This is a genomic window from Sphingomonas parva (ex Maeng et al. 2020) (genome assembly GCF_004564275.1).
GTDB lineage: Bacteria > Pseudomonadota > Alphaproteobacteria > Sphingomonadales > Sphingomonadaceae > Allosphingosinicella > Allosphingosinicella parva.
The window spans coordinates 107,279-162,432 of record NZ_SPDV01000009.1 but is presented as its reverse complement, the minus strand read 5'-3'; the positions used below and the strand labels follow the sequence as shown (position 1 = coordinate 162,432).

Annotated in this window: 53 protein-coding genes and 1 tRNA gene (1 of these 54 cut by a window edge); 32 read left to right on the top strand and 22 right to left on the bottom strand. The window is 66.0% G+C overall.

Annotated features, from left to right (window positions below):
- The 5 genes from E2493_RS06715 to E2493_RS06690 form a co-directional block, all read right to left on the bottom strand.
- Positions 1-221 (bottom strand): phage integrase N-terminal SAM-like domain-containing protein (locus E2493_RS06715; RefSeq protein ID WP_167737344.1); only part of this gene is annotated, 221 nt, incomplete at its 3' end.
- 305 nt (positions 222-526) lie between these two features.
- Positions 527-1,030: a MucR family transcriptional regulator gene (locus E2493_RS06710; protein WP_135085001.1), complete on the bottom strand. Its 504-nt coding sequence runs from the start codon at positions 1,028-1,030 to the stop codon at positions 527-529.
- 819 nt (positions 1,031-1,849) lie between these two features.
- Complete coding sequence (locus E2493_RS06700; RefSeq protein ID WP_135084997.1) at positions 1,850-2,368, bottom strand: hypothetical protein; 519 nt, start codon at positions 2,366-2,368, stop codon at positions 1,850-1,852.
- 174 nt (positions 2,369-2,542) lie between these two features.
- Positions 2,543-3,064, bottom strand: a complete 522-nt coding sequence (locus E2493_RS06695) for a dual specificity protein phosphatase family protein (RefSeq protein WP_135084995.1) — start codon at positions 3,062-3,064, stop codon at positions 2,543-2,545.
- Positions 3,061-3,891: a hypothetical protein gene (locus E2493_RS06690; protein WP_135084993.1), complete on the bottom strand. Its 831-nt coding sequence runs from the start codon at positions 3,889-3,891 to the stop codon at positions 3,061-3,063. Before E2493_RS06690 ends, E2493_RS06695 begins: the two co-directional genes overlap by 4 nt.
- A gap of 628 nt (positions 3,892-4,519) precedes the next feature.
- Between E2493_RS06690 and E2493_RS06685 the strand changes: the two genes are divergently transcribed.
- The 5 genes from E2493_RS06685 to E2493_RS22220 all read left to right on the top strand — a co-directional run bounded on the left by E2493_RS06685 (position 4,520) and on the right by E2493_RS22220 (position 11,657).
- Positions 4,520-4,792, top strand: a complete 273-nt coding sequence (locus E2493_RS06685; RefSeq protein ID WP_135084991.1) for a hypothetical protein — start codon at positions 4,520-4,522, stop codon at positions 4,790-4,792.
- Positions 4,793-5,191: 399 nt separating this feature from the next.
- Positions 5,192-6,040 carry a TnsA endonuclease N-terminal domain-containing protein gene (locus tag E2493_RS06680; protein WP_135084989.1) on the top strand — a complete coding sequence of 283 codons (849 nt, stop codon included), beginning with the start codon at positions 5,192-5,194 and terminating at the stop codon, positions 6,038-6,040.
- Positions 6,041-6,633: 593 nt separating this feature from the next.
- The gene (locus tag E2493_RS06675) at positions 6,634-8,214 is read left to right on the top strand and encodes a Mu transposase C-terminal domain-containing protein (protein ID WP_225421182.1); all 1,581 of its coding nucleotides are present in this window, start codon (positions 6,634-6,636) and stop codon (positions 8,212-8,214) included.
- Positions 8,207-9,847 (top strand): ATP-binding protein, encoded by a 1,641-nt coding sequence (locus E2493_RS06670; protein WP_135084986.1) that lies wholly within the window; start codon positions 8,207-8,209, stop codon positions 9,845-9,847. The genes E2493_RS06675 and E2493_RS06670 overlap by 8 nt, the downstream gene beginning before the upstream one ends.
- A gap of 4 nt (positions 9,848-9,851) precedes the next feature.
- Entirely contained in the window at positions 9,852-11,657 is a 1,806-nt protein-coding gene (locus E2493_RS22220) for a TnsD family Tn7-like transposition protein (RefSeq protein ID WP_135084984.1), read from the top strand.
- A 47-nt stretch (positions 11,658-11,704) separates the two neighbouring features.
- Here E2493_RS22220 and glmS read toward each other — a convergent pair whose 3' ends face one another.
- Entirely contained in the window at positions 11,705-13,531 is a 1,827-nt protein-coding gene (gene glmS / locus E2493_RS06660) for a glutamine--fructose-6-phosphate transaminase (isomerizing) (RefSeq protein WP_135084982.1), read from the bottom strand.
- A gap of 6 nt (positions 13,532-13,537) precedes the next feature.
- Positions 13,538-14,896 carry a bifunctional UDP-N-acetylglucosamine diphosphorylase/glucosamine-1-phosphate N-acetyltransferase GlmU gene (glmU, locus tag E2493_RS06655; RefSeq protein WP_135084980.1) on the bottom strand — a complete coding sequence of 453 codons (1,359 nt, stop codon included), beginning with the start codon at positions 14,894-14,896 and terminating at the stop codon, positions 13,538-13,540.
- A 65-nt stretch (positions 14,897-14,961) separates the two neighbouring features.
- Here glmU and gph point away from each other — a divergent pair, with 65 nt between their 5' ends.
- Complete coding sequence (gene gph, locus E2493_RS06650) at positions 14,962-15,636, top strand: phosphoglycolate phosphatase (protein WP_225421181.1); 675 nt, start codon at positions 14,962-14,964, stop codon at positions 15,634-15,636.
- Positions 15,637-15,657: 21 nt separating this feature from the next.
- Here gph and E2493_RS06645 read toward each other — a convergent pair whose 3' ends face one another.
- From E2493_RS06645 to E2493_RS06630, 4 genes are read right to left on the bottom strand one after another with little or no spacing between them, the layout of a single operon-like run.
- Positions 15,658-16,659, bottom strand: coding sequence for a nucleotidyltransferase domain-containing protein (locus E2493_RS06645; protein WP_135084978.1), 1,002 nt, complete (start codon positions 16,657-16,659; stop codon positions 15,658-15,660).
- Positions 16,656-17,519, bottom strand: a complete 864-nt coding sequence (locus E2493_RS06640; protein WP_135084977.1) for an HprK-related kinase A — start codon at positions 17,517-17,519, stop codon at positions 16,656-16,658. Before E2493_RS06640 ends, E2493_RS06645 begins: the two co-directional genes overlap by 4 nt.
- The gene (locus E2493_RS06635) at positions 17,516-17,794 is read right to left on the bottom strand and encodes an HPr-rel-A system PqqD family peptide chaperone (RefSeq protein ID WP_225421180.1); all 279 of its coding nucleotides are present in this window, start codon (positions 17,792-17,794) and stop codon (positions 17,516-17,518) included. Before E2493_RS06635 ends, E2493_RS06640 begins: the two co-directional genes overlap by 4 nt.
- Positions 17,795-17,806: 12 nt before the next feature.
- Positions 17,807-18,214 (bottom strand): hypothetical protein, encoded by a 408-nt coding sequence (locus tag E2493_RS06630; RefSeq protein ID WP_135084975.1) that lies wholly within the window; start codon positions 18,212-18,214, stop codon positions 17,807-17,809.
- Between the two features lie 110 nt (positions 18,215-18,324).
- Here E2493_RS06630 and E2493_RS06625 point away from each other — a divergent pair, with 110 nt between their 5' ends.
- Positions 18,325-19,224 carry an SDR family NAD(P)-dependent oxidoreductase gene (locus tag E2493_RS06625; protein WP_135084973.1) on the top strand — a complete coding sequence of 300 codons (900 nt, stop codon included), beginning with the start codon at positions 18,325-18,327 and terminating at the stop codon, positions 19,222-19,224.
- 73 nt (positions 19,225-19,297) lie between these two features.
- On the top strand, positions 19,298-20,380 hold the full coding sequence (locus E2493_RS06620) for a hypothetical protein (RefSeq protein ID WP_135084971.1): 1,083 nt from the start codon (positions 19,298-19,300) through the stop codon (positions 20,378-20,380).
- An 87-nt stretch (positions 20,381-20,467) separates the two neighbouring features.
- Here the strand turns inward: E2493_RS06620 and E2493_RS06615 are convergent, their stop codons facing one another.
- From E2493_RS06615 to epsC, 3 genes are read right to left on the bottom strand one after another with little or no spacing between them, the layout of a single operon-like run.
- Positions 20,468-21,712: an MFS transporter gene (locus E2493_RS06615; protein WP_225421185.1), complete on the bottom strand. Its 1,245-nt coding sequence runs from the start codon at positions 21,710-21,712 to the stop codon at positions 20,468-20,470.
- Between the two features lie 15 nt (positions 21,713-21,727).
- On the bottom strand, positions 21,728-22,063 hold the full coding sequence (locus E2493_RS06610; RefSeq protein ID WP_135084969.1) for a DUF2794 domain-containing protein: 336 nt from the start codon (positions 22,061-22,063) through the stop codon (positions 21,728-21,730).
- Positions 22,063-22,746: a serine O-acetyltransferase EpsC gene (epsC, locus tag E2493_RS06605; RefSeq protein ID WP_135084967.1), complete on the bottom strand. Its 684-nt coding sequence runs from the start codon at positions 22,744-22,746 to the stop codon at positions 22,063-22,065. Before epsC ends, E2493_RS06610 begins: the two co-directional genes overlap by 1 nt.
- Positions 22,747-22,920: 174 nt before the next feature.
- Here epsC and E2493_RS06600 point away from each other — a divergent pair, with 174 nt between their 5' ends.
- From E2493_RS06600 to E2493_RS06585, 4 genes are all read left to right on the top strand, one after another.
- Entirely contained in the window at positions 22,921-23,127 is a 207-nt protein-coding gene (locus E2493_RS06600) for a helix-turn-helix domain-containing protein (RefSeq protein WP_225421179.1), read from the top strand.
- Between the two features lie 192 nt (positions 23,128-23,319).
- A complete protein-coding gene (locus tag E2493_RS06595; RefSeq protein ID WP_135084965.1) occupies positions 23,320-24,066 on the top strand; it encodes a TorF family putative porin in 747 nt (248 codons plus the stop codon).
- Between the two features lie 11 nt (positions 24,067-24,077).
- Positions 24,078-24,416 carry a P-II family nitrogen regulator gene (locus E2493_RS06590; protein WP_135084963.1) on the top strand — a complete coding sequence of 113 codons (339 nt, stop codon included), beginning with the start codon at positions 24,078-24,080 and terminating at the stop codon, positions 24,414-24,416.
- A 16-nt stretch (positions 24,417-24,432) separates the two neighbouring features.
- Positions 24,433-25,857: an ammonium transporter gene (locus E2493_RS06585; protein ID WP_135084961.1), complete on the top strand. Its 1,425-nt coding sequence runs from the start codon at positions 24,433-24,435 to the stop codon at positions 25,855-25,857.
- A gap of 57 nt (positions 25,858-25,914) precedes the next feature.
- Here the strand turns inward: E2493_RS06585 and E2493_RS06580 are convergent, their stop codons facing one another.
- The gene (locus tag E2493_RS06580; RefSeq protein ID WP_135084959.1) at positions 25,915-26,886 is read right to left on the bottom strand and encodes a hypothetical protein; all 972 of its coding nucleotides are present in this window, start codon (positions 26,884-26,886) and stop codon (positions 25,915-25,917) included.
- 200 nt (positions 26,887-27,086) lie between these two features.
- On the opposite strand from E2493_RS06580, the gene E2493_RS06575 reads away from it, so the two are divergent.
- From E2493_RS06575 to E2493_RS06565, 3 genes are all read left to right on the top strand, one after another.
- Positions 27,087-28,001 (top strand): DUF481 domain-containing protein, encoded by a 915-nt coding sequence (locus tag E2493_RS06575; protein WP_135084957.1) that lies wholly within the window; start codon positions 27,087-27,089, stop codon positions 27,999-28,001.
- Between the two features lie 165 nt (positions 28,002-28,166).
- Positions 28,167-30,137: an ATP-dependent zinc metalloprotease FtsH gene (ftsH, locus tag E2493_RS06570; RefSeq protein WP_135084955.1), complete on the top strand. Its 1,971-nt coding sequence runs from the start codon at positions 28,167-28,169 to the stop codon at positions 30,135-30,137.
- A 140-nt stretch (positions 30,138-30,277) separates the two neighbouring features.
- Positions 30,278-30,634, top strand: coding sequence for a hypothetical protein (locus tag E2493_RS06565; RefSeq protein ID WP_135084953.1), 357 nt, complete (start codon positions 30,278-30,280; stop codon positions 30,632-30,634).
- 92 nt (positions 30,635-30,726) lie between these two features.
- On the opposite strand, the gene E2493_RS06560 is transcribed toward E2493_RS06565, so the two are convergent.
- Entirely contained in the window at positions 30,727-31,656 is a 930-nt protein-coding gene (locus E2493_RS06560) for a DUF3667 domain-containing protein (RefSeq protein ID WP_404828298.1), read from the bottom strand.
- A gap of 30 nt (positions 31,657-31,686) precedes the next feature.
- Here E2493_RS06560 and E2493_RS22170 point away from each other — a divergent pair, with 30 nt between their 5' ends.
- The 10 genes from E2493_RS22170 (at position 31,687) to E2493_RS06515 (ending at position 38,273) form a co-directional block, all read left to right on the top strand.
- Positions 31,687-31,917, top strand: coding sequence for a hypothetical protein (locus tag E2493_RS22170; protein WP_318531683.1), 231 nt, complete (start codon positions 31,687-31,689; stop codon positions 31,915-31,917).
- A gap of 83 nt (positions 31,918-32,000) precedes the next feature.
- Positions 32,001-32,642 (top strand): nicotinate-nucleotide adenylyltransferase, encoded by a 642-nt coding sequence (locus E2493_RS06555; protein WP_135084949.1) that lies wholly within the window; start codon positions 32,001-32,003, stop codon positions 32,640-32,642.
- 9 nt (positions 32,643-32,651) lie between these two features.
- On the top strand, positions 32,652-33,050 hold the full coding sequence (gene rsfS, locus E2493_RS06550) for a ribosome silencing factor (RefSeq protein ID WP_135084947.1): 399 nt from the start codon (positions 32,652-32,654) through the stop codon (positions 33,048-33,050).
- An 88-nt stretch (positions 33,051-33,138) separates the two neighbouring features.
- The gene (locus E2493_RS06545; RefSeq protein WP_135084945.1) at positions 33,139-33,561 is read left to right on the top strand and encodes a 23S rRNA (pseudouridine(1915)-N(3))-methyltransferase RlmH; all 423 of its coding nucleotides are present in this window, start codon (positions 33,139-33,141) and stop codon (positions 33,559-33,561) included.
- Positions 33,562-33,565: 4 nt separating this feature from the next.
- Positions 33,566-34,735 (top strand): murein hydrolase activator EnvC family protein, encoded by a 1,170-nt coding sequence (locus E2493_RS06540; RefSeq protein WP_135084943.1) that lies wholly within the window; start codon positions 33,566-33,568, stop codon positions 34,733-34,735.
- 107 nt (positions 34,736-34,842) lie between these two features.
- Positions 34,843-36,192, top strand: coding sequence for a S41 family peptidase (locus E2493_RS06535; RefSeq protein WP_135084941.1), 1,350 nt, complete (start codon positions 34,843-34,845; stop codon positions 36,190-36,192).
- A 31-nt stretch (positions 36,193-36,223) separates the two neighbouring features.
- Entirely contained in the window at positions 36,224-36,709 is a 486-nt protein-coding gene (locus E2493_RS06530) for a disulfide bond formation protein B (RefSeq protein WP_135084939.1), read from the top strand.
- Entirely contained in the window at positions 36,706-37,281 is a 576-nt protein-coding gene (locus tag E2493_RS06525) for a demethoxyubiquinone hydroxylase family protein (RefSeq protein WP_225421178.1), read from the top strand. The genes E2493_RS06530 and E2493_RS06525 overlap by 4 nt, the downstream gene beginning before the upstream one ends.
- Position 37,282: 1 nt before the next feature.
- Positions 37,283-37,762, top strand: a complete 480-nt coding sequence (locus E2493_RS06520) for a hypothetical protein (protein ID WP_135084937.1) — start codon at positions 37,283-37,285, stop codon at positions 37,760-37,762.
- A gap of 112 nt (positions 37,763-37,874) precedes the next feature.
- Positions 37,875-38,273, top strand: coding sequence for a hypothetical protein (locus E2493_RS06515; protein ID WP_135084935.1), 399 nt, complete (start codon positions 37,875-37,877; stop codon positions 38,271-38,273).
- Positions 38,274-38,286: 13 nt separating this feature from the next.
- On the opposite strand, the gene E2493_RS06510 is transcribed toward E2493_RS06515, so the two are convergent.
- Positions 38,287-40,035, bottom strand: coding sequence for a DUF885 domain-containing protein (locus tag E2493_RS06510; RefSeq protein WP_135084933.1), 1,749 nt, complete (start codon positions 40,033-40,035; stop codon positions 38,287-38,289).
- 105 nt (positions 40,036-40,140) lie between these two features.
- Here E2493_RS06510 and E2493_RS06505 point away from each other — a divergent pair, with 105 nt between their 5' ends.
- Complete coding sequence (locus E2493_RS06505; protein ID WP_135084931.1) at positions 40,141-40,350, top strand: dodecin; 210 nt, start codon at positions 40,141-40,143, stop codon at positions 40,348-40,350.
- Between the two features lie 63 nt (positions 40,351-40,413).
- Entirely contained in the window at positions 40,414-41,259 is an 846-nt protein-coding gene (locus tag E2493_RS06500) for a hypothetical protein (RefSeq protein ID WP_135084928.1), read from the top strand.
- Between the two features lie 4 nt (positions 41,260-41,263).
- Here the strand turns inward: E2493_RS06500 and E2493_RS06495 are convergent, their stop codons facing one another.
- Positions 41,264-41,845, bottom strand: a complete 582-nt coding sequence (locus tag E2493_RS06495; protein ID WP_135084926.1) for a L,D-transpeptidase family protein — start codon at positions 41,843-41,845, stop codon at positions 41,264-41,266.
- A gap of 160 nt (positions 41,846-42,005) precedes the next feature.
- Complete coding sequence (locus tag E2493_RS06490; RefSeq protein WP_135084924.1) at positions 42,006-43,358, bottom strand: efflux transporter outer membrane subunit; 1,353 nt, start codon at positions 43,356-43,358, stop codon at positions 42,006-42,008.
- A 124-nt stretch (positions 43,359-43,482) separates the two neighbouring features.
- Here E2493_RS06490 and E2493_RS06485 point away from each other — a divergent pair, with 124 nt between their 5' ends.
- A complete protein-coding gene (locus E2493_RS06485) occupies positions 43,483-44,730 on the top strand; it encodes an HlyD family secretion protein (protein ID WP_135084922.1) in 1,248 nt (415 codons plus the stop codon).
- Entirely contained in the window at positions 44,727-46,865 is a 2,139-nt protein-coding gene (locus E2493_RS06480) for a peptidase domain-containing ABC transporter (protein WP_135084920.1), read from the top strand. The genes E2493_RS06485 and E2493_RS06480 overlap by 4 nt, the downstream gene beginning before the upstream one ends.
- Positions 46,866-46,874: 9 nt before the next feature.
- On the opposite strand, the gene E2493_RS06475 is transcribed toward E2493_RS06480, so the two are convergent.
- Positions 46,875-47,840 carry a hypothetical protein gene (locus E2493_RS06475; protein ID WP_135084918.1) on the bottom strand — a complete coding sequence of 322 codons (966 nt, stop codon included), beginning with the start codon at positions 47,838-47,840 and terminating at the stop codon, positions 46,875-46,877.
- A gap of 118 nt (positions 47,841-47,958) precedes the next feature.
- Positions 47,959-48,135, bottom strand: coding sequence for a hypothetical protein (locus E2493_RS21130; protein WP_167737422.1), 177 nt, complete (start codon positions 48,133-48,135; stop codon positions 47,959-47,961).
- 564 nt (positions 48,136-48,699) lie between these two features.
- On the opposite strand from E2493_RS21130, the gene E2493_RS06470 reads away from it, so the two are divergent.
- The gene (locus E2493_RS06470) at positions 48,700-51,582 is read left to right on the top strand and encodes a S8 family serine peptidase (RefSeq protein WP_167737421.1); all 2,883 of its coding nucleotides are present in this window, start codon (positions 48,700-48,702) and stop codon (positions 51,580-51,582) included.
- A gap of 80 nt (positions 51,583-51,662) precedes the next feature.
- Positions 51,663-54,251, top strand: a complete 2,589-nt coding sequence (locus tag E2493_RS06465) for an EAL domain-containing protein (RefSeq protein WP_135084915.1) — start codon at positions 51,663-51,665, stop codon at positions 54,249-54,251.
- A gap of 217 nt (positions 54,252-54,468) precedes the next feature.
- On the opposite strand, the gene E2493_RS06460 is transcribed toward E2493_RS06465, so the two are convergent.
- Positions 54,469-54,555 (bottom strand) — tRNA-Leu (locus tag E2493_RS06460).
- Between the two features lie 107 nt (positions 54,556-54,662).
- Between E2493_RS06460 and E2493_RS06455 the strand changes: the two genes are divergently transcribed.
- Positions 54,663-55,154, top strand: partial view of a complex I NDUFA9 subunit family protein gene (locus tag E2493_RS06455; RefSeq protein WP_135084913.1) — the 5' portion only. 441 nt of this gene lie beyond the right edge of the window; the window shows 492 of its 933 coding nt (coding positions 1-492); the start codon lies at positions 54,663-54,665; its stop codon lies off the right edge, out of view.

Sequence of the window (55,154 nt, the reverse complement as noted above, 5' to 3'; positions counted from 1 at the left end):
TTGACGGTGGGTGCCTGCGCCCCGCTCTCGGCCTGGTGGACCTGAAAGCGGCGGATATCCTCGGCCGTGGCGGTGTCGGGAGGCCGCCCCAGGAAAGCGGCGAAGCTGCGCACGAAGCGGATGTAGTCGCGCTGCGTGCCCTCGCGCAGGCCGCGCATCGCCATGTCCTCGAGCATACGCTGGCGGAGCGGGGTGATCGGACGGGGGATCTGTGTCGTCATCGCGTCTTCCTCTCGAGCTGAAGGGTGACCCCTCAGGCTCGGAGGACGACTCCGACGCGCTCAAGCGCTATCGATGACCCGCGGCCTCACCGCCCTCACCAATCCCGCGCGAGCGGGTTCGTGCATTGGCGCGCTCCCGCCGGGCCGCTTTTCGGCGCAACCTAGCCGTGAGCGGACTGGCAGCTTTGGAGATCTGCGACGAGCGTTCGGGAATGACCGGATTTGGCGCGAAACAGACGTCGAAGCGTGCCTACGAGAGGCTTCGCTCGCTCCGCCGTCGGGCACGAGACGGAGCTTTGACGGGCTTACGCCTGCTTAGCACGGCCGCGTCGCTTTGGCTGTTGGGCCGCGGGAGCGATGGGACCTGCCGCGGCCTTGCTGGCGCGGCCCTTTGAGCCGAGGCCAATCTTCTTGGCCATCGCGCGGCGGGCCTCCGAATAGTTCGGAGAAACCATCGCGGAGTCGGCTTTCAGATTGTAGCGCTGACGGTATTCATCAGGGGTAAGACCGTGGGTCGACAGGTGCCGTCGGAGGGTCTTGTAGGGCTTTCCGTCGATCATCGAGATAATGTGATCGGGGGATGCGAGGGACTTTCGCACCGAAACGGCGGGCGTGAAGCGCTGATCCTGGCCTTCGCTGCTTTCGCCAGGGGTTGGAGCACCTTCGGCGAGCTCCGTCACCGTTGCATGCATCTTCCGGAGAAACTCAGGCACCTCGTCGGCCGTGAAGCGGTTGTTCTGATTGCCGAGCCAGGCGATCGTGAGCTCGGTGGCAAGTTCTACGGCGTTCAAGTTCGGTTCGTCGGCCATGGGTACGCTCCATCACTCCAGGGACGTGTGCCGTAGACAGCTTCTGAATTCGTTTCCAGTGCTGGTGGGGCGATGCAACACCGCCCTTACACTGACCCTCAGGAGAAAACTCCTGCGTCAACCGCCTTGATGTAGTCCAACAGTTCGTCTCCGCGAGCTCGGTCAACAAGCTGCTTCGCGGTCGCCCCTGCGAACCCCGGTAGAGGTTCGCTCTCATACCATTTTTGCGCCGCGCGCGGCGAAACAAACCGACGCACGAGCTCGTCAGGGATCCGACTTTCTTCCGGCACCTCATCGCTCCTCTTTGGCCGCTCACAACGAGCGCGTTGTCAAAATCGACGCTGCCCCTAGGGGCCACTCGGTCACCGTCTTGGTCCCACATGGATTGGACAGAAGCGAGAGACCACGTGATCAATGTTGTACATTTTGGCAGGCGCGCCGCAAACTTGGCACGCTGATTCCGCTTCTCGCTTGGCCTCCTCGATCAGCGGAGCCGCGGCAGGGATCCACGGCTCTAGGTAGACGCTCAAGCTGGCAAACTTCTCCTTCGCCTGCCGCACTTCGGGCTCAGGATCCAAGCTTGCGAGGCGCTCCACCAGACGATCGTAGATCGGCCTCCATCCGGCCGGGATGTCCTCACGGTGCCGTTGGTTGCGAGCCGTGATCAAGCGGGAGACCATTTGACCGATCCTCCTTTCGAACAATCAATGTTGGGGGAGCTTGATCTCCGGGCTTGAACTAGGCCGGAGCGCGCCACTGAGTGGCGTTCGTCTACGCCCGGCAGTTGATCGAACAGTGGCCTCACGCCTGAAGGCGCCGTCATCCTATCGCTGCTCCGTCAGCATGCCCCGGGCATAGCGTCGCCAAGTAGCCGCCTGCATTGTGCGGCTGACCGGGCTCGCCGCAGAATTGGCATGATCGCTCCGCTTGGCGCATGGCGGTGTTGATCAGCACCTGCGCTTCGCGATGGGGTCGGTCGAGGTATACGCGGAGGCCCCCGAGTTTCTCCTTCGCCTGCACCACGATCGGCCGCGGATGCATGGTGGTAAACTCGTCCACTAGACGATCGTAGATCGCGTGCCATCCTTCCGGGAGGCTCTCGCGCCAGAGGCGATTACGTTCGTCGATCAGTGTGTCTGGAGGTGGCTGCCCCTCCATCCCCCACCGGCTCTCCTCCGCAGCGTCGACACCCGGTAGGGCCCGATAGATCTCGAAGCTCATCAGGACGAAGGATCGTCGCCCAAGCTCGCCGATGAAGACGATTCCTTCTTCGGTTTGCCACGCCGCGCCTGCTGGGTCCGAAAGAAATTCGTCGTTGCCGATAAAGATCTCTTTCATCTCAACCTCCAGCGGTCGTGTAGCCAAGCAACTCCGAGCGCTTCTCGACCCTAGGGCTCGAGACTGTCGCCAAGCGGCGTAAGAAAGAGGCACATTGCAGGCCCGCGCGACGGCATAGCTCCTGGGTTGGCTTCACCCGACATGACTGGCGCCGCGAGACTGGAGTAGCAGGGGTCATCGGTTCATTCCTCCTCTGTTGGGAAGGGCAGCCTCTGATCCCAGACCTTGGTAGTGACGCCTCACGATGCTTATGAGTTCGCCCTTCAAGCCAAGGATCTCGTCGAGTTGGCGGATAATGAGGCGGTTCGGAATTAGCTGAGGCCGGATACCCTTAACGCACGTGAAGGCGTCGAGCGGGGTCATGCCCAGTTGGATGAGAATGCCGATCGCGACGGCGGGCGAACGGCTCTTGCCGGCGTGACAATGGATCAACAGTCTATCGCTCGGGGCTAGATCGGCAGCGTGCGCGAGTGCGAGGCGTAGCTGCTCCTGCGTTGGTGGGACGAACCCGGGCTCGTCTTCAGCTTCGACATCGTGAAAGCGCAGTATCAGGTGAGACGACCCAAATTGGGGCAGCGGGAAGCGCAGGTCTTCTCCGACCAGACTGACTGCTTTCGTCGGCCATCCCTGCTTGAGTAGAGCGAGAGCTCGCTCGGCACTCTCGATCCGGAGCTCGACGCGTTCGTCGCCCCTCATTGGAGACCGCTCGCGAGGAACTGACTGATCTTGGTGATGGCCTCACGGCCATCCTCCTTAAAGGCCTGCCACGGCGTCCGCTTCCCTATGGGACTCCCCTCGGCCCAAGCGTGGTGCCAGAACTTCGAATAGCGATCGGGTGTCGCTATTAGGCGCATCCGCTCCTGCAATGTTCCGAATTCCACGAGTGCCTTACGCACCCGGGAATCGAGTCGCACTTCGTGGTTTCGCCAGGCGCGGAGCCACCCGGGCGGGACATCGAGTAGCTGCTCCAGCTGATGCTCAGTGAGGTTCCAAGCCGCCGGGAGGACGTCGAGGAACAGACCTATGGCATGTTCCTCGGCCGCGGCACCACCGCCCGCACGGGGCAAATACCGGGCGTCCCCGGCGCCAGCTTCACCAATCTCCATCTCGCGATCGAAGTCGTCAGGAACATGGCCGTTTCCCTTCATGAACCCGAGGCGCTGAGGCGGGTTGCCTCCGGTAAGAGATTGCTCGTTGCGAACGCAGGCCCGGGTGCGTTCCTGCCCAGCCCTGCCCTTTGCGAGCACCTGCAGAAGCAGATTCCACACGCTCTGACGGCGATCATAACCTGAGATCTCGACGATCTGCTCCCGCCGCTCAATGCCGAGTTCGGGATCTCCCGTCTCGCTCAGCACAGCTCGATAGGTATAGCCGGACCCGTGGCGTCCGCGGTTCACTATCGTTCCTTCAGCCAGCACCGTCTTTGCGTCATCGAGACCGTACGGCCAAAGCTCAACCCTTATGACGAGCATGCCCCCCCCTCTTCGTCCGTCTCTTGCGCCGCCGTTTTGCATCGGCAGCATCAGCCTTCCTCACTAGAGCTGCAATTGCCAAAGCCCGGATGAAGTCTCTGTCCCTTGAGATAGACAGCAGAAGATCGAGAACTTGCTCGGGGAGCGATGCGATGAAGGGTTCGACCAACTCTGTCGCCCGCTGCACCAGCAATGCGTGACCCTTATCGTGCCCACCCAGAGCCATGCGCCCTCCTGGTGCCTACCTGCTCGCACTGAGCCACTCCGCTCCACGAAGGCCCCTTCAGATGAGCCTGTTCAGCCCCACCAACACGAGAACCTTGTAGTGACTACAGGGTTTGAGTATATCCCACCGACCAGAAGATCAAGGGAGATCGCCAAAGGCCGTCACGAAAGGTGCCACCCGCAGAAATGCACCGAAGCCCTCCATCTCCACCGAGCTCATAATGGGGAGGAATGCGATGTTCGGCCTTCACGCCCGGAGGATTGTTTGATCGACGACCCTTACTCGCCGAAGCACGGAGATCGGCCTAGCTCCGATGCGGCAGTGTATCCCGCGGGAGGCGCGCTGGAAGTGAGGCGTCCGCAGAGAACAGACGGCGAGACTGCCTCCGGCCGTTCAGCACGGGTTATTCCATTGCCGAGGAGAAGCACACGACGAGCTCTCTACAGCGCGACCTTGGTCCACGAACAGAATGGCGTCATTGCGCATATCTTCTTTGCGATCGTTGCATCGGACGAGCATCAATTGATCGCGAGCTTGCAGAGCAGGGTCCTAATCGGTCCGACCGCCTTCGTGGCCATCAGACGTGGCTTCGATCCATCGGAGCCGGTGACCCTCTCGCTGCTGTCGGAGGCCTCAGCCAACGTTCTATCGCAGATACAGGACGCGCCCACGTCGCCACTGGCGCGCGGGTTCAGCTTGTTCATCTCGCACGGGTTCGAAGAATGACCGCCAGCCCGCCGACGACCTGCTACAGCAGCGAGAGCCTGTCTGCCCACTACCCGCGACGCACTTTTGCGGGCGCGACGACAATCCGTTTCGACCTCACTGACACATCTTGCCATGCTCACGGGTTGAAACACGTCTCACCGGCGAGGCGGCGAGGCTATGCCGAATGGCCCCCAAGTGTAGGTCAAGGTGGACAGATAGGTGCTCGTTCTGTTCCGCGGGCACGCAATCCTGTCTATCATTCCATAGCTACGGGGAGACGGCGGAGCCTCAGGGTGCCACCGACGAAATGGCGTTTGATTGAGGTGTTCGCGTTGTCCTTTGTATCGTCCTACCTAACCGCCCGCGAAGGCCGTTCCTTTAAGCGCATCAGTAGACGAGTGCTCACGAGCGTGCGCCGTGGCTAAGCGTCGCTACCGATTCGATGAGGCGAAGTACGCGCGGATGCTGAAAGAGGGGCGTGGCACTGGAGCCGGCGCCGCCTACCTTCCATGGATTGAGATACACGACATCTCGTCAAAAGGGCTAAGCGTCCGGCCCAAGGGCAAGAAGACGGGCCGCACCCACCATCTCTTATCGGCCCTCGAGTATTCGGTTTTTCTCGAGGTGGACTGGATAGATGATGTGACGGACGTGCGCGAGCAATACCCGCTGGATCGAGAGTGCACCCGTGAGATCGCGTTAGAAATGGGAGTGCGCCATCCGAACGATCACGGGACAGACATCGTGATGACTACCGATTTGCTCGTAGACGTCATGGGGCCGGCTGGTGTTCGGCTTGTCCCCATCTCCGTCAAGCCGTCCAGCGACCTAGAGAATGACCGCGTACTTGAGAAGATGCAGATGGAGATGGAATATTGGAAAAGGCGCGGGGCATCTCTCCAGATTGTTACAGAACGCGAAATATCTGAAGGTCGTACTCTCCAATTGAAATGGCTCCACGAATGGTTCTGGCTCGATCACCTTGAGGTTCCTTTTGAAGGATACTGGGAGGATCGTTGCGCCACCTTATTAGCTCGTTTGTCAAACTTCGGGGGTTCTCGCGTTGCCGATTTCATCCGCCACCTCGAAGAAGTTGAAGGATTCTGCCCCGGGGAGGCCCTCTCCGCGATCCGTCACCTGGGGGCGCGGAAACGCCTATCGATGAGCTTGGAAGGCCCGCTAAACATGAAGGGTGACTTGACTCAATTGTCACTACCCGACGCGGGCTTGGCCACCACCGGCGATATCTTGCGAGACGTGGCGTGATGCTCCTGCGGGGAGATACAATCGAGTACTGCGAAGGCACTCCGCGAATGGAGCGCGTGCTCTGGGTTGATTCGGGAGGCGCCTACTACGCGCACCTAAACCTGACCGACCCAAGCTCTCACCCTCAGGTCTCCAGGACGGCAGACGCACTGCAAGATATCGCCAGCGGACGCGCCCTCATCGCTGACAAGGCACCATTAGTGGTGCGCCCCCCAGAGGGCGTTCCGCAGAAGCATCAGCAAAAGCGGGATGCGCATTGGGCTCTGATAGAAGATATCGTCCAGAGAGAGCCCGAGGTTTACGATCGACTTAGCCGCGCTCGAATGATCAGCGCCGCAATGAGCACACACGGAGTCACCAGGCCCACAGTGGTGAAGGCGATCAACCGATACTGGCGCCGAGGCGCAGTTCCGGATGCACTCCTCCCCGACTACGCAAATTCTGGAGGGAAGGGTAAGGAGCGACACCCGGGGGATACGAAGCGAGGCCGCCCCCGAAAGGCCAGCGCAACGCCAGGGCTGAACATCAACAGAGCGTTGAGACGGACCTTTCAGGTCGCCATTCAAAGATTTGCTAAAAACAGAAAACTCGACATGAGAGCCGCCTACACAAAGATGCTGGGCGATTACTTTGGCGCGTTCACTGTAGATGCTTCTACCGGTCGAAAACGATTCCTCCCGCTGCCGGAGTTCCAAAAAACAGGATACCCATCCTTCGACCAATTCGAGTATTGGGCGACCCGCGACAACGACATGCTCGACGTTCGCAAGCGCCGACTATCGAATCGCGTCTGGGAGCTTACTGAGCGCGGCCTCACCGGCACATCCGCAGCCCAGACATGGGGACCCGGAGCGCGGTATCAAATCGATGCTACGATCGCAGACGTCTACTTGGTTTCCCGCCTAGACCCGAACAAGATCATTGGTCGGCCAGTCCTCTACGTAGTAATCGATGTTTTCAGCCGCATGGTGGTGGGGGTGTACATCGGCCTGGAGGGCCCATCGTGGGTGGGGGCGATGATGGCGCTCGCCAATACGGTAGCGTCCAAGGTGGACTTCTGCCGGAAATTTGGGATTGAGATCGATGAGTGCGAGTGGCCCGCGCAGCACCTTCCGGCCACCCTGCTAGGTGATAGGGGAGAGATCGAAAGCCGCCTCATCAACATTCTTCAGAACACTTTCAACGTCGTAATTGAGAACGCCGCTGCCTATCGCGCCGACTGGAAGGGAGTAGTGGAAACTCGGTTCAAGCTCATACCAGCGAAGTTTAAAGCTTATGTGGCCGGATACATCGAGGTGGACTACCAAGAGCGGGGTGGAACGGATTATAGACTTGATGCCACTTTGAATATTGACGATTTCACGGAGATCGTTCTCGCTCTGCTCGTCTACTACAACAACCACCATGAACTTTCCGGGTATGATCGACATCCGGGGATGACAGCGGATGGGGTTCCAGCCGTTCCAGTCGACTTGTGGAACTGGGGAATTGTGAACCAAAGCGGGCTGCTGCGGCGGTTCCCTGAAGAGCATGTGCGCTTCTCATTGATGCCGATCGACGAGGCGACCGTTACGCACCAAGGGATTCGCTACCGCGGCTTGTTCTATTCTGGTCCGCTTCCCCTTCGGGAAAATTGGTTCGACCGCGCCAGACGCAAAGGCGTCTGGAAGGTACGAATCTCCTACGATCCTCGCAACTCGGACTTCATTTACGTGCACACCCCAAACGCGGAAGTAGGATACGAGACATGTACACTGACGGCTCGCAGTCGGGAGAGCCGCAACGGGTCGTTTTGGGAGATCGGAGCTCAGCAGGGAAAACAGGCTTCTGTGTCAGCCGCTCGTGAAATGGATCAGCAGAACCGCCTGATCGAGGCGCTTGATATTGTTGAAAACGTCGTCGCCCGTGCCGCAGCTCGCAAGGAACCGTCGACAATGAGCAATGCGGAGCGGGTTAGGGGAATTCGCCCGAACCGGGCTGAAGAGAAGACAGCGAATCGCGCTCGAGAAGCCGAGGAGTTTCGGATCGGGAAGGCGGGGGACAGATCCTCGGATCCGATGGGCGAATTGATACCGTTCGAGGCGCCCTCGGCCCGCACCGTTCCGGACGAAGATGATTACGCCGCTCCGAGCATGGCTGACCTAAAGCGACTGAGAAACAACGACGATGTCTGAGCAGAGTGATACGCCCAACAAGCTCCCCGAATACGCAGGGAATCCCTTCATATCCGCCTTGCCCCCAATCTTGTCGGCGGTCGAGACCCTGGAGTTTCTCTCCTGCCCTCCACTCTTCGATGCGGCAGAGCGGGCCCTGCCGGGGCACCTGCGAAAGCACTGCCTAATGCGGCTCACGCGCTACATGGAGCCTCTCACCATGCAACTGGAGCTGGCGGAGAGGTTCGATCTCGTTCTCAGACAAGGTTACGTCGGGAGAAATCCCGCGACGGGTGCCCATCACCGCCACGTGCTCGCGGGGGCCGAACGAGTTGACGCGATGGACCTAAGCGCAATATGTGGCGTGCCACTTGAGAATACCGCGTGCGGCTTCGCGCTACTCGGGTGCCCAGGGATGGGAAAGTCAAAGTCATTTGAGCGCATCCTGAATCGCTACCCTCCTGTCATTGTACACGAGGCGCCAGTGAGCCTCACCCAACTGACGTGGATGAAGATCGATTGCCCCTACAAGGGATCGGAGAAGCAGCTATGCATCGCATTCTTCGCCGAACTCGATAGGCAGCTTGGCACAAGTTACTCTAAAGCATTCGCCAGCCCCCGCCTTGCGACAGACCACATGATGGTCCACATGGCACAAAAGGCAAGTCTTCATGGCCTAGGAGCCCTCGTCATCGACGAGATCCAGCACGTTAACGAAGCGAAGTGCGGCCCTAAGGCGATGCTTAACTTCCTTGTGACCCTCGTTAACGTTATCGGAATACCGGTAATCCTGGTAGGAACAATGGGAGCCAGAGGTGTAATTCAGGACGACTTCCGAGAAGCTAGGCGAGCCGCCGGCCTTGGCTCGTTAATTTGGGATCGGCTGCCTAACGACGATGTTTGGAACCACTTTGTCGAGCAGATGTGGCGGTACCAGTGGACAAGGGAATACACACCCCTCACACCAGAAATTCAAAGCGTTCTTTACGACGAGAGCCAAGGAATCATAGACGTCGTCGTGAAGCTCTTCATGCTAGCGCAGTTTCGAGCGATTGCTCGTGGAGAGCTAAGGCAAGCGCGTGAATTGCTGAGTCCGTCGTTGCTTCGACGCGTAGCCGCCGACGAATTCAAGATTATTCGCCCTATGATTGTAGCAATGCGCGCTAACGATCCGAAGGCATTATCAGAATACCCCGACCTCCGGCCGCTACAAGATCACGTGCAAAATACGCTTTCTGGAGCTTTGAGGACGGAGATCACGACGGGAGATCTGAAGCATGCTGCTCAGGCGGCTGCGGACAAGGCAGCCGCTCTAGCGGCCACAACAGCTCAAAGCGGCGTCGATCCCATGGAAACCGCCATACGCAGCGTCTTGACGGCTGCAGGTATGGCAGGAGACGTCGCAGAAGCGGCGATCAATGAGGCACGTAGAAACTCGAACGATCCCTTCCAAATTCTGGCCGCCATCAAGGAGATGATTGAAACCGCGCCTCAAAAGCCCGACAAGAGGAAAAAGTTGGACAAGGCTCCGTTCCTAGAGGGCGACTTGCGGGCCATAGTCGCCGCCGGCCGAGAAAAGGGTGAATCGGCGTACGACGCCCTGCTTGCGGCCGGTATCATCCCTCGGACGATATCGCAGGCCTTGGCAGCGTGAAGAGATGCTTGGGTATTTTCCGAAGCCGTACCCAGGCGAGTTGCTCTACAGCGTCTTGGCACGTTTCTGCAGGCATGTAGCTTCGGGAAGCTCGAAGGGGGCCATGCGAGACCTGTTCGGTCACGCAACCGTCTCCTCCACCGTTGACCTCCCCAGTCACCTACAAGCACTTTCGGATCGGGTGGGTGAGGCACGAGGCTTTGCACCCGATCGGATCATCCAATTGATGACCCTCTTTCCTTACTACACCGCGTTTGAACCCGAGAGCGTGCGGAATTGGGTCCGCCGCTCGATGTTGGGGGCAGGTGAGCGTCTGCATGTACGGACTGGGTTGGCCGCCTTCAGAATTAGCCGACCGAGAGCACTGCTCTTTTGCCCTGAGTGCCTACTCGACATGAAGGGCCTATATGGTGAGCCATACTGGCGCCGTGATCACCAACTTCCCAGTGTGTTGCTGTGTCCGGAGCATGGCGTCCCCCTTCGACAAAGCGACCTGGCATTTCACAGCACCGGCCGTCACGCATTCATGCCAGCATCAGACTACGTCTGCCGCAACGACTCGGAGCCGGTCATGAACGTCGACTCGGACGCCTTAGTCCATCTGCAGCGCCTGGCGATCTCGAGCGCTGACCTCCTGGAGGCTCCACCGGATACACGCGACTTCCCGGAGCTCACAGAGGTTTATCGTAGCCGAATGGCTCGTGTGGGCTTGATGCGGTCTCCTGAGAAGGTTGACCAGCAAAAGTTCGCCGCCGAATTTCGCTCATACTTCGGTTCGGCGCTGGATCACCTACCCCACGTACTGAACGATCAAGGGTTTGCTGGTGGATGGCTGGCCGCAATAGTCCGCAACCACCGCAAGGCTACACATCCGTTGTATCACCTTCTCCTGAGGATCTTCTTGGATGATCGGGCCGAGGTACCTTCGCCCTTCGGAACGGGCCCGTGGCCGTGCAGGAACCCTCTTGCAGACCACTGCGGCTTTGCGGTGATTGAAAGGCTGAAGCAACACCGTAACCGAGGGCGTGTCGTCGGGGTATATTCGTGCACCTGTGGCTATACGTACATCAGAGCCGTTGGACCTGACGGAGTTCTTGGTCCGCCTCGTTATCAGAAATTCGGGCCGCTGTTGGCCCCGGAATTGCGACGCGTCGTTGGGGCCGGATGTAGTTTGCGACAAGCCTCCCGCGATCTCGGACTCGATCCCAAGACCCTTATGAGAGAGGCTGCTTCGCTCCGCCTACCTGTTCCTTGGACGCTCCGCCCGTCAGGCCAGCCTCGGTGTCCGGATCCGCCTGAGCGTCCCAACGGGTCCAGCGCTCCAAGACGAGAAACAAAGCATCTGCCCCGCACCGATTGGCCTGCCTTAGACAAAGACTTGTCGCAGCGCATAAAGGCGCAAGCGGAAGTCATTAGAGCCGAGACACCACCGCTACGAGTGTCGGTCGCCGAATTGGAAAGACGACTCGGCTTGCGCAATTGGATTGTGAAGCGCGGTCGGCTGCTTCCACTCACGATGCACCAGCTGGAGCAGACCTTAGAAGATCGCTCCAGCTACCGAGAGCGGCGAACACGCTGGATCATCCGCTCTCTCGCGGAGAGCGGCACCATGCCCGCACGATGGCAGGTAATGAGACAGGCTGGCCTTACCTCAGCCGAATTTGTGCTCATCGACCGGCTCCTGAGCGAGGCCCTAACTGAGAACAGCATAGGGGAGCGGCCCCCTGCCCGGGGAAAGGACGCAACGACGGCGGCGTGCTCGAATAAGTGCAACAAGTATATTAAAACGAAACAACTCTATTCCAACTGAAACAACTATTTTTCGTCTATCCACGCGGTGCCGGCCGCCGCCATGTCTTATTCGACGGTCACGCTCTTCGCGAGGTTGCGCGGCTGATCGACGTCCGTGCCCTTGGCCACGGCGACGTGATAGGCGAGCAGCTGGACCGGGATTGCGTAGGTCAGCGGCACGATCAGTGGGTGCACCTTCGGCATCTCGATCGTCGCCAGCAGCCGGTCGTCGGCCGCCGCCGCCAGCCCTTCCGCGTCGGAGATAAGGACCACCTTGCCGCCGCGCGCCTGGACCTCCTGCATGTTGGAGATCGTCTTCTCGAACAGGGGGCCGGAGGGCGCGAGCACGATCACCGGCACATGCTCGTCGATCAGCGCGATCGGGCCGTGCTTCATCTCGCCGGCGGCATAGCCCTCGGCATGGATGTAGCTGATCTCCTTGAGCTTCAGCGCACCTTCCATGGCCATCGGGTAATCGGGGCCGCGACCGAGGTAGAGGACGTCGCGGGCGCGGGCGATCAGCGGGGCCATCTTCTCGATGTCGCCATCATGGGCCAGCGCGGCGTTCATCGCCGCCGGTGCCTCGGAGAGATGCGCGACGATCTCGCGCTCCTCCTCGTCCGACAGCCGCCCCTTGTCGCGCGCCACCTTGGCGGCGAGCGCGGCGAGGACGGCGAGCTGGCAGGTGAAGGCCTTGGTCGAGGCGACCCCGATCTCCGGGCCGGCGCGGGTCGGGAGCAGCAGATCGGCCTCGCGCGCCATCGAGCTGGTCGGCACGTTCACCACCACGGCGATGCGCTGCCCCTCGGCGCGGGCATGGCGCAGCGCCGCCAGGGTGTCGGCGGTCTCGCCCGACTGCGAGATGAACAGCGCGAGGCCGCCCTTCTCGAGCACCGGCGCCCGGTAGCGGAACTCCGAGGCGATATCGAGCTCGACCGGCACGCGGGCGAACTGCTCGAGCCAGTATTTGGCGACCATGCCGGCGTAGAAGCTGGTCCCGCAGGCGACGATCGTGATCCGCGGCACGTCGGCGAAGCTGAAGTCCATGTCGGGCAGCGCGACCTGCTGCTCGTAGGAGCGAAGGTAGGATTGCAGCGTCTGGGCGACGACGAGCGGCTGCTCGAAGATCTCCTTCTGCATGTAGTGCCGGTGGTTGCCCTTCTCGATCCGGGCCGAGGAGGCGCCGGAGACGACGACCGGCCGCTCCACCTTGTTGTTCGCCCGATCGTAGATCTCGGCGCCGTCGCGGCTGATCACGGTCCAGTCGCCTTCGTCGAGATAGGCGATGCGCTGGGTGAGCGCCGCGAGCGCCAGGGCGTCCGAGCCGAGATAGGTCTCGCCCTCGCCATAGCCGAGAGTCAGCGGCGCGCCCATCCGCGCCCCGATCAGGATGCCGGGGAAGTCGCGGAACAGGATGGTCAGCGCGAAGGCGCCGTGCAGGCGGGGCAGGACCGCGGCCACCGCCTCGCGCGGCTCCTTGCCCTGCTTGAGCTGGTGATCGACGAGATGGGCGACGACCTCGCTGTCGGTCTCGGAGTGGAAGACGCGGCCCTCGGCCTGCATCTCCTCGCGCAGGGGCCTGAAGTTCTCGATGATGCCGTTGTGGACCAGGGCCACGCCGTCGACGATGTGCGGGTGCGCATTGCCGACGGTCGGCGCGCCATGCGTCGCCCAGCGCGTGTGCGCAATGCCGACCTCGCCGGGAAGGGGCTCGTCGACGAGGACGGCGGCGAGATTGTCGAGCTTGCCCTCGGCGCGGCGGCGCTCGAGGCGCCCGTCGACCAGGGTGCACAGGCCGGCAGAATCGTAGCCGCGATATTCGAGCCGCCGCAGCCCGTCCATCAGGCGGGGCGTGACCTCGCTCTTGCCGACGATACCGATGATTCCGCACATGAGACGCTAACTCGCTTTCTTCTTGGAGCTCATGGCCGCGCGAAACCGCGCTGCCCAGCCGGGCTTTACCTGTTGCGTACCGCGCGCCAGGGCAAGGGCGCCCGCCTCGACGTCGCCGGTGACGACCGATCCGGCGCCGACGATCGCACCGGCGCCGATCGCGACCGGCGCCACCAGTGCGCTGTTCGAGCCGATGAACGCCTCTTCCCCGATCACCGTACGGTATTTGAAGAAGCCGTCGTAATTGCAGGTGATCGTCCCGGCGCCGATATTGGCGCGGGCGCCGACCTCGGCATCGCCGATATAGGAGAGGTGATTGGCCTTGGCGCCGCGGCCGAGCCGGGCCTTCTTCACCTCGACGAAATTGCCGACCTTTGCCTTCTCGCCGATCTCCGCGCCCGGGCGGAGCCGCGCATAGGGTCCGATCTCCGCCCCCGCCGCGATGCTCGCCCCCTCGATGTGGCTGAAGGCGCGGATCGTCACGCCGTCCGCGACGGTGACGCCGGGGCCGAAGACCACGTTCGGCTCGATCACCACGTCGCGCCCGACCTTCGTGTCGAAGGCGAACCACACCGTCTCGGGCGCGACCAGGCTCGCTCCATCGGCCATCGCCTGGCGGCGGCGGCGCGACTGCCAGAGCAATTCGGCGGCCGCGAACTCCGCGCGGCTGTTGGGACCGATGGTTTCGGCGGCCTCGCCCTCGATGACGACGCTCGGCCGGCCGTCTGAAGCGGCGACCATGACGATGTCGGGCAGATAATATTCGCGCTGGGCGTTGTCGTTGCCGACGCGCTCGAGCAGCGGCCAGAGATCCCCGGCGCGGACGGCGAAGAGGTTGGAATTGCACAGGCCGACCTGGCGCTCCTCCTCGCTCGCATCCTTGTGCTCGACCATCTTCTCGATCCGGCCGTCGGCGGCGGCGACGATGCGGCCGTAGGCGGCGCTGTCGTCCGGCCGGAAGCCGAGCACGACCGAAGCGGGCGCCGAGGGTGCGTTCAGCGCGTCGAGCATCTGCCGCATCGTCTCGGGCCGGACGAACGGCACATCGCCCGAGAGGAGCAGCACGTCGCCGTCGAAGCCGGCCAGCGCCTCGCGCGCCTGCAGCACCGCATGCGCGGTCCCGAGCTGCGGCTCCTGAACGGCGAACTCGATTCCCCGGCCGGCGAGCGCGGCCTCGAGCTGCTCGCGCTGGTTGCCGACCACCACGACGGTGCGGGCCGCGCCGAGCTGGTCGATGCTGGCGAGAAGATGCTCGAGCATCGGCCTGCCCGCGATCGGGTGCAGCACCTTGTGGAGATCGGATTTCATCCGCGTTCCCTTGCCCGCGGCAAGGATGATTGCGGCAAACGGCCGTGACGGGTTCATGAAGCTCCCTCGCTGATCGCCGCGCCCATCGCACGGAAATGTTGCGATTTCCATAGAGCGCGACGATGAGCTTGGCGATGCCCGCCCTCCCCTTCGACATCGTGGTCTTCGACCTGGACGGCACGCTCGCCGATACCGCGCCGGACCTCGCCGGGGCGCTGGCGCACATGCTGTCCCGGCTCGGCCGGCCGGAGCTGACGCTGGACGCGGTCCGCACGATGATCGGCAACGGCGTGCGCGCGCTGGTCCGCCGCGCCCTCCGGGCCACCGGCGGCGCCGACGAGATCCTCGAGGAGGAGGGACATGCCCTGTTCCTCGCGCATTATGGCGCCCATCTGTGCATCGGCACCAAGCCCTATCCGGGCACCGAGCAGGCGCTCGACGCCCTCGCCGAATCCGGGGCGGCGCTGGCGGTCTGCACCAACAAGCCGGAAGCGTTCGCACGCGCGCTGATCGCGCAGCTCGGCTGGGAGAGCCGGTTCGCGGCCATCGTGGGCGGCGACTCGCTGGCCGCGCGCAAGCCCGATCCTGCCCCGCTGCACGAGGCGATTGCCCGCGCCGGCGGCGGCAGAGCGGTGCTGGTCGGCGATTCGGTCACCGATGCGGCGACGGCGCGGGCGGCCGGCGTTCCGTTCGTGGTCGTCCGCTTCGGTTATTCCGATCGGCCGGTCGAGGATCTCGGCGCCGACGCCGTGGTCGACAGCTTCGCCGGCCTCACCGACGCGCTCGCTGATCTCTAGCGGACCCGCGGGGCCCGGGCGTCACCGCCGCGCCTTCTTCCAGAGATGGGCGGCGAGCATGCGCGGCGGCATGCGCAGGAGGTGGGAGCGCAGGTAGAAGCCGAACCGCTCGAGGCTCCGCCCTGCCCTGCCCCACCCGTCCCGGGCGAGCAGCCGGCGCTCGTAGAGGAGATCGGCGGGATCCCCGCGGCCGGCGAGTCGACGATCGACGGGCGTCGCATAGAGGCGGGCAGCGAGGCGTAGCGCGCGGCGCGCGTGCGGCAGCAGCTGGTGAAGGCGGCCGCGTGCCCCCAGCCGCTCCCAGAAGCCGTCCTGCCCGGCGAACTGGCGCAGGAGCCGGTCGATGTCCCAGAGATTGCGAAGGCCCCCGGCGAGATCGCCGTCGGCGAACAGATGCGCCACCGCGTGCAGGACCATGTCCTCCGGCGCGAGCACGCGCAGCCCGCCGGGGAGCGCGATGCTGTCGGCGAGGAGCGCCGCCGCATCGGGAGTCCGCCGCGCCGTCAGCGGCAGGATCGTGTGGTGGACGTCGATCATCCGGTCCCGCTCGCGGTGGATGAGCGGCGGCAGCTCGTGCATCCAGGTGCGGTAATAATGATCGTCGTAGGCATTCTCCTTCACCCACTCCCATCCGGCCGCGAGCAGCGCCCGCTCCACCTGCGGCAAGGCGGTGCGCGAGACGAGGATGTCGAGATCGCCGATCGACCGGCCAGCGGAGGCATCGAGGCCGGCCGCGGCATAAGCGGTCCCCTTGAGCAGCACGGCGGGCGCGACGCCCGCGAGCGCGCGGCACGCCATCTCCGCCTCCCACAGCGCCTGCGTCCGCGCATAGCCGGCGTCGGCCTGGGCATCGGCCAGGATCGCCGCGACTTTCGGCGGCAGCGGCTGATCGGCGAGCCGGAACGCGAGGCTGCCGAGCAGCGACTCCGCCCGCGCGAGGCAGAGGAAGGCGGTCCAGTCGGTCACCTCCCGCGCCCGCGCGGGCTCGGCGAGGACGCCGGCGAGGAGCCGTGCCCCGTTCACCGCAGCTCGGCCCAGGCGCTCTCGACCAGCGCAACCGCCTCTTCGCTGGACCTGTAGTCGATCGCCCGGGCGGGGACGGTTGTGACCAGGCTCGTCAGGGAGTCGAAGCCTCGAGCGCCGAGCGCGACGTAGTTGGTGGAGGCCTGGGTCAGGCGCACGAACACCTCGGCCGCGCCCACCGGGCGCGTGGCGGGATCGAGGTCGCGGCCGAAGCGCGGGAACAGGATGAGAGCCGGACGGGCCGGCTGATCCATCCGCGCGATCGCTTCGGCAGGTGGCTGCAAATGACGGATGGTGCCCTTGGGCGTGCCGCGCAGCACCGGGCCGAGCCTCGCCGGATCGGCTCCGTCGAACAAGGCCAGCGCCGCGTTCTTCAGGCTGATCGCGCGCGGAAAGGCGTGCAGCAGCCCGGTGGCCGGATCGAGCAGCGCGAACTCGTCGCCCATGAAGCGCCAGCCGCGCTCGCCGAGCAGCGCCGCGAGCGTCGACTTTCCCGCCCCCGAGTGGCCGGTCAGGATCAGCGCGCGGCCGTCGCGCTCGACCGAGCCGGCGTGGAGCAGGAGGTAGCGCTTCTGCCCCAGCGCCATCTGGAGGTTCATCCCCATTTCGGCCGCAAGCAGCCCCAGGGTCAGCGGGAGCGGCGCCGCATCGGGAAGCGTATAATCGCCGCGGATCGCGACCGATGGGCGCAGGTATCGCCGCCAGGGACGTTCGGGCTCGAGCCGCACGGTGAAATCGCACACCGCCTCGGCTGCGGGATAGTTGCGATAGAGCCGCCGCAGCTCGGCGAGGGGCTCGGGCCAGGCCGAGCCGATGCGGTAGCTCACCGGGCCGATGCGAAGGTCGAGGCGATGTCTCATGTCTTGGCCACCAGCCCGACGGCCTCGAGCTCGGCGAGCCGCGCCGCGATGGCGTCTGCGGGGTTCGCGGCTTCGAGCTCGAAGCTCTCCGCGATACGGGCAAGCACTTCTTCGGCGCTACCGGGTCGTCCGGCGAGCGCAGCGAGGATCTGGGGCGCCGGCGGGGCGAGCAGGTGGGTCAGGCCGGAGGGCGCGTGGAAGATCGCCGTGAGACCGTCCAGCGCGACGTTTCGCGCCAGTGCCTGAGGATCGGCGATGTAGCGGGGACCGGCCACGCCGGCCCGGAATCAGCGCGGCATCTGCAGCGAGGCGTAGCAGGTAAATCCGCTCATCCCCGCCTGCAGACGGCGAATATAATTGGCATAGGCCTGCGAGGCTTCGGCATCGAGCCCGCTCGGCGTGGCGCTGCCGTTGAGCAATGCCTTCGCTTCCTCACCGGTGATCGGACGCGGCGCGGGCGGATAGGCCCCGGCCGTCCCCGCGGGAACCAGCGAGCCGTCGGCGGCAATGTAATTGCCTCCGGCCTGGGGCGACGGGATCGGAATCTCGCAATTGAGCACCGAGCCGGCGGTCTGCGCGAGCGCGGGGCGGATGGTCACGACGGTCGACGCGGCCGCCGCACCGAGCGCGAGCACGGTCCGACGGGTCGCCGGTCCGCCGATCTCCTTGCTGGTCTCGCTGGTCGGTGCCGTCATGTCCGTGCATCTATGCCAAGCCTCTTTAATAAGCGTAAAGCCCTGTCGGAGCGAGGCTTGGGCAGGCCAGGCCGTCCCGCAGAGGGACAGGATCGGGAGGGGCAGACGGGATGCGGATCAGTTTCGAGGGGCGGGTTGCGATCGTCACGGGCGCGGGCGGCGGCTTGGGCCGAGCCTATGCGCTCGAGCTGGCCCGCCGCGGCGCCCGCGTGGTGGTGAACGATCTCGGATCGAGCCGCGACGGCTCGGGCAGCTCGGACAGCGCCGCCGCCGTCGTCGAGGAGATCGAGGCCGCGGGAGGCAGCGCCATCGCCAGCGGCGCGAGCGTCACCGATGCCGAGCAGGTCGAGGCGATGGTCGCCGCGGCCAAGGAGGCATGGGGCGGCGTTCACATCCTGATCAACAACGCCGGCATCCTGCGCGACCGCAGCTTCGCGAAGATGAGTGCGGATGACTTCAAGGCAGTGGTCGACGTTCACCTAATCGGATCGGCGATCTGCACCAAGGCGGTGTGGGAAACGATGCGCGAGCAGAGCTACGGCCGGATCCTCATGACCAGCAGCTCCAGCGGCCTGTTCGGCAACTTCGGCCAGGCGAATTACGGCGCCGCCAAGCTGGGCCTCGCCGGCCTTGCCCGAACCCTCCACCTCGAGGGCGCGAAGTACGGCATCCGCGTCAACACGATCGCTCCGACCGCGGCGACCCGAATGACCGAGGACATCTTCCCGCCCGAGATGCTGGCCCTGTTCAACCCCGACAATGTCGTACCCGCCGCCCTCTTTCTCGTCTCGGAAGATGCTCCGGCGAACATGATCGTCGGCGCCGGCGCGGGCGTGGTCCAGGGCTCCTACATCACCCTCACCCCCGGCTACGCTCTTCCGGAGGGCCGCCGCACGGTCGAGGAGGTGGCGGAGAACTGGCAGCGGGTGACCGATCGGAGCGCGGAGATCGTGCCGCAGTCCGGCGCGGAGCAGGCGATGCAGATCCTGAAGACGCTCCAGGGCGGCTGAAAAGGCTGCCTTACTGTATTGCAACTCTAATACACGAATGATAGATTCCTCTTCACAACGGGAGGAGAGGAAGATGTACAGCGATACCGATCTCGAGGCTGCGGTGGCGGCGGGGGCGCTCAGCCCCGATGCCGCTGCGGGGCTGAGAAACTATGTTGCCACACGTCGCGCGACGCCGGCGGTGGACGAAGAGCATTTCCGCCTGATCACCGGCTTCAACGACATCTTCGTCGGCATTGCCGCGGCCATCCTGCTGGTTGCGGTCGGCTGGATCGGCCAGTCGATCGGCCCGCGGATCGAGGATGTCGGCCCCTCCCCGCTGGCCGGGCTGTTCGTCGCGGCGACGGCGTGGGGCCTCGCCGAATTCTTCACCCGCAAGCGCCGCATGGCGCTGCCGAGCATCCTGCTCCTCCTCGCCTTCACCGGCGGCGTGCTGATGACCGTGTTCACCACCGTCGTGCTCGTCGTCGGGCCCGACGTCTTCGAGAACAACGAGCGCGCCGCGGCGCTCGCCGCCGCCGCGTCGGCGGCCGTCGCCGCCGGGGTCACCTGGCTCCACTGGCGGCGATTCCGGGTGCCGATCACCGTCGCCGTCGGGGCTGCGACCGTGGTCGGCCTCGTCCTTGCCCTGGTCGCCTATGCGGTCGGCGACACCGAGGCGACGCGCGACGTGATCCTCGCCGCCGCGCTGCTGCTCGGCGCCGGCGTCTTCGTCTTCGCGATGTCGTGGGACGCCTCCGACCCGCGGCGCGAGACCAGGCGCTCCGACGTGGCCTTCTGGCTGCACCTCCTGGCCGCGCCCTTGCTGGTCCATCCGATCTTCACCCTGCTCGGCCTGAACGATGGCGAGGCGAACATCGGCGAGGGGCTGCTCGTGCTGCTGGTCTACGTGCTGCTCGGCATCGCGGCGCTGGCGATCGACCGCCGGGCGCTGCTCGTCTCCGCCCTCGCTTACGTGCTCTGGGCGCTGATCGACCTCTTCGAGCGGTTCAACGTGGTCGAGCTCAACTTCGCGCTGGCGGCCTTCGTGATCGGATCGGCGCTGCTGCTGCTCTCCGCCTTCTGGCAGAGTGCCCGTCGCGCCATCGTCCAGCCGCTGCCGCAGGGCCTGCAATCGCGCCTGCCGGTTCTCGATCGGACGCCGCTGGCCGCCTGATCAGCCGACAGGGGTACAGAAACTGGAGCCGGTCGGGCCTGCCCCGGCCGGCTCCGTCTTTTTCCGAAACCTCCTCGGCAGACGAAGCTAGGCCGAGAGCGGCTGCGGCGCCGTCTTCGGGAACGGCTTGAAGGTGAGCGCAATCAGGAACGCGCCGATTCCGGCGGCGAACGAGCCGACGAACAGCCACTGATAGCCGCCGAGCCCGTCGTAGATCATGCCGCCGACGATCGGGCCAGTCGCCATTCCGAGCCCCCCGGCCATCGCCGAGGCTCCGATCACCAGGCCCATCATGCGCAGCGGGAAATTCTCGCGGGCGATGACGGCGTAGAGCGGCATCACGCCGGCATAGATGAAGCCGAACAGCGCCGCCGCCGCGTAGAAGCTGCCGAGCCCCCGTGCCGGCAGATAAGCCAATGCCGCGAGCGCCTGGACGAGCAGGCCGGATACCAACACGCGCTTGGCGCCCAGCCGATCGCCGAGCAAGCCGAAGACCAGGCGTCCCCCGAGGCCGGCAAGCCCTTCCAGACTGTAGATCGACACGGCGGCGACGAGCGGAATGCCGCAACTCACCGCATAGCTGACCGTGTGGAAGATCGGCCCCGAGTGCGTCGCGCAGCAGAAGAAGTTGGTGGCGACGAGGATGAGGAATTGCGGAGACCGCACCGCCTGGCGGATCGACATGGCGGCTTCGGCGTCCCCAGGATCGATCGAACCGTCCCCGGCGAGGGATGGCGGACTGCGCACCAGCAAGGCCGCCGGGATCATCAGCGCCGCGACGAGCGCTGCGATGATCAGCAGCGTCGCCCGCCAGGATTGACTGGAGACGAGCCAGGCGGCGAGCGGCGACATCGTCATCGGCGCCATTCCCATGCCCGCCGAGACCAGGGACACGGCGAGGCTGCGTTGACGATCGAACCAGCCGGTGACGCAGGCCATGAGCGGCGCGAAGATCGCCGCTGTGCTGCCTCCCACGAGAAGGCCGAACAGCAGCTGGAAGGCGAGCAGCGACGGCGCCCTGCTCAGCAACGCGAGGCTCGCGGCCAGCAGCACCGAACCGGAGAGGACCACCGCGCGGGCGCCGATGCGATCGGAAAGGCTGCCCCAGGCGATGCTTCCGAGCGCCATCGTCACGAAGGCGACGGTCATCGCGGCGGAGACGCCGGTGATCGACCAGCCGGTGTCGTGCGCGATCGGGCGCAGGAGCACGGGCAACGAGAACATGGCCCCCATGGCAACACAGCCGAGCAGCCCGCCGGCGGCGACGATCACCCAGCGATAACGGGATCGTGAGATGGTTTCGTGAGCAGCGTGCGGATCGGCAAAGCCCATCACGCGGTCACCGTCCTACCCGACCACCTTCATAAGGCGGCGCTCCACCGGAGCCAGCACGGGGCCGAGCTCGTGGCCGCGGCGCAGGACCATGCCGGCCTCGTTGACGAGCGCGTACATGCCCTGCTTGTTGTGCAGGGAAGGTCGCTTCTCGATCTTGTACTCGGGACGTTCGGCGCTGCGTCGGAACGCCCAGAATGCGGCGTGATCCTTGCCGAACTCGAGCGCATAATCCTTCCACTGCCCGGCCGCGACCATGCGCCCGTAGAGATCGATGATCCTGCCCAGCTCGGCCCGGGTAAAGCCGATCTGCGGCGATGAGGATCGCGGAAAAGGGTAGACGTCACCCATCAGGCGCTATCGCGCTCCCTTCCCTCGCGTTCATCCATCAACTCGGCGAGGCGCTTGCGCAACTGCTCGACCTCGCACTGCAGGATCTCGAGCTTCTGCGTCGCCGGATCGAAATTCTCGGAGCAGGGCGTACCGTAAGGCAGGAAATTGCCCGCGGTGCGCTCGACCGCGACGAGCGTGGAGCGGGCCGGAATTCCGACCATCGTCACGCCTTCCGGCACGTCCTTGGTCACCACGGCGTTCGCGCCGATCCGGGCGCGTGCGCCCACTACGATCGGCCCAAGCACCTGCGCCCCGGATCCGATGATCACGCCGTCCGAAAGCGTCGGGTGGCGCTTGCCGGCCGTGCCGTTCGTCGGATTCGTACCGCCCAGCGTCACCTGCTGGTAGATCGTCACATCGTCGCCGATCTCGGCCGTCTCGCCGATCACGACGAAGCCGTGATCGATGAAGAAGTTCCTGCCGATCACCGCACCGGGATGGATGTCGATCGCGGTCAGGAAACGGGCGATGTGGTTCACCAGCCGCGCCAGGAAATAGAGCTCGCCCCGAAACAACCAGTGCGCGATGCGGTGCAGGCCGACGGCCCAGACGCCCGGGTATAGCAGGATCTCCCATCGCGTCCGCGGCGCCGGATCGCGCGCCTTGATCGATTCGAGATACGAAACCAGCCCCGCCAGCATCAGCTGTCCTTCAGTCCACTCAGGCGCGCCAAGATAGGTGACCCGCAGCTAAATTGCCAGTGAACGGCTCGACATCGATCGGGCCTTTCCCCCCGACCGCCGCTCGGCTTGCCCTCGCCTGCGCCGCGAGGGTAAGGATTCGAAGCCCATGCTGCTCTTGCCTCACCCCTGCTGATGGATCCGCTGGCCGCCTCGATGCCGCCCGAGGAACTGCGCCGGGCGATGTCCAAGCTGGGCTACAAGACCCATGGCGACCTGGCGGAGGCGATCGGCGTGTCCCGTTCCTCGGTGAGCCTCTGGGTGCAGGGCAAGGTCGGCGTTCCCCGACCGGTGGCCATGCTGATCCGGATGATGCTGGCCGCCCAACGGCGCGTCTACTAGCGAGCCTTACCCTTACGGGATCCAACCTTCGCCGATCCCGTCCCGTAACGATCGGTCCGGAAAGCTGTCGCACCCCGTGAACATTTCACGTTGTGCACTGCAGCACGGCTGCGCAAGCTGCGTGCACCGGGGCCGTTCGCCAGAAACGGGATCCCGCGGGAGAGGTCCGCACGGATTCAAAGGGGACTTCGAATGCACGTCAGAATCGTTTGCAGAGCCTTGATCGCGGCCGCGCCGCTGCTGCTCTTCGCATCGCCCGGAAATGCCGAGGATCTCGGTGGCGGGGTCAGCGTGAACGGCAGCGCCACCGTCGTTTCCGACTATCGCTTTCGCGGCATCTCGCAGACCGACAAGCGCCCGGCCGTCCAGGGCGGCCTCTCCCTCTCCCACGAATCCGGCCTCTATGCCGGCGTCTGGGGCTCCTCGATCGACGATTACGTCGCGAACGGGTCCGACCAGGAGATCGATCTCACCATCGGCTACAAGCGGACGTTCGGCGGCACGACCGTCGATGGCGGGCTGCTCTATTATTATTATCCGGACTCGGGGGGCGCCAACACCGACTTCGCCGAGCTGTACCTCTCGGTGTCGCACGCGTTCGGCCCGGTGACCGCCAAGGCCGCCGCGGCCTACGCGCCGAGCCAGTCGGCGCTCACGATCGGCGCCGGCAACGAGGAGAATCTCTACCTCGCGGCCGACCTCTCCGGCGCCGTTGGCGAAAGCGGCCTCTCGCTCAACGCGCACGTCGGCCACAGCTTCGGCCCGAGCTATCTGACGATCGGCGACGAATATACCGACTGGAGCCTCGGCGCCTCCTACGCGATCAAGAACCTCTCGGTCGGGCTCTCCTACGTCGACACCGACGGCACCTTCATCACCCCGTCGGGACGCAACGCCAGCAAGGCCGGCGTGGTCGCGTCCCTCGGCGTCTCGTTCTGAAAGGCGGCCGCATGAAACTGATCATCGCCATCATCAAGCCGTTCAAGCTCGACGAAGTCCGCGAGGCGCTCTCCGCCGTCGGCGTGCAGGGAATGACCGTGGTCGAGGCGCGCGGCTTCGGCAGGCAGAAGGGCCAGACCGAGATCTACCGCGGCGCCGAATACGTCACGAACATGGTGCCCAAGGTTCGCATCGAGCTCGTGGTGTCCGCCGATCTCGCACCTCGCGTGATCGAAACGATCGAGCAGACGGCGCGGACCGGCTCGATCGGCGACGGCAAGCTCTTCGTCCTCGACGTCGAGCAGGCGCTGCGCATCCGGACCGGGGAGGTCGATCACGATGCGCTCTGAAAAAGAAGGGGAGATCATGAAGATCGCAACACGCATTGCGGGAACGATGAGCGTGCTGGGCGCCGGGGCGTTCCTGGCCGCCTCCGCCTGGGGGCAAGAGGTTGCTGCGCAGGCCGCAGCCGCGCCCTTCACGCCGACGGCCGACATGGTCAGCAAGGGCGACACGAGCTGGATGCTGATCTCGTCCGCGCTGGTGCTGATGATGTCGGTGCCCGCGCTCGCCTTGTTCTACGGGGGCCTGGTGCGCGCCAAGAACATGCTCTCCGTGCTGATGCAGGTGCTGACCATCGTGGCGATCGCCGCCCTGGTCTGGGTCGGCTGGGGCTACAGCCTCGCCTTCACCAGCGGCAGCGCCTTCGTCGGCGGCCTCTCCAAGGCCTTCCTCTCCGGCGTCGACGGAACGACGCTGGCGGCGACCTTCTCGAACGGAGTCTACATTCCGGAATACGCCTTCGTGGTCTTCCAGATGACGTTCGCCTGCATCACCCCCGCGCTGATCGTCGGCGCCTTCGCGGAGCGGGTGCGCTTCTGGCCGCTGATGCTGTTCGTCGTGATCTGGCTGACCATCGTCTATTTCCCGATGGCGCACATGGTCTGGTACTGGGCGGGCCCGGACTTCCTTGCGGCCGCGCCGGACGACCATGGGTTGATCTGGGGCTGGGGCGCTCTCGATTTCGCCGGGGGCACTGTCGTCCACATCAACGCAGGCATTGCAGGGCTCGCCGGCTGCATCGTGATCGGCAAGAGGATCGGCTACAAGGCCGAGCCGATGCCGCCGCATTCGCTGGTGATGACGATGATTGGCGCGTCGCTGCTCTGGATCGGCTGGTTCGGCTTCAATGCCGGCTCCAATCTCGAAGCCAATGGCCTTGCCGCCCTCGCCTTCATCAACACGTTCGTCGCCACCGCGGCGGCGGCGCTCGCCTGGGCCGCCATCGAGCAGATCGTCCACAAGAAGCCGTCGCTGCTCGGCGCGGCGACCGGCGCCGTCGCTGGGCTCGTCGCGATCACGCCGGCCGCGGGCTTCGCTGCGCCGGTCACGTCGATCGTCCTCGGTGCGGTGGCCTCCGCCGTCTGCTTCTTCTTCGTCACTACGGTGAAGAACAAGCTGCGCTACGACGACTCCCTGGACGTCTTCGGAGTCCATTGCATCGGCGGTATCGTCGGCGCGATCGGCACCGGCATCGTCGCCGATCCGGCGCTCGGCGGCCAGGGGTTCCTCGATTATACGGTCATGCCGGCGGTTGCCGGTACCTACGACATGGCCGCCCAGGTGCTCACCCAGACGAAGGCGGTGCTGCTGACGCTCGTCTTTTCGGGTGGCGTGTCACTGCTGCTGTTCTTCCTGATCGACAAGACGATCGGGTTGCGCCCGGCCGCCGACGCCGAGCGCGAGGGGCTCGACATCAACGCACACGGGGAGCGGGCCTACAACCTCTGATCCGTTGCAGACGAGGGTGAGGCGCGCCGGGAATACCGGCGCGCCTTTCCTTCGATTTCAGCCGTGCTGCGGGCGGCCGGACTGGATCAGCCGCTGCCGCGACGTATTGCCCGGAACGGCGATGTGGGTCGCCGGATCGAACTCCTTGCCGACCGAGGGGTTGCCCTGCGGCACCCAGATCTCGACACGCGTGTTGCTATAGGCACGCGGCAGGTAGCGCACGTAATAGCCGTCGGGGTGCAGGCTCCAGCGGCCCGACGGAACTTCGCGGCTGTTCTGGCCAAGCGGCGCGTTGCCGGAGAGCACGGCGACGCGCTCCATTTCGGCGAACGTCGCGCCCGGCGTGGTCAGCATCTGGCGGAGCTGCGCTTCGGCCTGAGCGATCTGGCGCAGCGGCTCCGGGACGCCGCCGAGCGCATCGGTCAGCGCCGAGTTGGACAGGACGTCCAGCGCCGAGCGATTGAGCGAGACGAGCTGGCGCGGGGTCAGCAGCCGCGAGGCGATCGCCTTGTGCTCGCTGCTCAGGTCCTCGAACTTGGCGCGAGCGATGATCGCCCAGAGCAGCGTCTGGATCTTGTGCTGATCGATCTCGGGGTGGTTCACCGAATTGCGGACAATGGTCATCACCGCGTCCTCGGCCGGGCCCTTGGGCGGTGCGTAAAGATAACCGTCGCCGCCGCCCGGTCCGTGCGTGCCCGCCTTGAGGCAGTAGCTCTGGACGTCCATCGTCCAATAGCCGGGCTGGAGCACGAAGCCGCCGTTGGGTGTACGCTGCAGCTGCATCAGCGACCGCTCGGCCTCCCGCGGCGTGAAATTGTCCTTGGACGCATCTGCCCATTTGGCGTCTTCGAGGCTGGTGGTGATCGGCGGCTTGCCTTCAAGCAAGCCGCCCACGGGCAGCTTGCCGCCCAAGCGACTGGCGGCGCCGCGCAGCGCCCCGCCGATCTGCGCCGGCGCGGAGGTCGCACCGAGCGTCGCGATCAGGAGGAGCGCGGTCGCGGCCGCGCGCAAGGATCTGGAGAATTGCATAGAAACGAACGACCTTTCTGATTCGGTTGGCAAGAAAGGTCGCGATTGATCGCCCCCCCTTTCCCGGCGCGGGCCGTTAGGGGGAAGCTGTCGGTAAGACACGGATTTTCCGACGAAAGCGTTGTTTCGAGCTACGAATCGCGCGGATACGCAGCTGCCCGCGGTTGCGCCCGCCACGCAAATCGCGTTAGCGCTACCTTATGGTCGTGCCCGCTTTCACTCTGCTGGCGCTCGCGCAGGCGACGGCGGATACGCCCGCCAAGCTGCCCGATGGCGTGCGCGCGATGATCGAGGCGGCGATCGCAGCCGGAGACGCGAAGACGATCGAGACCGTTATCCGTCTCGCCCGCGACACGCATCCCTTTGCCGGCGGCGAGATCGACGAGATCCAGCAGAGGTGGCGCCTCCGCCTGGCGGAGAGCGAGGCCGCCCGGAAGCGCGAACGCGAGCAGGCGCTGGCCAGCGCCGGCATGTTCGACAATTGGAAGGGCCAGGTCGAGCTCGGTGCGTCGCGCTCCACCGGCAAGAGCAGCTATCTCGGCTTTTTCGGGTCGGTCGCCTTCAATCGCGAAGGGCTGCGCTGGCGCCACAAGCTCGACGGTCGTGCGGAGGTGCAGAAGGGCCGCAACGTCCTCAACACCGAGCGCTACGTCGCCTCCTGGCAGCCCAATTACAAATGGGGGCCTCGCATCTATGCCTATGGCCTCGCCCAGTTCGAATCCGACCGCATCCAGGGCTATGACGGCCGCTACACTTTGTCCGGCGGGCTGGGCTACGCCGTGCTGACCGGCGACAAGGCGCGGCTGGACTTCGAAGGCGGCCCCGCTTTTCGCCATGTCGACGCAATCAGCGTCGATGCGGAATCGAGCCTCGCCGCCCGTGCGTCGATCAACTTTCGCTGGGCCGTGACACCGACCCTCGAGATCAAGCAGACCAGCGCTCTCTATTTCGAGGAAGGAGAGAGCAGCGCCAATGCCCTGACCGCGATCGACGCCAAGCTCCTCGGGCCGCTGAAGGCGCGGCTCTCCTACGACGTGCGCTACGAGGACCGCATCGGCAACAGCGGCGGCTCGATCGACACGCTGGGCCGGGCGACGCTCGTCTACAGCTTCTGAGCCGCGGCGGCGGCGCTCGTCGCCGGTCCGGCGTAATCCTCCGTTCACCCGCCGCGTTTACATTGCCAAGCCGCGACGAGTTCCTATTTAGGAGCGGAACGCTATGACCGAGCGCGGCCCGGCAGCGACGATCGACGTCGCCGGCCCGCTTCGATGGGAGTCTACATGCCCGACAATCGCGACAAGAACAGCCCTGACAAGGATCCGAACGGCAGCAGCAATCCGTGGATGAAGAGCCTGTTCATCTGGGCCGGCATCCTGCTTGCGCTGATCCTGTTCGTCCAGATCGTCGACGGCGGCAGCCGCGGCGCCGGACCGAACGGCTTGGCCTATTCGGAATTCCTCAACCGGGTAGACGAAGGCTCGGTGAAGGAAGTCGCGATCAGCAAGGACGTGATCTCCGGCAAGCTGACCAACGGCGACGCCTTCCGCACCAATGCGGTTCCGGATCCCGATCTGACCACCCGCCTGCGTGAGCGCGGAGTGGCCTTCCAGGGCGAGCCGGAGCCGCAGACCTCCGTCTGGCTGATCCTTCTGTATCAGGCGATGCCCTTCCTGCTGATCCTCGGCGTCGCGTTCTTCATCATGCGGCAGATGCAGAAGAATGCCGGCTCCGGCGCGATGGGATTCGGCAAGTCGAAGGCCAAGCTGCTGTCCGAGAAGCATGGCCGCGTCACCTTCGACGACGTCGCCGGCATCGACGAGGCACGCGAGGAACTCCAGGAGATCGTCGATTTCCTCAAGGATCCGACCAAGTTCGCACGGCTGGGCGGCAAGATCCCGAAGGGCGCTCTGCTGGTCGGCTCTCCCGGCACCGGCAAGACCTTGCTCGCCCGCGCCATTGCGGGTGAGGCGAACGTGCCGTTCTTCACCATCTCCGGTTCGGACTTCGTCGAGATGTTCGTCGGCGTTGGCGCGAGCCGCGTCCGCGACATGTTCGAGCAGGCGAAGAAGAACGCACCCTGTATCGTGTTCATCGACGAGATCGACGCCGTCGGCCGCCATCGCGGCGCCGGCCTCGGCAACGGCAACGACGAGCGCGAGCAGACGCTGAACCAGCTGCTCGTCGAGATGGACGGCTTCGAGGCGAACGAGGGACTCATCATCATCGCCGCGACCAACCGTCCGGACGTGCTCGATCCCGCCCTGCTGCGTCCCGGCCGCTTCGACCGCCAGGTCGTCGTGCCGCGGCCGGACATCGAGGGCCGCGAGAAGATCCTGGCCGTCCACATGAAGAAGGTTCCGCTCGCGCCGGACGTCGACTCCCGCACGATCGCGCGCGGCACGCCGGGCTTCTCGGGCGCCGACCTCGCCAATCTGGTGAACGAGGCGGCGCTGCTCGCTGCCCGCAAGGGCAAGCGCCTGGTGGCGATGCGCGAGTTCGAGGAAGCCAAGGACAAGGTGATGATGGGCGCCGAGAGGAAGTCCATGGTCATGACCGAGGACGAGAAGAAGGCGACCGCCTATCACGAGGCGGGCCATGCCCTCGTCTCGCTTCACGTGCCGGGCTGCGATCCGCTCCACAAGGTCACCATCATTCCGCGCGGCCGCGCGCTGGGCGTGACCTGGAACCTGCCGGAGCGCGACCGCTATTCGATGTCGATGAAGCAGATGAAGGCGCGGCTCGCGCTCTGCTTCGGCGGGCGGATCGCCGAGCAGCTCATCTACGGGGCCGACGAGCTCAACACCGGCGCCTCCAACGACATCCAGCAGGCCACCGATATGGCCCGCGCGATGGTGATGGAATACGGCATGTCGGAGAAGCTCGGCTGGCTGCGCTACCGCGACAACCAGGAAGAGGTCTTCCTTGGCCACAGCGTCGCCCGCAGCCAGAGCGTGTCGGAGGAGACCGCCCGGCTGATCGACAGCGAGGTCCGCAAGCTGATCGAGGAAGCCGAGGCGACGGCGCGCAAGGTGCTCACCGAGAATATCGAAGAGCTCCACCGCCTCGCGGGCGGCCTGCTCGAGTTCGAGACTCTCACCGGCGAGGAAGCCAAGAAGGCGATCCGCGGCGAGGATATCGGACGCGAGGATCCTTCGTCGCGCCGGCCTTCGCTTCCGGCTGCCGGCTCGTCCATCCCGAGCACGCGCAAGCCGCGCGGCGGTTTCGGCGGCCCCGCGGCTCAGGGCGTCTGACCCTGGTGGCGTAAAAAGGCTTTGTCGGTCATGCACTTCGGTGCATGACTGGAGACGGCCGGAGAGCAAGCGCTCTCCGGCCGTTTCCATGTCACGGCAACAGCCGGACGCTCGTGGGAGGGGACATGAAAAAGAAGATGATGCTGGCGCTTGCGGTTGCCGCAATGCCGCTTGCCGCCGCAGATGCGATGAACGTGGCCACGTTCCTGGAGAAGGGCGAGCCGCTGATGAAGAAAGGGGCCTTCGCGCTCTTCTCGAGCGACTTCAAGCTCCTCAAGCGGGAGATCGAGCAGGCTTCCGCTCAGCTTCGCACGGAGCGCCTCGCCGCCGAGAAGGCGGGCCGCAAGCCTTCCTACTGCCCGCCCGCAAAGTCCGGGCTGTCGCCGGAAGAGATCATGGCCGGAATGCGGGCCGTGCCGGTGACGCAGCGTCAACGCGCCGACGTGAAGGACGGTCTGCGGATCGCTCTCGTCCGCAAGTTCCCGTGCGGGGGCTGATCCACCGGCATGGAACCTCCATTGGCGCCTAGTCGGCCCGGAGGGGGTGCTTCGACCGAAGCATCGCCTCCGGGCCGAAGCGTGGATGCTGCCTAGCCGAGCAGACCGAGCGCCAGCAGGAGCGTCATGAAGATCATCGACGTGATGCAGGAAAAGAACAGAAGCGTCATCGTCCGCCAGGCGGCGCTGAAGCGCGACAGCGCATAGGCGCCGCGCAGCTGGCGGTAGATGTGGATCGGCGGCCCGAGCAGGATGGCGAAGCCGGCGATCGCCTGGCTGCCCGGCAGTGGTCGCAGCAGGGTCAGGGCGACGAAGCCCAGGCTCATGAAGGCGATCGAATAGGTGATGAAGACGACGTGGTCGTACGCCTTGTACTCTCGGCGGTAGCGCCGTCTGTGGAGGAACAGCACCCAGACGAACGGCAGGGAGATCGGGATCAGCGCCCAGGAGAATTTGTAGGCGTTGCTCTGCAGCTTGTAGATCAGGAGCTTAGGGTTCTCCTTGGCCTTCTTGTAGCCTTCCTCGAACCAGGCGATGGGCCGGGGCGCATTGGTGAAGTCCACCGACACGATCTCGTTTGCATCGGCAGCCTCGGAGTCCTTCGCAGCCGTCCTTGATGCCGACGGGCTTCGCTCGCGCGCCTCCTCCTCGTTGGCCAGGCGCGTCTGCATGTCGAACGCTTCCCTGGCGAGCTTCATCTCGAGCCGGACGCCGGCGATCTCCTGCTCCACGCCGGTCGTCGGCTCGCCGGCTGCCCGTGCACCCTGCAGCTCCGCGTCGAGCGTCCGAAGCTCCTCCTGTGCATTGGCCATATCCTCGCGATATTCGCGCTCGGCCTTGGCGCGGTCCTCAGCGGGGCTGCTGTGCGAACCGGATCCCACATGGAACGGCCCGCCCATCGCATTGACGATGGCGAACATCAGGAAGACCGAGAAGAGAAACAGCGCCAGGGGAGAGACGAAGGTCGCGCGCTCTCCTTCGATGTAGCGACGGGTCAGCCGGCCCGGGTGCCAGGCCAGCATCGGCAGCGTGCGCCAGATCTTCCCTTCGAAGTGGAGAACGCCGTGCAGGAGATCGTGCCCGAAAGCGGAAAGCGTGCGATGGACATGGGCCTTCTGCCCGCAACGATGGCAGAACTCTCCGGCCAGGGCGGCGCCGCAGTTCAGGCATGTTCCCGCACCACCGTGATGCTCGCCGGCCTCCGGCTCGACCGCGCGCGCCATGAGTCCGCCCGACACGGCTTCGCCGACAGCCTCGATTCCCGTTTCCATCTCGCCCCCTAAGCTCCCGCACCCATAATGACGCCGGCCGATGCGCACGTCGAGGGCGTTCACCTTTCCGGGCGCGCCGTGCTATCGGCGCAATCGTGACACGTACCGGCCTTCTCGGCGGCTCCTTCAACCCCGCCCACCAGGGCCACCGCCGGATCAGCCGACATGTGCTCGACGCGCTGGCGCTGGACGAGATGTGGTGGCTGGTCTCTCCGGGCAATCCGCTGAAGGAGAAAGCGGGAATGGCGCCTCTGCCGGCGCGTTACGCCTCCGCCTTGCGGGCGTCTCGGGGACTGCCGATCCGCACCACCGCGATCGAGCGCGAGCTCGGCAGCCCGTTCACCTACGACACGCTGCTCGCGCTCACCCGACGTTACCCGAAGCGCCGCTTCGTCTGGGTGATGGGCGCGGACAATCTCGCGCAATTCCACCGGTGGAAGGACTGGCGGAAGATTGCCGCACTGGTGCCGATTGCCGTTGTCGCGCGTCCGGGATATGGTGGCGCTGCCCGGGCGGCTCGCGCCATGGGCTGGCTGCGGCGCACCGTCCGGCCCGCAGCCGGGGCCAGGGACTGGACAAAGTGGAGACCGCCGGCACTCGTGCTCCTGCAATTGCCGCTCGATCCGACGTCCGCCACCGGCATCCGCGCCGCCACTCCCCACTGGCACCAATCGACCCTATATTCGTTGAAACCCCAGGCCCTGCGCGACGGCGTGACGCGCAGGCCCATACTTTGAGGAGGCACATTGCCCGAAAACGACACGGCTCCCCCGACCAAGGGAGCGGCAGAACCGGTCGAAGCCCTGCACGAACTGGTGCTTCGGTCCCTTGACGACGATCAGGCCCAGGACGTCGTCACCATCCCGCTCAGCGGCAAGTCCAGCATCGCGGACCATATGGTCATCGCGTCGGGCCGCTCGACCCGGCAGGTCGCGTCCATGGCGCAGAAGCTGCAGCAGCGGATCAAGGAAGATCTCGGCCGCACCGTCCGGGTGGAAGGGCTGCCGATCGCCGATTGGGTGCTGATCGACGCCGACGACGTCATCGTCCACCTTTTCCGGCCGGAGGTGCGCACCTTCTACAATCTCGAGCGCATGTGGGCCTTCGAGGAGAATGCCGCGCCGGCGGCGACGGCGGCGCGCTGAGCTGCCGAGGAATGGCCGGCGCCCTCGCTCGCCGGCCGGCCTGGTGAGGGCGCTTCCCCGCCCCTGCCCACACGCGTAAGGCGGCGAGATGCTGCTTCACATCATCGCACGAGGGAAGATCGGGCGCAGCCCCGAGGGCGAGCTGGTCGAACGCTATCTCAAGCGGATCGCCTGGCCGACGAAGCTGACCGAGTTGCCCGAAACCGGCGGCAAGGTTCCGCCGCCGGCCGAGAGCTCGATCACCGTCCTCCTCGACGAAAAAGGCGAGCAGCTCGGCTCGCTCGCCTTCGCGCGGCGGCTCGAGCAATGGCGCGACGGAGGCCGCCGCGAGGCCCGCTTCCTGATCGGAGGGGCCGACGGCTTCGGCGACACGGAGCGGGCCGGCGCCGACCTTCTCCTCGCCTTCGGCAAGGCCACCTGGCCGCACCTGCTTGCGCGGGCGATGCTCGCCGAGCAGCTGTTCCGCGCCACGTCCATCCTTGCCAACCATCCCTATCACCGGGAAGGATAAGGGGATGCGCAGACGCCTTCCGATCCTGCTGATCCTGGCCATGGCCGGCGGCGGCTGGGCCTTGGCGCAGACCGGTGCCAGCCCCGAAGCGCAGGCGCTCGTCGCGGCGAAAGCGGAGGCGGAGCAGGCACGCCAGCGCTCGGAGCTGCTCGAGCGCCAGGCGGCGCGCGCGACCGGAGAGGCGGCGCGTGCCCGCGCCGCGGCCGCAGCGATCGCGGCACGGATCCAGGCCGCCGAGGCCGACATCACCGCCGGCGAGACCCGCATCCGCCTGATTGAGGATCTGCGACGGGCGCAGAGAGCGCGTCTGGCCGAGAAGCAGGCGCCGCTGATCCGCCTCACCGCGGCCCTTCAGACGATGGCGCAGCGGCCGTCGGCGCTCGCGCTCGTGCAGCCTGGCTCGGTCAACGAAATCGTCCGCGTCCGGTCCCTGCTCGCCTCCACGCTGCCGGTGATTAGGCGCAGGACGGCGGAGCTGCGCGCCGAGGTGGAGCGCGGCAATGCCCTTCGGCGCCAGGCAACGCGTGCCGTCGCGACGCTCGCCGCCAGTCGCGAGGATCTCAAGCAGAGGCGACTCGCCCTCGCCAAGCTCGAGCAGCAAGAGCGCGCCCGCTCCCAGAGCCTCATGGCCTCGGCTCTCACGGAATCGGATCGCGCTTTGGCGCTCGGCGAGGAGGCACGCGAGCTCGCCGCGCTGGCCAACACTCGCCAGTTCCAGACGCAGTTGCGCGCGCGGCTCGCGCAATTGCCTGGCCCCGTGCTGCGCCCGACCGCCGAGGAAGCGTCCGCGGCTTCACCGAAAGATGGCCCGGCTTATCGGCTGCCCGTCGAAGGACGCGTGCTGACCGGGATGGGCGAGATCTCCGACGCGGGCGTTCATGCCCGCGGCCTCACCCTCGAAACCGCCGCCGGCGCCGAGATCGTCGCGCCGATGCGGGGCCGCGTCGCTTATGCGGGACCGTTTCGCGGCTATGGCGCGATCGTGATCCTCGACCATGGCGGCGGCTGGACCAGCACGCTGACAGGCCTGGCGACGGTTACGGTCAAGCGCGGCGATGTCGTCGCCGCGGGCGCCCTGGTGGGCCGCGCCGCAGCGCGCACGCCCCGCGTCACGGTGGAGCTGCGCAAGAACGGCATCCCCTTCCCGATCGCCCCTCTGATCACCACATCTTGAGAGATGCGGCGACAATGCGCGCCGCGCCCATTCTCATTCACCTGCCGTTGCTTTTCGGCGGCTACAAAAGACGGTAAAGCGTCTGCAATCCAGCAGCAGGACACATCATGGCCAGCAATCTCCTCCGCGCCCTCGGCCTCGTCAGCGCCATTGCCATCATCCCCGCCGCCACGGCTGCCTTCGCGTCGGCCGAAGCGGACAGCATGCGCGAGTTCGACGAGTTCATGAACGTCTTCAACCGGGTGCGCGCGGACTATGTCGAGAAGGTCGACGACAAGACCCTGCTGCGGGGCGCTATCGACGGCATGCTCGCCAGTCTCGACCCGCATAGCTCCTATCTCGACGAGAAAGGCTATGAGTCGCTGATGACGACCACCGAGGGCGAATATGGCGGCCTCGGCCTCAACGTCACGCTCGAGGACGGCGCCGTGAAGGTCGTGGCCCCGATCGAGGATTCGCCGGGCTTCAAGGCGGGGCTCAAGGCGGGCGATTACATCACTCACCTCAACGGCAAGCTGATCTACGGCGGCACGCTCGACGAAGCCGTCGATCAGATGCGCGGTCCCGCGGGGACGACGATCAAGATCACCGTCGTTCGCCCCGGACGGGACAAGCCGTTCGACGTCACCCTGACCCGGGCGATCATCGAGCTTCCTGCCGTGAAGTGGGAGGTGAAGGACCGCGTCGGCATCATCAACGTCAACAACTTCAGCCGCACCACCACCCAGGAGACGCTGGCCGCGATCGCCGCGATCGACAAGTCGCTCGGCGCGCCGCCGCTCGGCTACATCGTCGATCTCCGCTCGAACCCGGGCGGCCTGCTCGACCAGGCGGTCGGCCTCTCTGACGTCTTCCTCGAGCGCGGCGAGGTCGTCTCGCAGCGGGGACGGCAGAAGAACGACATCGAGCGTTATTATGCGGAGCCGGGCGATTCGGCGCGCGGCCTGCCGATCGTGGTGCTGGTCGACGCCGGCAGCGCGTCCGCGGCGGAGATCGTCGCCGCGGCGCTGCAGGAGCATCACCGCGCCGTCGTGATGGGGGAGCGGACCTTCGGCAAGGGTTCGGTGCAGACCCTTCTGCCGCTGAGCAAGGACACCGCGCTGCGTCTCACGACGGCCCGCTATTACACGCCGTCCGGACGCTCCGTGCAGGAAGGCGGGATCACCCCGGACATCGAGGTGCCCCAGCTGTCCGATCCCGATTACAAGAGCCGCCCCCGGCTGCGCGAGGCGGACCTGCGCCGCCACCTGATCAACGAGGCCAAGGTGGAGGACAGCGTCGTCCAGGACGACGGCAAGCCCGATCCGCGGTTCACGGCCACGGCCGAGGAGCTGAAGAAGAAGGGCATCGAGGACTATCAGCTCCATTACGCCGTCCAGACCATCGCCCGGCTCGGCCGCACCGCCACGGCTGCCGCGGCGCCGGCGGCCGGTGGATCGAAGGCCGGCACGCGCTGATGCGGGCTCCGGGCGGGGGAGGGCCGCGCTGGTGACGTCGCTCCAGCGCGCAAAGATACTCGCGCTGCTCGTTCCCGCCGGCCTCCTGGCGGGCGCCTACGGGTCCGAGATCTGGGGCGGCCTCTATCCGTGCGAGATGTGCTGGTGGCAGCGTTATGCCCACTTCGTCGCCCTCGCCGCAGCGCTTCTCGCCTTCCTGCTCTCCCGCCTGCCGGACCGCGGCCGAAGCTTCGTCTGGCTGTCCGCGCTCGGAATTCTGACGAGTGGCGGCATCGGCGCCTATCACGCCGGTGTCGAAGCGGGCATCTTCGAAGGCTTCACCCAGTGCACGAGCACGGCCACAGGCTCCGCCGAAGACCTGCTGAAGAGCATCCTCAGCGCACCGCTCGTCCGCTGCGATCAGGTCCAGTTCGAGTTCCTCGGCATTTCCATGGCAGGATGGAACGCGATCTTTTCGATCGGGTTCGGTCTGGTGATCCTGTGGCTGAGTCTCCGCAAGCCGAAGAGGAGCGCATGACCGACGAGCGAGCCGACCAGACGAGCATGGCGATTCGGCCGCGCTGGCGCCCCGGCGATCCGCGGCCCGACATCCGTTCGATGGTACGCGTGGATCAGGCGGGGGAATATGGCGCCACCCGCATCTATGCCGGCCAGCTCGCCGTCCTCGGCAGCCGCCACCCTGCCGCCCGCGTGATCGCCCGCATGCAGAGCCAGGAGGAGCGGCATCTGCGCCATTTCGACGAGATGGTGGTCGATCGCGGCGTGCGCCCCACCCTTGTCCAGCCGTTCTGGAACGTCGCCGGTCACGCCCTCGGTGCCGCCACGGCCTTGCTCGGGCCGAGCGCCGCCATGGCCTGCACCGCCGCGGTGGAGACCGAAATCGACAAGCATTATGAGGACCAGGTCCGCAGCCTGGGTGTCGACGATCCCGACCTTGCCGGGACGATTCGTGAGTTCCAGGCCGAAGAGCTCGAGCACCGCGACACAGCCATCGCAGCCGGTGCCGAGGAAACCTTCGGCTACCCAATACTGTCTGGCCTCATCCGCGCCGGGTGCCGCGCGGCGATCGAACTCTCCAAGAGGATCTGAGATGAAATATCTGGTCATCGCCGCCGGCGCGCTCGCCGCCTTCACCGCTCCCGCCGCCGCCCAGCCAGCTGCGCCCGGCGGCGAAAGGATCAACCAGCTGATCGTCTATGGCGACGACCCCTGCCCGCCGAGTACCGATCAAGAAATCACCGTCTGTGCCCGCAAATCCGAGGGCGAGCGCTTTCGGATCCCCGAGGCCCTTCGCGGCAATCCCAATGATCCGGCCAACGACGCCTGGGCGGTCCGCGCCAGCGAGCTGCAATATGTCGGGCGCAGCGGCATCGGCAGCTGCTCGACCAGCGGACCCGGCGGCATGATCGGCTGCTTCAACGACCTGGTTCGGCAGGCCCGGGCCGAGCGTGCGACGCGAGACTCGGTCAACTGGAACCGGCTGATCGAGGAAGCGCGGCAGGAGCGGCTTGGCCGCATCGACGCCGATGCCGCCGCAGTCGAGGCGGAACAGGCGGACAACCGCCGCTAAGGGACGAGCCGCCGGCGAGGCGGGAACCAAGGGCAGCCCCTGCGGGTCTTTTCATCGAGCACCAACCTTGAGGAGCCGGCCTTTGCGGCGCCGGCTCGAGGAGGAAGCGAAGATGAAAGCTGCCCTGTCCGCCATCGCCGCCGGAACCGCCGCGCTGGCGCTCCTTGCGCCCGCACAGGCTCAGACGAATTCGAGGGAGCGGATCAGCCGCGTCGTCGTCTACGGCAGCGATCCCTGCCCCCAGGGACCTGACGGAGAAATCGTCGTCTGCGCCCGCCGGCCCGACGGCGAGCGCTATCGCGTCCCGCGGGAGCTTCGCGACGAGGTGACGGCGGACGATCCCGAGAGCACGAGCTGGGCTGCCAAGGCCGAGAGCCTCGAATATGTCGGCCGGGGCGGCATTCAGAGCTGCTCGACGACCGGTCCCGGCGGCGCCAGCGGATGCTGGGCCGAGATGATGCGCGCCTGGCGCTCCGACCGCCGCCAGCCCGATTCCAGCCAGCCCGACTAGCGACCGGGAGGCATCAGCCCTTCTCCGCTGCGATCCAGGCGTCGACCTGCGCCTCGAGCACGTCGAGCGGTACCGAGCCCTGGAGCAGCACCGCGTCGTGGAAGCGGCGCAGGTCGAACCTGGCGCCAAGCGCCTTCTCCGCCCGCGCGCGCAGCTCCTTGATCTTGAGCTCGCCGACCTTGTAGCCGAGCGCCTGCCCGGGCCAGCTGATGTAACGGTTCACTTCGGCGTCGATGTTCGCGTCGGACAGGGCCGTGTTCTCGCGCATGAACGCCACAGCCCGGGCCTTGTCCCAGCCCTTCGCATGAATGCCGGTGTCGACCACCAGCCGCGCTGCGCGCCACGCTTGGTAGGAGAGCTGCCCCATCTTCTTTGCCGGCGTATCGTAGAGGCCCATCTCCTCCCCCAGGCTCTCCGCATAAAGCCCCCAGCCTTCGGTGAAGGCGGTGAAGAAGGTGAAGTTGCGCCGGAACGGCGGCAGCTCCAGCTCCTGCTGCAGGGCGATCTGATGATGATGGCCGGGTACCGCCTCATGAAGGCTCAGGGCTGGTATCTCCCAGAACGGGCGCTGATCGAGCTTCGAGGTGTTGACATAATAGGTGCCGGCGATGCCGCTCTCCGGCGCGCCCTGCCCGTAGTAAGCGGTCGTGGTGCCTTCGGCGGTCTCGGCGGGGATCTCGCGGATTCCATAGGGGAGGCGCGGCAGGGTGCGGAACAGACCCGGCATCTTGCCGTCGATCATCTTGGTGACGCGCGCGCTCGCCCGCATCAGCTCCTCGGGAGTCTTCGCATAATATTCCGGATTGGTCCTGAGATCCTGGATGAACGCCTGGCGGCTGGCAAAGCCCGCCTGCCTGGCCACCGTGTCCATCTCCGCATTGATCCGCGTCGCCTCGCGGAGCCCCAAAGCGTGGATTGCATCCGGCGTCAGGTCCGTCGTCGTCTCCTGGCGCACGCGAAACGCATAATAATCACGCCCACCAGGCTGGGCCGAGATGCTGTCGGAGCGAGCGCAGCGGGGCGCGTAGACGGTCCGGTAGAATTGAGCGTGCTTCGCATAAGCAGGGTTCAGCACCTCCCGAATGATGCGCTGCGCACGTGCCTGCAGGCCGCTCCACTCCTCTTCGCCGACATCGGCAGGACGGCTGCCGGCGAACGGCTCGTAGAAGCGCGACTGCTTCGGATCCTGAGCGATCACACCCGTGATCGACTTCTCGCTATTGGCGAGCACCGAGCAGGGAAGAACGTAGCCGCCGCGAACCGCCTCGCCCGTGATGGCAAGCGCCTCGTCGTTCATCCGGGGATATTGCTCGAGACGGGCGAGATAGCTCTCGAAATCGCGGCGGGTCCGAAACGGCAGTCCGCTGGCCATGCCGGCGAAGTTCTGGTGCCATCCGGCATAAGTGGTGAACAGCATCGTCCGCTGGCCGAACCTGTTCGCTTCGACCGTCTCCATGAGGGAGCGCCTGAGGATTGCGCGGCTCGTCCGCTCCGGGGCGGTGAGCCCCGCGTCCGGGATCTTCTCCAGACGCGCGAGAAACGCCGCCGCCTCGGCAGCGCGCCGATCGGAGGCAGCGAGACTGAGATCCTCGATACGATCGTCGTAGTCGCGAACGCCCAGGGCGGTGGCGTAGGTGGGGCTCTCCTTCAGCAGCCAGGCATAATGATCGGTCAGCAGCTGGCGGAAATCGTCGGAGGGGGCTGCCGCGACAGGCACGGACACGGCGAGGGCGGCGGCAAGGGCGACGGCGAAGCGAGGCATTCGGTCTCTCCAAGGGAAAACGCCCCCTGTCTAGCCGCCGATGCGTGAAAAGCGAAACGATCCCCCCGCTCCGGCCGTTGCCGTGCAAAACAATGGAGCAAGACCATGAGCGACAATGTCTACAAGATCGTCGAGATCGTCGGCAGCTCGACGACGGGCATCGAGGACGCGATCGAGAAAGCGATCACCCGGGCCGCATCGACCCTGCGCGACATCAGGTGGTTCGAGGTGAAGGAAACGCGCGGTCATGTGGAAGACGGGCGGGTAGCCCATTACCAGGTGACGCTGCGGATCGGCTTCACGCTCGACGGCTGAGGCGCACACCATTGCCGTCTCTCAGCCACTGTGTTATGCTGGTAACACAGTGGAGGGGGTGACATGGCATTTCTGATCGAATTCGTCGCGTCCGCGGTTCTGCTTCCGGTGCCAGCCGCGGCGCCCCTCGTGGACCGCTGCCCGTCAGTCGCGGAATACGCAGCCTGGCGCGAGGCACCCGATCAGCAATGGGATTTCCACTCGGACACGCTCACCGTCATCGGCGCGATCCACTCGCGCGATCCCGCGCATGAGCAGTTCGGGAGGATTAGGGCGGCATTCCGCGACGCGCGACCCGGATTGGTCTTCTTCGAAGGACCGGACCGAGGGACAGCCACGAACGCGGAGGAAGCGATCCGAACCTCCGGCGAGTCCGGCTATGTCCGCTTCCTGGCGACGCAGGCGGGAATCAAGACACGATCGCTGGAGCCCTCGCCGAGCGAGCAGATCAAGGCGTTGCTCGCCCAATTTCCAGCCGATCAGGTCCTGCTCTTCTTGGTGCTGAGGGAAGCGGCCCGGCTGCGCGAGAGGGAAGGCCTCTCCGGCGCGGCGCTCGACGACAAGGTCACCAGCCTGCTCCAACGGGCGGCATCCCTGCCCGGCGCGGCTTCGAGCCCCCTACCCTTCGCCGATATTGCCGGCCTCCAGGCCGCGTCCGAGCGCTATTGGCCGGGACGCGACTGGAGAAGCGCCGACGCTTCATGGTTCTCGCCAAGCGCAGACGATCGCGTCACCGGCGGAGTCTTCGCCGCCGCGATCAATCGCGCCGACAGCACAAACCGCAACCGGCACATGGCCGCGCAATTCGCCCAGGCGGCGGCAGCGGGCGAGCGGCCGTTCGTGGTCGTTGGCCGCAACCACGTTCCGATGATCGCGCCGAGACTCGCCTGCCTGCTCGAGCAACGCTGATCGCTCAGCGCGTTCCGATCGTCTCCAGCGAAGGCAATGCGCCGCCGACCATGGCGAGCGCGTCCTCAGGGCTCGATGGCGCTTCGTCGATGATGTGGACGGACGCACCAAGCTGGGTGATGCCGAACAGCTTCTGCGCGAAGGCGTGCGGCAGCCGGACGCAGCCGTGCGAGGCGGGGGTGCCGGGACTGGCGCCCGCGTGGAGCGCGATCCCGTCCCACGTCAGCCGCTGCATGAACGGCATCGGCGCGTCATTGTAGAGATTGGATCGGTGATCGCGCTTTTTCTGGAGGATCTCGAACGTGCCGGTCGGGGTTTCATGTCCCGGTTTGCCCGTCGAAACGGTCGAGACCGCGATCAGCGTTCCGCCGCGATAGACATAGGCGAGCTGGAGGGGCAGGCTGACGACGATCTCCACTGGACCGTCGGCCGCGCGTTCCGGCTGCCAGACGTAACGGCCTGGATCGAGCGCCTGACTTTGCTCGATTCCAGACAAGCTCTGCGCCGAGACCCCGGACAAAGGCGCAAGACAAAGAACAAAAGCAAAGGCCGTCCCCCGCACGACCCACGCAGGCGTGCGCAACATAAGCCACTCCAAGCAACTCGATTACGATATGTTTTGGAAAGCCACGCGACAGACTGTCTGACGCCCGATCTTTCTTGCCTGCTTAACGCAGGTAAGGGACTTTAGTGCCAAGCTTTCAGCGACGTGGCGGTAAAAAGCCGGGAATTGCGCTTGCCCGATTTCAGACCGGCCAGCCGCCCATCGCGGTCACCAGAGTCACGATCGCAGCCAGGCGATCGCGGACGGCAAGGGCGTGCTCCTGCTCGACGTCAAGCAAAGACCTCTCGGCATCGAGCACGGTCTGGAGGTCCGCCGCCCCTTCCACGAACTGGCGCCTGGCCAGGCTGGCGGTGCGCCGCGCCTCCTCCAGCGTGGCGGCGAGAAGCTGTCGCCGCCGCTCGGCTTCCTCGGACGCGGCGAGCGCATCCTCTGCGTCGCGCAGCGCGGTGAGCAAGGTACCACGGTACGTCTCCACCGCCTCGTGCTGCGCCCCTTCCGCGACGAGCAGCCGTCCCTTGTTCCGGCCACCGTCGAAGATCGGCGCAAGCAGATTTGCCCCGAGGGTGGTGACCAGCTGCACCGGGCCGGCTGCAGCCTCGATCATCGAGCTGCCCGACAGGGTCAGGCGTGGCAGGAAGGCGGCGCGGGCCTGGCTGACATTGCCTTCCGCTGCCGCGATGCGGGCCTCGGCGGCCCGCACGTCCGGCCGGCGGAGCAACAGGTCGCTCGGCTGACCCGGGGCAAAGGACGGCAAGACCAGATCACCGAGCGCGGCACGCGGCGCGGCGAAGCGAGGCGCTTCCTCACCGGTGAGCGCGGCCAGCGCGTTGGCCGTGTGACGCCGGGCCTCGACCAGCTCCGATCGCTGCGCTTCGATGCGCCGAACCTCGACGCTCTGGCGGCCCGCGTCGACCTGCGTCGCTGCGCCCTCTCGAACCCGGACGAGGATGATCCGCTCGAGCTCGCGCGCGTTGTCGAGCGAGCGATCGACGAGAGCGATACGATCGCCGAGCGCGGCATGATCGAAAAAGGCGCGCGCAACCTCCGCCTCGACGAGCAGGGCGATCGCGTCACGATCGAAGACGGCCGCCGCGAGCCGCGCGCGCGCCGCCTTTCTGCCGGCCGCTGCGCCGCCGAAGAGGTCGGCTTCCCAACTGATCTCGGGGCCGACGGACAGGATGTCGTTCAACGGTCCTGCCGTCCCGCCGCCGCTTCGCTCCCCCGTCAAGCCAGCAGCACTGGCGGAGAGCATTGGCAGGGCCGCTGCGCGCGCCAGCCTCAGCTCGCCTCGCGCCTGCACGATGCGGGCGCGAGCGATGGCGATGTCTACGTTCCTGTCGCGCGCCTGGGCGACGAGTGTGGCCAGCTCCGGCGATGCGAAATCCTCCCACGAGTCCGCAGCCTCTCCGGCCAACGGTGGCGGCGCCTGTTGCCACTCCTGAGAAAGGATGTTCGGTGCGATCGCGAGCTGCGGCGTCGGCGCGCAGGCGACGCAGGCGAGCGGCAGCGCAATCGTCGGGCGGAGGCGGATCATCGGCCTTCCATAACCGGCGGCGGTAAAGAATGAGCGAAAGCGCTGGTTTCGGCCGCCTTAACCGCGCCTTGAGGATTAGCCTCTAGAGATTTCCGCGAGACAGCGACGGCGGTTGCAACGGGGAATGACGACCAGGCTCTTCCGGCAGGAGGTGATCGAAGCGGGACGCGATCGGCTCACCGGCACGGTCGTCGCGGCCGTGCCGCCCGGCTCGCGTCTGTACACGGCCGTGCTTGCCGGGGCCGCGGCCCTGCTGATCGTGCTGCTCGCCCTCGGTCAATATGCCAGTCGCGTGCAGGTGAAGGGCGTCGTCGCGCAGGCAAGCGGCATCGCCCATGTCGCCGCCCCATCACCCGGTCTGGTCCGCGAAGTCTATGTCGAGGAGGGCGCTGAGGTCGCGGCGGGCGCACCGTTGGTCGCGCTCTCGCTCGCCGTCGGTCGCGACGCGGGAGGAGAAGGCCTCTCCGGCAGGCTCGCCGAGCTCGAACGGCAGGACGCTGCCCTCGCCCGCCAGCAGGCGCTCGCCTCCAGCCTCGGCGCCTCCGATGCAAGCGGGATCGCCCAGCAGAAGACCGGCTTGATCGCGTCGATCACCTCGCTCGAACGTCAGCGCAGCCTGGTCAGCGGCCAGATCGCCCTTGCCGAGGCCAATCATCGGCGGGCCGTCCGTCTCGCCGAGGAAGGCGCCGGTACGCAGCGTCAGGTCGAGGAGAGCCGCGGCGAGCTCCTTTCGCAGCGGCTGGAGCTGGAGCGGCTCGCCGAGCGGCTGGCGACCCAGCGCGAGACGCTGCGCGGGCTCGACACGCAGATCGCGTCGCGGCGGATCGATTCCGAGCAGTCGCAGGCGGAAATCGTCGCGCAGCGTGCCGCGCTTGCCGATCAGCGCGCCGCCCTGCTTCGCCTCGACCGTCTCGTCCTCACCGCCCCGGTCGGCGGTGTCGTCGGGGACATTGCCGCGCGAACGGGGCAAAGCGCGGAGGCCGGCGCTCCGCTGGTCACCATTCGCCCGCCCGCCGGCAGGACCGAGGTCCAGCTCTACGCCCCCTCGCGCGCGATCGGCTTCGTCAAGCCCGGCCAGGACGTGCGGCTGATGTTCGACGCCTTTCCCTACCAGCGCTACGGCGCCGGCCGCGGCGTCGTTCGCTGGGTCTCGGAGGTTCCGATCGATCCCCGCTCGCTCGATCCCGGCCTCGGCATCACAGAGCCGGTGTTCCGCATCCGCGTCGATCTCCAGCAGGGGCCCGCCTCCGGCGGCGGCGCCGCGGAGCAGGCGTTGCGACCCGGGATGACGCTTTCGGCGAATCTGCTGCTGGAGCGCCGACGCCTCTGGGAAGTGTTCCTCGATCCGGTTCTGCGGGCGATGCGAAAATGAGCGGCGGCATCGATTGGCCCTGGTCGAGCCGGGTTCGGCCGATGCTGCAATCCGAGGCCGCGGAGTGCGGCCTGACCTGCATCGCCATGGTCGCCGCGCATCACGGCCACCGTGTCAATGTCGGCGGGCTGCGCCGTAAATTTCCCACATCGATGAAGGGTGCCACGCTGGCGCAGCTGATCGACGTCGCCGCCGAGCTGGAGCTGGCACCTCGTGCGCTCCGCCTCGACCTCGACGAATTGGGCAAGCTGCAGCTGCCGGCGATCCTGCACTGGGACCTGAACCACTTCGTCGTCCTCGAGCAGGTTGCGGGCGAACGCGCGACGATCCTCGATCCCGCGGTCGGCCGACGCACGCTCGGCCTCCCGCAGCTGAGCCGACACTTCACCGGCGTTGCGCTGGAGCTCAGCCCGACCGCAGTCTTCCGGCCGGTCGATGCGCGGGTGCGCACCCGCCTCGCCGATCTTTGGACGCGCATGTCCGGCTATGGCGGCGCCATCCTGCAGCTGATCGTCCTATCCCTGCTGCTGCAAGCGACTGCGCTTGCCCTGCCCTTCTTCCTGCAGCTGAGCGTCGACGAGGCAATAGCCCAGGGTGATGCAGGCCTGATGGGGCTGCTCGTCGTCGGGTTCGGGATCGTCTACGCGCTGAACGCCGTCATCCAGGCGCTCCGCGCCTGGGTGGTGCTGACGCTCGGCCAATCGATGTCGTTCCAGCTGATCGGCAACGTGTTCCGACACCTGGTGCGCCTGCCGATGAACTATTTCGAGAGCCGCCACGTCGGCGATCTGATGTCGCGCATAGGATCGACCCAGCCGATCCAGTCCATCCTTACCGAAGGGTTGGTCAACGCGCTGATCGACGCACTCCTCGCCGTGACCACGCTGGTCGTCATGGCCCTGATCAGCGTCAAGCTGATGCTGCTCGTGCTGCTCTTCACAGGCCTATACATCGCGTTCCGCTTCGCCATCTATCCGGCCCTGCGACGGCGCACCGAGGAGGAGATCCTCGCCCGGGCGAACGAGGAGACCTTCCTGCTCGAGAGCATCCGCGCCATGCGCGCGATCAAGCTCCACGTGCACGAGGCGCGGCGGGAGAGCGGATGGCGCAACCGTTATGCCGACGTTGTCTCGGCCCGCTACCGCAGCCAGATCTACAAGATTGCCAGCCGCCTCGTGGAGAGCATCCTCTACGCCGGCCAAATCCTGTTCGTCGTCTACGTCGCCGCGCTCGCCATCATCGCCGGCGAGATGACGGTCGGCCTGATGCTCGCCTTCCTGTCCTACCGATCGAGCTTCATGAGCAGCGCGACGTCTCTGATAGACCATGCCGAGAGATGGCGGCTGCTCCACCTTCATCTCGATCGGCTATCCGACATCGTCGCCGAACCGCGTGAGAACGTGCTGCCGGCTTCCCCGCGGACGGAGATACTCCCCGCGCCGGGGATCCGCGCCGAGGGCCTGACCTTCGCCTACGGCCCCGATGAGGCGCCTGTGCTGCGCGACATGTCGTTCCACATTCCCGCCGGCAGCTACGTCGCCATTGTCGGCGCTTCGGGTGCCGGCAAGACCACCTTGATGCGGATCATGCTCGGCCTGCTGACGCCGACCGGCGGCCGCCTGCTGGTGGACGGCAAGCCCCTGACGCCGGCGACCGTATCCAACTGGCGCGCCCGCATCGCCGCCGTGCTGCAGGACGATCAGCTGCTCACCGGCACCCTCGCCGACAACATCGCCTTCTTCGATCCGGCGCCCGACCAGCGGGCGATAGAGCAGGTCGCGAAGCTCGCGCGGATCCACGATACGATCGAGGCGATGCCGATGGGCTACCAGAGCCTGATCGGAGACATGGGCGCCGCTTTGTCGTCCGGCCAGCGTCAGCGCGTGATGCTCGCGCGGGCGCTCTACCGCGATCCCGATGCGTTGTTCCTCGACGAGGGCACCGCCAACCTCGACGAGGAGAACGAGCAGGCGATCGCCGACATGCTCGCCGGACTCTCGGCCACGCGTGTCGTGATCTCCCACCGCCCGATCCTGGTCGAGCGGGCGGAGATCGTCTTCCGACTGATCGACGGTCGGATGGCGCTGGTGGAGGATCGCCGCGTCAGGCGACCGGAAGCCCTGCGCACGGCCTGACGCGGCGTGTCAGATCAACGCGCCGCTGGAGCTGCGGGTCTTGAACTCGATCTCGATGGTCGTCTCCATCGGCCGGACGCGCAGCCTCTTCCCTAGCCGCGGGTCGAGGAAATCACGCAGTAGCGGCGGTCGCGCGGCACGGAAATAGAATGCCGGGTCCTCGCAGACATCGTCACTGGCCGCGAGGCGCAGCTCGTCCTTGCGAGTCACCGTCTGCACGACAGCGGGCGCATGCGTAACCCCGGCGGAGAGCAAGGCGAAGGCGCGATGGTAGCCGTTCTGCAACAGCAGGCGCTCCTCGCTGCGGACCACCGAGAGAAAATTGGAGCCGAAGCCGACCGGAAAGGCGAGGATCGACGCGACCGGTCCGAACGACTTCAGACCCGTTACCTGGCCAGCCTCGAGAATGGCCGCAGGGTGAAGGCGGAAGTCGGTGGACGGCGAAGTGAAGACATAACGGTCCTTGCCGCTCCTGCGAACCCGGACCGGCGCCTGGGAGCGGTCCAGCGGCAGGCAGAAGCGGAACAGGGCTTCGGCGTCGCGTGGATCGGGCAAGGTCCTCTGCAGGCCCTCGGCAAAGTCGCAGCCGATATTCGACTGGGACACGACGAGCCGGGAGAGTTCCACCATCCGGATTTCCACCGGAAGCGTGTCGAAGCTCTCGAGGAAATAGCGATCCTCGAGGACCGAACGCTGCAGTGTTGCGAGATCGGGACCGATCGGAAGGCACTCCGCCCCGTCCGCAGCGCCGGCTTCCCCCTGCTCGAGTTCATAATAGAGGTCGTTAGCCAGGCGCCATTCGTCGGCGAGGAGCCGCGGACTGATGCGATCGCCGTCGATCACCTTGTCGCGCACGAAGTTCAGATAGTCGGAGAGATGCGGCTGGCCGAGGAGCCAGACGAGCCATTCGCCGGCTTGGACCGCATCGAGTGGCGGCTCGCCGCCGCGCGCCAGCTCCGAACTGCTTTTCTTCAAGAGCCCGCTCCCGTTGGTTTCGAGCGACGCAGAGGATAAGCGGCCGGAATTGTCATTCCCTTAAGCTGCGCCACCCGCCCGGCGCGGCGCGGCCGGACGAGCGGGCGGCACGACTTGCTCAGTAGCAGCGGCCCTTGCTGCGCGAGCCCTTGCTCTTGGACCCCTTGCTCTTGGAGCCCTTGCTCTTCGAGCCCTTGCTGCGCGAGCCCTTGCAGGGGCTGGGCTTGCAGCTGCTGCGGCCCTTGCCGCCGGCTCCGTAGACGTGCCCGATTTCTGCTGTCGTAAGATCACGCATCTGACGTCTCCCGTTCGCATCTGGCGCTCTCTGTCTCATGCGCCGCTGCAGGAGCCTATGATTCGCGTCGAAGATGCCTAGGGGTCATTTTTGAGCGTACCGAAGTGGGACGTTTCGCGAGCTTCCCGTTGGGCTGGCGGAAGGACGCTGTCCGGATGGGCTCGTCCGATGAAACAAGCAGCGGAAAGGTTGATGCCGGGCCGCTCGTATCGGCGGTAATGAACGCTTTTTCCCGAGCGGGAACGCACCTCGATCGGCCACTTTCCCGTGGTTAACAAAAGCTTTTGAGGAAAAGCCGCGGATTCACTAGCCTGCAAACGCAGGAAAAGCGCCAAAAAATACTTTCCGCGGCTTCATGGTAAACGTCTGGTGAAAAAGGACTGCGGCGATCCCGAGTCGAAATCGATTAACCAGCACAGATTAGAATTGCTTAGCGGCGCATCGTCCATTTCGGACCCAATATTTCGGGGGAATGGGACTATGCGCAAACAACTCGCTACGCTCCTGCTGACGGGGGCAGCTCTGAGCAGCTTGTCGGTCGGAACGGCCGCCAACGCACAGTTGGTGTCGATCAAACTGACGCCGAAGCCGGCAGCGCCTTCGACCGCGCCGGTACTGAAGCCGCACAGCGAGATCCTCCAGCCCTTCTGGAACACGGCCGACGCATTCGGCGACGTGATCCAGCCGTTCGTTGGAACCGGAAGGGAAGACGGCGACGTCATCCAGCCCTTTGCGGGCAGCGGCGAAGCCTTCGGCGACGTCATCCAGCCGTTCACCGGCAACGTCATGGAATTCTGGGGCGACGCGTTCGGCGATGTCATCCAGCCTTTCGCCGGCACCGGCGGGGAAGACGGTGATGTCATCCAGCCGTTCATCGGCGGCGAGCCGTTCGGCGACGTGATCCAGCCGTTCGACGGGAGCGCCCAGTCTCTCTCCCATATCGGTCACTATTGGACGAATTTCGGGATCTTCTGGCGCGAGACCACGCCGTTGCTCGCCGATCCGCTCGCGGCCCCGACGCTGGAGTCGAAGCTCAACGAGATGATGTCGCAGACCGAGCTTGCCTGGGGTGCATCGATCGGCAAGGCGACCGGCAAGTCGTTCGACGAGGCTTTCGCGGCCCCGCTGTTCGCCCGCTACGGCATCGATCCGACCGATGGCGCCACGCTCCAGCGCTTGACTGCGTCCGAGCGCGCCAAGTTCGTGCTGGACTGGTACGACACGCTGATGGGCTACACGGGGATCGACCGGGTCGATCACTGGATGCCCGCCGTGCGCTGGACTCCGGCGATCACCCAGCAGCAGGGCTCCGGCGCGGACAGCATCATCGGGCTTATCGACGCCACGGCTTCGGGCGACCCGGACCTTGCCGACAACATCGCCTATTCCGGCGGCGGCTCCGCCGTGGTCGGCGGCCACGGCGTCGGCGTGGCGAGCCTGATGGTGGCGGCGCACGACGGCCAGGGCGTGATGGGAATTGCGCCGAACGCCAGCGTCGTCGCGTTCAATCCGTATGACGCGAGCAATACCACGTCGTTCGCGACGGTGAGGGACGGCATCGTCGCTCTCGGTGCGCGCGGCGCGAGCGTCATCAACATGTCGCTGGGCGTGCCGGGCTTCACGCTGCATCCGGAATGGAAGAACGTCTTCGCCGATCCGCAGGTTGCCGCCTTCTCCGATCCGGCCAGCGCCGGCACGAAGATGGTCTTCGTGATCGCCGCCGGCAACGACGGCTCGACCCAGCTGACCAACATCACCTGGGATCTGAAGAACGCGCCCGCGATGATCGTCGTGGGATCGGTCGATCCCTCCGGGAACATCTCCAGTTTCTCGAACCGGCCCGGAACCGCGTGCTTCACCAATGGCCTGCTCTGTCGCGACACGCTGATGAACAATTTCATGGTCGCGCCGGGTGAGTTGATCCTGCTTCCGGACGGCGACGGCGGTTTCATCCGTCGTAGCGGCACCTCGTTCGCAGCGCCGCTCGTCTCGGGAGCGATCACCCTGCTCCACGATCGCTGGCCGTGGCTCGCCAATTATCCGAAGGAAACGGTCGACATCATGCTGCGCTCGGCCCGCGACCTCGGCGCTCCCGGCGTCGACCCGGTCTACGGCCACGGCATGCTGGACGTCACCGCATCCCAGTCGCCGCTCGACTTCAACACGCTCCGTTTCTTCGAGATGAAGGGCGGCGTTAAAACCGAGATGCTGGCAGCCCAGGTGCGCGCGGCCGGCGTCCAGACCACCTGGGAAGCCGACGGCGTCTACTACCACCTGTACGAGCCGATCGGCGGCACCTTCCGCGACTTCGCGGTGCCGCTGTCCAGCGCACTGGTCGGCAAGGTCGGCACGCTCACGGGCGCCTCGGAATATTTCCAGCGCTTCGTAGAGCAGCGGATGAAGGACTGGATCAAGGGCGGCAGCGGCTTCACCGACGTCGCGATGCTTTCCAGCCCGGATCGCGGCGGCTGGCAGGCGGGCATTGCCTCGCTGAGCCCCGATGCGAACCTCATCCGCCAGGGCTATTCGCCCATGGCCCAGTCGTGGCTGCGCCTGACCAGCCCGGAGCAGCGCTTCGGCTTCAGCGCCGGCTTCGGCCAGGGCGGCATGGCGATGAACGGGATGAACGGGCTCGGCCTGAGCTCGGATTACGGAACCGCCGGCGGCGTCAACCCGCTGCTCGGCCTCGCTTCGGGCGGACCGTTCGCGGCCGTCGACGCGACGCTGGGCGCCGGCACCACCGTCTCGTTCGGCTGGACCAGCCAGCATCTCGACCATCGGCGTAGATGGCGCTCGGACGAGGAGCGGCTTGCCTTCGACGGGGTTGATCCGTTCAAGGCCAAGGCACTGAACGTGCGCATTGCCCACAAGGCAGCTCCCGGACTCACCGTCAGCGCCGCTTATGCCCGGGTTAACGAGGCGAACGGCCTTCTCGGCGTGCAGTCGCGCTACGAGAGCGACCTCGATCAGGGCGCGGTGAGCGACACGATCACGTTCGGGGCATCGGCTGAGATCGGCCGCCACGTCACTCTCGCTCTCTCTGCCACCGGCGGACGCACGCGTTCGGGCATGGTCGGCGAGCAGGGCCTGGCGACCAGCGGCGACGGCGTGCTCAGCACCGCGTTCGCCGCCGCGCTGAGCAAGCGTTCGATCTTCGGCGAGGCTGACGCCCTGCGCCTCTCCGTGTCGCAGCCGCTGCACGTCGAGCGCGGTTCGCTCTCCTACACCTCCGTGCAGGTGATCGATCGGGAGACCGGCAGCCTCGGCCTCGCCGAGCAGACGTTCAGCCTCTCGGGCCGCAAGCGGCCACTGAGCGGCGAGATGCTCTACGCCACCCCCCTCGCGGCGGGCGGCGAGCTCGGGCTGTTCGGGCGTGCCGAGCTCAACAGCGGTCCGCAGGACCAGGACCACTTCGTCCTCGGCGGACGGATCGGGTTCGACTTCTGAGGGAACGCCCAGCCTAACGATATGCTCTGACGCGAAATCGGTAGCGGCGAGATAGGGACGCCGCTTGCCAGGGGGATGATATGAGCAAGACCAGAAACCTGATGATCGGCCTTCTGTTGGCCAGCGTGGCGCCGGTCGGCGCGGCCGCTGCCCAGACGACCAACCCGGCGGCGCTTGCCGGCGCCAGCCGCCTGGACGCCGAAATCGCAGCCGCCAAGGCAGCGATGATGGCCAATCCCGGCGCAGCCCTGACCCATGCTCGCGCTGCGGTCCAGCTGAGCACGACCCGGCCGTCGCCGGCGGAGCGGGTCACCGCCGAGCTGACCGGCCGCTGGCTGGAGGGTGAGGCGCTGGTTCGCGTGAACAGGCCGCTGGATGCGGCCCCGGTGCTCGAGGCGGCGCTCGTCCGCGTCGCCCGGCACGCGCCCGGCACCAAGCTGCACGGCGATCTGCTGAAGGCGCGTGCCGGCGCCGCCCTGGTCACCGGACAATCGGCTTTCGCGCTCGAGAAGCTCGTCGCCGCGCACGATCTTTTTCGAAAGCTCGGCGAGGGCCGCAGCCAGGCCGTTGTGCTTCAGCAGATCGGCGGCCTTTATCAGGAGGCGCAGGATTTCGAGAAGGCGCTCGAATATTATGGCCAGTCGGCCGAGGCCTATCGTCACGATCCGGCGCTTTCGGTCGCCAACCACAACAACCGTGGTATCGCTTTGAAGGAGCTGGGACGCCTTCCCGAAGCGGAGGCTGAGTTCCGCAAGGCGCTCGCGCTTGCCCGGGACATTGGGAGCAAGAGCCTGCAGGCACGGATCCTCAGCAACATCTCGTCGGCGGAACTGGCCGCAGGCAAGGTCGACCAGGCTGACGCGACCGCCCGCGCCGGGCTCAAGCTCGCCGTCGGCGCCGACGCGGAATGGCAGCCGCAATTGTGGGGCGTCCGCGCCCAGGTCGCGCTTGCCCGCCGCGACCTTCTCTCGGCGAAGACCTATATCGAAAGGACGTTTGCCGGCGTCGATCTCGCGACCTCAACGATCGGGTTTCGCGAGTTGCACGACACCGCCAACCGTATCTATCAGGCGCTCGGCGACTATCCTGCCGCTCTCGCTCATCTGTCGGCGGCCAAGCGGCTCGAGAACGACGCGCGCGAGCTTGCCGCGACGACCGGCTCAGCGCTGCTTGCAGCCCGTTTCGACGCCGCCAACCAGCAGCTGCGCATCGCCAAGCTGAAGGCGCAGCAGCTTGAGCGTGACAAGGAGATCGCGCGGTCTCAGGCTCGTTTCGAGCGCACCCTCCTGTTCGGCGGGCTCGCGATCGGCGCTCTGCTCGTCATCTTCGGCGCCATGGCGACCGCGTTCGTGGCAATCCGGCGTAGCCGCAACAAGGTCAAGGCTGCGAACGTACAGCTCACCTACGCTGCCCGCCACGATGCGCTGACCGGCCTCGTCAACCGCTCCTACATCCGCGAGCTGCTGCGCGAGCGGCTCGATCAGCGGAACGCCCCGGCGGCGCTGATGCTGATCGATCTCGACCGGTTCAAGGAAGTCAACGACACCCTCGGGCACTGGGCGGGCGACGAAGTGCTGCGCGTCATCGGCCAGCGGCTGCGCGAGGCACTGCCCGACGGCTCGCACGCCGCCCGCCTCGGCGGCGACGAGTTCGGCGCGGTGGTACCGGTCGGCGACGTCGATGTGCTTTCGATCCTCTCCGAGAAGCTGATTGGCCTGCTGAGCGCCCCCATTGCGTTGGGCGGAACGCAGGTCCGGGTCGGCGCATCGGTTGGAATCGCCGTCGGCGGCCTGCATGGCGCCAACGTGGAGGAGCTGACGCGCAACGGCGATCTCGCCCTCTACCATTCGAAATCGACCGGCCGTGGCCGCCACAGCGTCTATCAGGCCTGGATGACGGCCGAGGCGAATGCCCGCCGGGAGCTCGAGGCCGACCTCAAGCACGCGCTTGCCGAAGACCAGTTCTCGCTCGTCTATCAGCCGATCGTCTCGGCCGAGGACGGCGCCCTGGTCGCCTTCGAGGCCCTGCTGCGCTGGGAGCACCCGACCCGCGGCAACATCCCGCCGTCGGAGTTCATCATGATCGCCGAGGAGGCGGGAATCATTCGCCAGATCGGCGAGTGGGTCATCCGTTCGGCCTGTAGCGAAGCGATGAAGTGGGACCCGAGCGTCAAGGTCGCAATCAATCTCTCCGCTGTCCAGGTCGAGGCCGAGGGGCTGGTCGGCACCGTCCTCCATGCTCTGGCCGCCACCGGCCTGGCTGCCGAGCGGCTGGAATTCGAGGTTACCGAGACCGTCTTCCTGCGCCAGGGCGCACGGACCAAGGCAACCCTCGACCAGCTGCGCGCCCTCGGCGTCAGCCTCGCCCTCGATGACTTCGGCACCGGCTACTCGTCGCTCGGCTATCTGCAGCGCACCGAGTTCAACAAGATCAAGATCGACCGTTCGTTCGTCCAGTCGGCTGCCTCGGGATGCCAGGAGAGCCTGGCGATCATCCAGGCGATCGTCGCCCTCGCTCGCAGCCTCGGCATGAAGACCACCGCCGAAGGTGTGGAAACCGAGGCGGAAAAGGCTCTGGTCAGCAAGCTCGGCTGCACGCAGCTGCAGGGCTATCTGATCGGTATGCCCGAGGCGGATTCGAGCGAGGTCTGCGACCGCCTCGTCGCCTGAGCCTTCGATCGGGCAAGGCCCGAATCGCCTTCATCGAGGGACGCGGTCTTCCGCGCCGGAACATTCCGGCGCGGAAGATCCGCGTTTGGATGGGAGGGATCAACGCCGCCGGCTGCTATGGCCGGGATCCTTCGAGCGGTGCCAGCGAGCGGCCGGAGAGCCGTCCCGGCCTTGCTGTCGCCAAAGCTGCGCTGAACTCAACCCCTTGAAGGGGGAGTGGTGCCCAGGAGAGGACTCGAACCTCCACGCCCTTGCGAGCGCCAGCACCTGAAGCTGGTGCGTCTACCAATTCCGCCACCTGGGCACGGGGTAGTGGCGGGGCAACTAGGGGGCCTCCGCGCGCTTGTCAACGTGCCGGCGAGCGGGCAATGGGGCGCCTGACTTCTTCTCCTGAGGTAAGGGACTTTTTCGATGGACCGCGTGGTCACTGTGTTCGGAGGCGGCGGTTTTCTCGGCCGCTACGTCGCCCAGCCATTGTTCAGGACCGGCGCGCGGGTGCGGATCGCACAGCGCGATCCTCGCAGCGCCTTCTTCCTGAAGCCGCTCGGCACCGTTGGACAGAGCCAGTTCGTCGCCTGCGACATCCGCGATGCGGCGCGGGTTCGTGCCGCGATCGAGGGCAGCGACGCCGTGATCAACCTCGTCGGCACGCTGAACGGCGATTTCGACGGCATCCACGTGACCGGCGCGCGCAACATCGCCGAGGCCGCCGCGGCCGCCGGCGCCGAGACGCTGGTCCACGTCTCCGCCATCGGCGGCGATACGAGGTCCGAATCCACTTATTACCGTACCAAGGCTGAAGGCGAGCAAGCGGTGCGCGACGCCTTTCCGGCGGCGACGATCCTTCGCCCAGCCGTCCTGTTCGGGCGCGAGGACAATTTCGTGAATCGGTTTGCCGGCCTC

Coding starts and splice junctions, on each gene's coding strand:
- E2493_RS06615 (WP_225421185.1), bottom strand. CDS start 21,712: ATGGGCTTTGCCGATCCGCACGCTGCTCACGAAACCATCTCACGATCC.
- E2493_RS06525 (WP_225421178.1), top strand. CDS start 36,706: ATGACCGACGAGCGAGCCGACCAGACGAGCATGGCGATTCGGCCGCGC.
- E2493_RS06595 (WP_135084965.1), top strand. CDS start 23,320: ATGCACGTCAGAATCGTTTGCAGAGCCTTGATCGCGGCCGCGCCGCTG.
- E2493_RS06545 (WP_135084945.1), top strand. CDS start 33,139: ATGCTGCTTCACATCATCGCACGAGGGAAGATCGGGCGCAGCCCCGAG.
- E2493_RS06520 (WP_135084937.1), top strand. CDS start 37,283: ATGAAATATCTGGTCATCGCCGCCGGCGCGCTCGCCGCCTTCACCGCT.
- gph (WP_225421181.1), top strand. CDS start 14,962: ATGAGCTTGGCGATGCCCGCCCTCCCCTTCGACATCGTGGTCTTCGAC.
- glmS (WP_135084982.1), bottom strand. CDS start 13,531: ATGTGCGGAATCATCGGTATCGTCGGCAAGAGCGAGGTCACGCCCCGC.
- E2493_RS06630 (WP_135084975.1), bottom strand. CDS start 18,214: ATGACGGCACCGACCAGCGAGACCAGCAAGGAGATCGGCGGACCGGCG.
- E2493_RS06625 (WP_135084973.1), top strand. CDS start 18,325: ATGCGGATCAGTTTCGAGGGGCGGGTTGCGATCGTCACGGGCGCGGGC.
- E2493_RS22220 (WP_135084984.1), top strand. CDS start 9,852: ATGCTTGGGTATTTTCCGAAGCCGTACCCAGGCGAGTTGCTCTACAGC.
- E2493_RS06590 (WP_135084963.1), top strand. CDS start 24,078: ATGAAACTGATCATCGCCATCATCAAGCCGTTCAAGCTCGACGAAGTC.
- E2493_RS06695 (WP_135084995.1), bottom strand. CDS start 3,064: ATGAGGGGCGACGAACGCGTCGAGCTCCGGATCGAGAGTGCCGAGCGA.
- E2493_RS06505 (WP_135084931.1), top strand. CDS start 40,141: ATGAGCGACAATGTCTACAAGATCGTCGAGATCGTCGGCAGCTCGACG.
- glmU (WP_135084980.1), bottom strand. CDS start 14,896: ATGAACCCGTCACGGCCGTTTGCCGCAATCATCCTTGCCGCGGGCAAG.
- E2493_RS06565 (WP_135084953.1), top strand. CDS start 30,278: ATGCTGGCGCTTGCGGTTGCCGCAATGCCGCTTGCCGCCGCAGATGCG.
- E2493_RS06535 (WP_135084941.1), top strand. CDS start 34,843: ATGGCCAGCAATCTCCTCCGCGCCCTCGGCCTCGTCAGCGCCATTGCC.
- E2493_RS06540 (WP_135084943.1), top strand. CDS start 33,566: ATGCGCAGACGCCTTCCGATCCTGCTGATCCTGGCCATGGCCGGCGGC.
- E2493_RS06580 (WP_135084959.1), bottom strand. CDS start 26,886: ATGCAATTCTCCAGATCCTTGCGCGCGGCCGCGACCGCGCTCCTCCTG.
- E2493_RS06575 (WP_135084957.1), top strand. CDS start 27,087: ATGGTCGTGCCCGCTTTCACTCTGCTGGCGCTCGCGCAGGCGACGGCG.
- E2493_RS06515 (WP_135084935.1), top strand. CDS start 37,875: ATGAAAGCTGCCCTGTCCGCCATCGCCGCCGGAACCGCCGCGCTGGCG.
- ftsH (WP_135084955.1), top strand. CDS start 28,167: ATGCCCGACAATCGCGACAAGAACAGCCCTGACAAGGATCCGAACGGC.
- E2493_RS06500 (WP_135084928.1), top strand. CDS start 40,414: ATGGCATTTCTGATCGAATTCGTCGCGTCCGCGGTTCTGCTTCCGGTG.
- E2493_RS06700 (WP_135084997.1), bottom strand. CDS start 2,368: ATGAAAGAGATCTTTATCGGCAACGACGAATTTCTTTCGGACCCAGCA.
- E2493_RS06690 (WP_135084993.1), bottom strand. CDS start 3,891: ATGCTGCCGATGCAAAACGGCGGCGCAAGAGACGGACGAAGAGGGGGG.
- E2493_RS06495 (WP_135084926.1), bottom strand. CDS start 41,845: ATGTTGCGCACGCCTGCGTGGGTCGTGCGGGGGACGGCCTTTGCTTTT.
- E2493_RS06710 (WP_135085001.1), bottom strand. CDS start 1,030: ATGGCCGACGAACCGAACTTGAACGCCGTAGAACTTGCCACCGAGCTC.
- E2493_RS06670 (WP_135084986.1), top strand. CDS start 8,207: ATGTCTGAGCAGAGTGATACGCCCAACAAGCTCCCCGAATACGCAGGG.
- E2493_RS06485 (WP_135084922.1), top strand. CDS start 43,483: ATGACGACCAGGCTCTTCCGGCAGGAGGTGATCGAAGCGGGACGCGAT.
- E2493_RS06675 (WP_225421182.1), top strand. CDS start 6,634: ATGAGAGCCGCCTACACAAAGATGCTGGGCGATTACTTTGGCGCGTTC.
- E2493_RS21130 (WP_167737422.1), bottom strand. CDS start 48,135: ATGCGTGATCTTACGACAGCAGAAATCGGGCACGTCTACGGAGCCGGC.
- E2493_RS06610 (WP_135084969.1), bottom strand. CDS start 22,063: ATGGGTGACGTCTACCCTTTTCCGCGATCCTCATCGCCGCAGATCGGC.
- E2493_RS06640 (WP_135084977.1), bottom strand. CDS start 17,519: ATGAGACATCGCCTCGACCTTCGCATCGGCCCGGTGAGCTACCGCATC.
- E2493_RS06620 (WP_135084971.1), top strand. CDS start 19,298: ATGTACAGCGATACCGATCTCGAGGCTGCGGTGGCGGCGGGGGCGCTC.
- E2493_RS06560 (WP_404828298.1), bottom strand. CDS start 31,656: ATGCTGGCCTGGCACCCGGGCCGGCTGACCCGTCGCTACATCGAAGGA.
- E2493_RS06490 (WP_135084924.1), bottom strand. CDS start 43,358: ATGATCCGCCTCCGCCCGACGATTGCGCTGCCGCTCGCCTGCGTCGCC.
- E2493_RS06600 (WP_225421179.1), top strand. CDS start 22,921: ATGGATCCGCTGGCCGCCTCGATGCCGCCCGAGGAACTGCGCCGGGCG.
- E2493_RS06585 (WP_135084961.1), top strand. CDS start 24,433: ATGAAGATCGCAACACGCATTGCGGGAACGATGAGCGTGCTGGGCGCC.
- epsC (WP_135084967.1), bottom strand. CDS start 22,746: ATGCTGGCGGGGCTGGTTTCGTATCTCGAATCGATCAAGGCGCGCGAT.
- E2493_RS06465 (WP_135084915.1), top strand. CDS start 51,663: ATGAGCAAGACCAGAAACCTGATGATCGGCCTTCTGTTGGCCAGCGTG.
- E2493_RS06510 (WP_135084933.1), bottom strand. CDS start 40,035: ATGCCTCGCTTCGCCGTCGCCCTTGCCGCCGCCCTCGCCGTGTCCGTG.
- E2493_RS06480 (WP_135084920.1), top strand. CDS start 44,727: ATGAGCGGCGGCATCGATTGGCCCTGGTCGAGCCGGGTTCGGCCGATG.